The following is a 57,671-nucleotide window of genomic DNA, read 5'->3' on the forward strand; positions in this document are numbered from 1 at the left end:
TAAATATTGCGCAAAAGCGATAGAAGCCATAAACCATATAAACATTGTCACCACTATTCCTGGTAAAATATCTATAAATTTCCGCCGCCCTGCTGGAAGCCATTTATGAACAATCAAAAGACTGATAAACAAAATAACGATTGCAACTGTATAACGCCATACACGAATAGCAGCAATATATTCAGTCATAAAAAAAGAATGATTTTGCATAATTTTGATCAACAAAGGCGCCAGAATCAATAAAAAGCTAATCACAACAAGACCAACAGCTCCAAGAATTACAAAAAATAGACTTTGAAAACGACAAAACAACAAACTCCGTCGATCAGTAACACGGTAAGCTTTATTTAAAGCCGTACGCAACGCCTCTATTCCATTAGAAGCAAAATAAGCCGCTCCAATGACAGAAAGCGTCAACACACCGCCTCGATGAATGGTTAAAACATTGACAATTTCTTGGGATAAAGGCTCTGCAATGACATCAGGCAATAACTGCACCAGTGCTTTAATTTTTTGCGGTGTATAGGTAAAAGCCCCTAGAAAACGAGCAAAAGATGTTCCGAAAATAAAAAAAGGGAAAAATGCTAAAAGCCCCGATAGCGCAACATGGCTCGCAAAAGCACTTCCATTATCACGCCAATAATGACTTATTGCATCACCAAAAATACGATAACTATACCAAAAGATATTTCTTAACAAACCTCAATACTTTCTGGTAACACCCTTTTTTTAGTTATCCTAAGCTTTATAAAAACCATCAAAACTTTAAACAAACGCCTGTTAGTATAAAGGGCAATAATCCATGCGGTCAAGTCTCACTCTGTCCCAAAGCTTAAAAGAACAAGTCAAAAAATTTTACTAATCAATTATATTCTGTTTGAAGCCTTTTGTTTTACGTGAGCAACCTAACCAAAGAACGCAAAAAACAAAATGTGAGGTAAAAATATTTCCATGAATTTTTTTGCACTTTACACATTGTAAAGCTTAATTAAAAGGAGATAGATGGAATGGAAATGATTTTCTACCTTTATATCTTTTATATTGTTCTCAAATGAAGTTATTTTCCCGCTTCAAAAGACAAACCAAACAGATACAAGCAAGATTCTCCTCAACCTGACATATAAAAGCTAAAAAAACGAACACACTGAATTATCTTAATATTTATCTCAACCATGTTGCTGCATAAGGTTTGAATGTTAATAGACAGGAAACAACATCATAAAACGAAAAATATACCAGCTATAGATTGGAGCATTACCTCTGCTTTTTAAAAACATTTGCACAATAACAACCGTAATATACCGAGCTTTTTATTTACTTACAGACGTCCGCATAAATCTCCCACAAATCTCTTGTGTCATATTCATGAAAATCAAATTGATGGAAATATAATTCTCAGTATGATAATAGGAAAAGTGGTACTTTTTATATGTCTTTACTTTCAAATATAAAAAATTATTCAGTTTCCCCATTATTTTCCCAAAATAAATTCTTCCTTTCTTTTTCCAATCGTAATCCTTTGAATGAGAATTACATATCCATTGATATGAAATAAATCAAACTTAAAGCATATCTCTATGAGTTTTGTTTTAATTTATGTGATTAGCTAACCAAAACCACAACTGCCCTTCATGAGGATGCAAAAATCATTTTAGAGCACAAATGAGAAAACAAAGGTAAGCGCACTTACTTATCGTACAAACTATTGAGAATAACGCCGTATCTTCATACACAACACACAATTTAAAAGAACAAATATCCTAATCAAGAGATATGATAAGAATAAGCAAAACAACGAAAATTCAAAAATTTCTTATTTTACATTCCCTCTTTAGAAATGTTATGACGCCCAAAGTCAGGGGCATCAATTTCCTGCCCTGCTGCGATGATATTACGGCGCACAGCACGTGTACGCATAAAAAAATTAAACAGTGTTTCACCATCCCCTAAACGAATTGCCTGTTCTAAAAAAGCAAGCCCCTCATTAAAACGACTCAACATCTCTAAAATAGCATCTTTATTATGCAAACAAATATCTCGCCACATAACGGGATCAGAAGATGCCAAACGTGTAAAATCACGAAAACCAGAAGCGGAATAAGCAATTACTTCCGAATTTGTTACTTTTTCTAAATCACTCGCTGTCCCAACAGTATTATAGGCAATCAAATGCGGCAAATGCGAAACAATTGCCAAAACAAGATCATGATGCTTAGGCTCCATCTTTTCGACACGCGCACCACAAGCTTCCCAAAATGCTGTCAATCGTGCTACAGCTGCCGCATCACTATCCGCAAAAGGCGTTAAAATACACCAGCGATTGATAAACAAATCAGCAAAACCAGCATCCGGACCCGAATATTCCGTTCCAGCAATAGGATGCCCCGGAATAAAATGAACCGTTTTGGGCAATAAAGGCGCCATTTCTGTAATAACCAACTCTTTTGTAGAACCAACATCACTCACTATTGCCCCCTGCCTTAAATGATCATGAATGTTTTTTGCCACCTCTGCACTTGCCCCAACAGGAACAGAAATAATAACGAGATCTGCACCTTCAACAGCCTCTGCATTATCCGTTGTATAAAAATCTCCAAGTTCTAATTCGCGCGCTCTTTCCAATGTTTCTTGACGACGGGTTGCAATAGAAATTTGAATTGAAAGATTTTTCTTTTTAATCGCCCTTGCCAAAGAAGATCCAATCAGACCGATCCCAATGAGCGCTATTTTTTCAAATTGAATATGGAGCATCTTTCACCTTTAAGGATTCTTTACAAATGGCAACAAAGACAGTCGTAAAAATCATAATTTTCCTGTCTGTTTATTCAAGAGTTATGCGCAAAACATTAAAAAACTACAACTAGGGAATAAAGAATAACGCAGTTTACCAATCACCACCTGCGCCAAACTGACAACAGATCATTTTACTTACAAAAACACAAAAAAATGAGTGACGAAAAATGTAACATTAAGCTCTAAACACTCACTTCATTGCTGACCAGAGCGCACCACTGAAACAAAATAAAATGCATTCTCATAAATTCTTTATCAAGACAATAACAACCTTACACAAATCTCATCAGGTTACTTTAATCTCACTAATTTACTCTCAAAAAAACGTATCAAAAGCGTAAGCAGATACCCTTCTAAATTACCACAATACATTATATTGATTGGTACAATTGGTAAATTCTATAACATCAACACAAGTTTTGCGAGTATTGAACACACCGTAAAATAACGCATTCTCAAAAATACAGCTTCTTCAACCTCTACTTGATAATACAACAGTTTTAATTGCTGAAAATGCCTCTGTATTGTATTCAAAATAAAAAATCATAATATTTTTAAAATACTAAGCTGCCATCTGGCGTCGTGCAATAATTGTAAGTCCTAACAAAACTTGACGAATGATAGCTTCACCCAAAAGCGGATTTTTACGGCTGTCCAAAACAGCACTCTGAATTCTTTCCATTGCGTAAGAAATCTGTTCTAACTTCCAATATTTTAAAGCTTGTTCAACGGTTTTTTTCCGTTGAAAAAAAATAGGGGGACGTGCTTGAGAAACTACCGTAAAAGGCAATTTTCCTTCAACCTCTACCTGATAACGCAATAGCTGTAATTGCTGAAAATGTCTTTGAGCTGTACTCAAAATTAAAAAAAGTGCCCCATGCACTGCTGCATGTCGGTTAAAATGCGCTTCAAAGCCTGATATATCGCCCAATAAAAGAGCATCAACGACTTCATCTTGAGAAAGAGCACTGACATCGCTTACAACAGCTTTCACATCTTCAAGAGTAATATGAACATTTGCAGCGTAAAGACAAAGCTTTTCTAATTCACCGCGTGATACAAGACGATCCGCCCCTAAATTTTCATGCAACCATCTACGTGCATCCAAAGAAAGAGTCTTCTTAAACTGCCCTAAAACCTCATCAATCAAACCGTCAAGAGAACGCATATCATCGGCAAAACAAGGTAAAGCCATTGCTTTTGATGCTGTTTCAACAGCATTGCGCAACCCTGTTCCTTTTTTTAAATCCCCTGCTTCAATGAGAATAAAACAGGCTTCTGGCGGCTTTTCAATTAAAAGCTTTAAGGCAGCAAGAAAACCTTTTTGGTTAGCAGCATTAGAAATCCATATCAAACGATCTCCCCCAAAAAGCGATAACGTACGCGCTTCATTTTCCAAACGTGCAGGATCTTTATCAATTTCAGCAGCATCCAAACGAATTGTTGAAAATGGATCTTCTATAGCTACCCGTGTAAGCTTAGCAAAACATTGTGCACGCTCACAAATAAGACCACGATCTGTCCCATAAATGAGAACAATAGGAAAAGCACGTGAAAAACGCGTTAGAAACTGATCAACTTCATGTGCTTTTTTCTGAGCCACATTATTAATCCATTAACAGTTCATCTTCATCAAGAACTTCCCCGCGAACTTTCTGAAACATACCAATTAAATCATTGACATCCAAGCCCTTACGCTCTTCATGACAGACATCCAAAATCACTTTTCCACCATGCAACATCAAAGTGCGATCTCCATAATCAAGAGCCTGACGCATAGAATGGGTCACCATGATAGTCGTTAATTTTTTCTCTTCAACGATTTTTTCAGTCAACCGCATCACAAAATCAGCCATTCCAGGATCAAGTGCTGAGGTATGTTCATCAAGCAATAAAACATCCGCATGCGCCAATGTTGCCATCACAAGACAAACTGCTTGGCGTTGCCCACCTGATAAACTATCCATAGGATTATGAATATATGCTTCAAGACCAATGCCTAATTGAGCAATTTTCTCTCGAAAAAATTGCCGTTTCTCATGATTTAAAGCCGCACGCAAACCACGACGACTTCCTCGAAGAGCAGCAAGAGCCAAATTTTCTTCAATTGTTAAAGAACCACAACTTCCCTCTAACGAATCTTGAAAAACACAAGCAATCTTTCCAGCGCGTTCACTGACTGATTGCCTAGAAACATTTTGTCCATTAATAACCACTTTCCCTGTTGAGGGAAGCGTTGCACCCGCTAAAACACTGAGCAAGGTTGATTTACCAGCACCATTTGAACCAATAACCGTAACAAAACTACCCTGCTCAATTTTGAGGTTAATATCAATTAAAGCCTGTTTTTCCAAAGGCGTTTGCGGTTTAAATGTAACCCCAACATGAAACAACTCAATCACGTTTATGCCTCCTCCAATAGCGTGGCACAATAAGGGTTAAAACAACCAACAGCGAAGTAATCAACTGAAGATCTGTCGACGTATCAATACCAATGCCATTTGCTTCAAATGCAAATTGCACCGCCACACGATAAAGCACAGACCCCATAATACAGCTGATTATAATCCAAAAAATATTGCGCGTACGAAAAAGAGTTTCACCGATAATCACAGCTGCCAACCCAAAAACAATTGTTCCAATTCCACCGGTAATATCTGTTGCAATCGCAGTTTGAATATAAAGAGAACCACCAAGTGCCACACACGCATTGGACAGCCCCATTCCAAAGTATATCAATGCTGATGTATGAACACCTTGCGCCGTCGCCATGCGTGGATTAGCGCCCATTGCACGCATAGCAAGACCAATTTCACTTTCCAAAAAGCGCCAAATCAAAAACGCCATAACCAGCAATACAATACTAACGAAAAGAGGACGCACAAAAATATCAGATAAACCAAACATATTATAAAAGGGCGTTAACGCGGTATCAGCAAGAGCTAAATTAACATTAGACCCTCCCATAATTCCCATAATACGAAGATTAACCGTATAAAGTGCTGACATTGTTAAAATAGAAGCTAAAAGATTCAAAATACCAAAACGCAAATTCAATAGAGCTGTTAATAAACCAGCCACCATACCTGCACAAAAAGCGCATGCCATAGCTGTCCATGCATTGAAACCCAAGAGAATCAAAACACCACAGACACAGGAACCAAGAAGAAACGATCCATCAACTGTTAAATCAGGAAAATCTAAAACCCGAAATGAAAGATAAACCCCTATAGCAACAAACGCATAAATAAGGCCTAATTCCACAGCACCAGAAAACGCAAATATATTCATGTAAAGACAATCCCCATGAAAACTTAACGTATTTTTATTGTATCAACACTCTATCAATAAAAGTTATTGAATCACTTTTGTTGCACGGTCAATAACTGCCTGCGGGATAACAATTCCTGCTTTTTGAGCTGCTTTCAAATCAATTCGAATGTCATTATTAGCTGCCTGCACAACATCAATATCACCAGGTTTTTCACCCTTTAGAATACGCACGACCAATTTCCCAGCATCAACCCCTACATCATAGAAATTCACACCTTGCGTCATAAAAGGCCCACGCCCGATAGTATTAGCATCAACAGTAAATACAGGCATATTGGCTTCCTCTGAGACCTTTATTGCACCTTCTAAAACAGATAAAATCGTATTATCAGCAGGAACAAAAATAATATCGACCTTACTGATTAAAGCGCGTGTTGCTGCCTGAACATCTGAAGGCTTTGGTGCCGATGAGGGAATAATTTCAATTCCAGCTTTTTTTGCTACATCTTTTAACACTTTAAGTGTTGAAACAGAATTTGCTTCAGAAGCATTATAAAGATAACCAATTTTTTTCAAGTCTGGTTTTACTTCTTGCAAAAGTTTAACACTTTCTGCAACATCTATACGATCCGAACTCCCTGTTACATTACCGCCAGGTTTGGTAAGCGAAGAAACTATTTTAGCTCCGATAGGATCAGAAATCGCCGCAAAGACGATAGGAATTTGTTTTGTTGCTGCAAGCATTGTTTGTGCTGAAGGCGTAGTAATAGCTACAATAACATCGGGTTTATCACCAACAAATTTACGTGCAATTTGCGTTGCTGTTGAAATATTGCCCTGTGCTGATAAAAAAGTAAGTTGAAAATTTTCACCTTGCTTATAACCATTTTCTGCAAGAACATCTTCCACACCTTTACGAACAGCATCCGCAGCAGGATGGATCATAATTTGTGTGAGTGCAACTTTAATGTGTTTAACTTGGTCATCCGCTTTTACAACACTGTTCATCATAAAAACAGTTGCAATAATAACCCCTAATATATTTATTCTCTTCAACATTATATTCCACCCCTCTCCATGTAAAAATTAAAAAAGGAATAATTTATGACTGAAGAATTTTCTAAAATCAATCTTTATTTCATTTTATCGAAACATGGACAAAATAAATCAAACTAAAATGATATTTTTTTGTTGCAATTCGTAGAAGCCTACGCCATACAGACAAGACATATATCGAATCGGTAAGCGGGTGTAGCTCAGGGGTAGAGCACAACCTTGCCAAGGTTGGGGTCGTGGGTTCGAATCCCATCGCCCGCTCCATTGGATTTTGTATTTATTCGTTCTTGTGTGGAGTTATAGCTTGTCATCGGTTGTTGTAGCTGTATGTAGCTTGCCAGCAGATTTTGTATATATTTCCACTCGGTTTGTATCAATTTATTTTTTCAAAGTTTGTTTTGAGATTCGTAATTTCTTATGAAGCATCTATTGGATTGAAGTCTTAGATCATAAGATATCAATTCTTAGCCTAAACAGATTTTCTACAGCCTCCGTATTAAAAGATCAATTAGAAATGATGAGAATGATACAAAAAACAAATGTTAAACAAATCAAAAATTGACTTATCATTAGAGAATAATTTTTATTCAAAAGCACGTTTTTACCGAAATTATGCCCTAAAATGAAGGTTGTTGATTTTCCAAATGGCGTATCTTCTATTAATTCAACATTTGCTTCAGATACATTCAATATTGTCTCTGCTAAAAATTTACAAGAAACGATATCTGCAAATCAAGCAAAATCCATAATCGATTCCTTTAATGCAAAAAAACTGCCTTTAGCTTGGTGGGTTGAACCTCATTCGTCTCATTATAAAGTTGATGAAGCTCTCTTATCTATTGGCTTAGAGCATGTTGAAACAGAGGTAGGAACGGCAGCTTTTGTACAAAATATAGACTCACATGTTACTTCTATGCCGGATAACTTCAAAATCAAGGAAGTTGAATCACTTCAAGATTTTAGAGATTACGGAAATGTTATGGCATCAGTATTCGAGCCTTTTGATGAAGAAGCGGTTATATTTTATGAAACAATAGGAAGCTGTTATAAAAAAATCCTGATGTAGAGATGTTCGTTGGTTATATAAATAACAATCCTGTAGCAATATGTTTTTGTATTAAAGCAGATGGAGTTGGTGGAGTGTATGATATTGTCACCAATCCAGATTTTCAAAAAAGAGGCGTGGGGATATTCATGACAAAAATTGCTATTGAGCATTTAAAAAGAAAGAGATGTCATGTTATTGGTATGCAAGCCTCTCACGAGGGAATTGACATTTATAAAAAATTGGGTTTTACAAACTTTGGTGAATTTAAAGTTTATTCCAATAAACATATGATCATTAAGCAATGAATTCTTTTCATCGATAAGCGAATTTATTATTTTTAGCAGAGCTCAAATATGATCAAGCAATCGATAAAACCAAGGACGCTTGGCCAATCCCCTTTAATACTGATAGTGAAAAGCGAAAATCATTACAAATATAATTGTTTTAAATGACTCACTCAAATTTTCTTACTTTGTCTTAAATAAAGATATCTATCACAAATCTAAGTTGAATAAGTATAAATTTTTTATATGATCGATAATCTACTGTCTATTACTGATAATTATGAAGAACTCGAAAGCAAAGATTTAAAACGACAGTTGCATCATAGTTTGTTAGATGATTAGTCTGTTAGTTAATTAATAGAAAAAATTTTTGCTTTATACAATACCCAAAGGAGCTTCAAGACCTTTCAAAGATCATTTAAAGGTCCTTTAAAATTGAACGTACGGCTTTAATCCAAAGAAAAAATTTGCGATTCCCTCCTTTTCATGTACAGCATTTCTATTTGTTGCCACAAATAAGCAAACGCGAAATCTTAAGAGAAAAATCGTAAAAGCAAAACAAGCGTTCTTGTTCTAAATTTCTGGCAAGTAGCGTGTTTAATTATAAGCTGCTGGCAGACTGCAATACAGGAACCGCCATCGCCATTATATCAGCTCTGATACAATCTCTAAAACTTGATAAAATCTTTCCGATAAATACGTGAAACTGTTCCATCATCTTGTTTCACGCGATCATAACGTCCGACAATAAATTAAAGTGTATCATTTACAAAATGCATATCAGCTATAAGCAACTTCAAGACCAACCATGCTAGCCAATAACATGTAAAACAATTTATTACGGGCACTATCTATAAAGTAATCAATAACCAGCTTTGATATTGCTCTCTTCATAACAAGTATTGACATCTCCAAAAGAATATACAAAAAACGAACTCCATTCATCATCTCAAATAATTACAATTCTAGTTCATTCATAACCTTTCATTGCATCCAATACCTATAGGCTTATCTCATGATGAGTAAGCCATCGCCAACCATTTGGCGTTGTTTTTCATCCTAATAAATGGGTATGAAATCAACCTTGTTTTTACGTGCGCAATCAACAATCATTTGATTATTCGCATTTGAACCAAACACATGAAGAATACATGGTGGATTAGGTATAAAGAGCCAACTGCTCAATCAACGCGCAAGAAAATGCATGGGCAGGTGAATAAATCCATAATATGCAAATTTTAGCCCACGCCATTGCGTCACAGTTTTTAAAAATTATGTCTGCGAAGCCGTACAATAATAATCCAACGGCACACACATATAGTTTTTTTGCAATACCTCAAGCTGATCCCGATGAGAAAGAAAGCGCGCGCCGCAATAATCACTTCTTGTGGCTTTAGCGACTGACACAAAGGAGCAAGCATCCCCGTGCCACCTACCACTAAATAACGATATTTCTCATCATTTTTTATCATCTCTCCCAGCTTTTTGGTTTAAAAATGCACACATTTCATCAGCAAGCCGCTCACAACGTGTCCGTACCTCTTTGCTTATGACTTTCCATGCACGACCTTCATCATCTGATGTAAAATCCTCTTTAGCCGAAGCGACTTGACATTGTAGCGCATACCCATAAAGCGTGCGCACCACCGGCAATAAATGCTCACACGGTTGTGCGCATCTTTTTGCCGTGCTCCCATGAGAAATAAGCCCAACGGGTTTACTTAAAAAGGCATCATAAGCCAAATGATCAAGAGCATTTTTTAAAACACCTGAATAAGACCCTTGATAAAGGGGACTAGCAAGTATAACACCATCAGCTGTTGCAATTGTTTTAACAAATTGTCGGACGGCAGCACTTGGATTAGCCTCTATATGATCATGATAATCTGGATCAGCAATCGGCAAGGGCTGTTCACGTAAATCAACCCAATGAAGAGATACCCCACGCATCAATAGGCAATCAGCCAAGCAGTTAGCTAAAGCTCTTGTTAACGAGGGTTGACGTATAGAGCCCAAAATAATCGCAATATTCAATAGGATTCTCCTTTATCCCATAGTTCACAAAAATGGTGAAGTGGACCTCGTCCTTTTCCTACTTGCAAAACAATTGAAGCTGCTAAAGTATTATTAAGATAAGCCTTTGCTCTTTTTACTGCGCAAATCAAGGGTGTTGTCGGTAAAAGTGCTGCAATTGCAGCTGCAATAGTACAACCTGTACCATGATCATTGGTCGTTATGATACGTGAAGCTTCAAGAGTCACGATATTCTCACAATCACAGTAAAGATCTGGACTAGAATAATCGTAATTTTCTGTACTGTTTCTGGTAAGCGTGTTCAAATGTCCCCCTTTTAACAGAACGGCATAACACCCTAGCGCCAAAAGTTGCGGACCATATTGATACATAGCCTCTAAAGACCATTGCACTTCACATCCCAATAACAGTGCAGCTTCAGGCAAATTGGGCGTGATCAAAGTTGACATCGGCACAAGAACATCACGCATAATTTCAATTGCATCAGATTTTAAAAGAACATCACCACTTTTTGCAACCATAACCGGATCAAAAACAATGAAACGCGCTTTATGATAAGCAAGACGTTCTGCAATAACCTGCGCAATCTGAGCATTTGCAACCATACCAATTTTAACGGCATCAACATGGATATCCTCAAAAACAGAATCAATTTGATCTGCAACAAAAGAAGCATCTAATGCCTGAAAAGAACGCACACCCTGAGTATTTTGTGCAACAACAGCTGTAACCACACTCATACCATAAGTTTTCATAGCTGAAAAAACCTTCAAATCCGCTTGCATTCCAGCGCCACCAGAAGGATCTGTTCCCGCAATAGATAAAATCCGTGGAATAAAAAGTTTATCTTTTTGTAATTCCATTAACCTCTTTCCTTCTGTTTTTAAATATCGGAAAATGAGTTACCGAAAAAATAGATGCTTGAAAAAACATAAAGAAGATGTTTTCTCATGTGAATTATATTATATATGAATTTTTCTTATAGATATAAAATGGAAAATGTAGTGCTTATCCTTCGTTCTATTCTTTTTACGTTCGCTTTTTATACAACAACTTTCATACAAATGATTCTTTACGCTCCCGTTTATTTTTTAATGCCCCGCAAAAAGGCATGGATTGTCCCTAAAACATGGGCACGCGTTACACTCTTTTTGCAAAAATACATCGCAGGCACAAGTTATGAGATTGAAGGTTTAGAAAATCTTCCCAAAGGACCCTATATCATTGCTCCAAAGCATCAATCGGCTTGGGAAACTTTCAGTCTTGTTCCCTATTTTGATGATCCCACTCTCATTTTAAAACGTGAATTGATGTGGATTCCATTGTTTGGCTGGTATATGGCAAAAACACAAATTATCCCCATTAACCGTACAACACCCATCAAAGCCCTGAAAATGGTTATACAAAAAGCAAAAGAGAAAGTAAAACAAGGGCGCCAAATCTTGATTTTTCCCGAAGGAACACGCCGACAACCCGGTCAGGAACCAGATTATAAATCAGGAATTGTCGCGCTCTACAATGAACTGGAACTTCAAGTTGTTCCTATTGCGCACAATGCCGGTTTATATTGGCCACGCGGTAATTTTCGCCGTTATCCTGGAACAATCCGCGTTCGCATTCTTCCTCCCATAGAAGCTGGTTTAAGCAAACGCGATTTTCTAGATCAACTTATCCAAAAAACTGAAAAAGCTTGTGATGAACTGCTTCTCTTAGCAGAGAGAGATCCTACCCCTCCTCCTATGCCTCCATCCGCTGTTCAGAAACTTCAAAAACTGAAGCATAATGAAACACAATCTTGATTGGTAAAAGACATCACTTTGTACATTAAATGAAGCGTATGAAACAAAATATAAGGGAAATATTTCGAATTTTCTCATTCAAAATTATAAAACACATGTACATTATAAAAAATGATCAATATATGAATTTTTTGAGAAAAAATTCTTCCTCTCTTTAAAATCGTTTAAATAATAAACACAACATTGATAGAAAATAATGAATGCCAACATATTTCTCCATAAACATAAAGATGAGCTTTTCTGTAAGCTTCATGTTATATTTCTTACGAGCGACGTCTTAAAAGAAACATAAGGACTGATAAATATTTCTTTAAAACAGACGCATGAATCAGAAACACAACAGTGTTTTATTTTAAGCATTTTACCTTGCACAAGGAACGTATTCTCCTATTAAAGTAAATACATAAATGAACCGCATAATAAGGACTTTATACTTATGCACAAACAATTGCTAAAAATGCTTGCTACAGAGCGGAATTAAAAGAAAAATAAACAATTTTTTAAAGAAAATAGACAATATAAGCGTATTGTTTTTATGTATAACATATTGATTTATAGTGATAAATAATTTTTCACATTAAATAATAACTCCCAATATAGTAAAATCATCTCATTCTCCTCCTTCTCATACTGAATCTAATTAAAATCAATTCCTTGTCTGTCACAAGTGAAGTTCGTATGTAGGCAAGAATTATTGAAGAAAGGAAAATACCTCTTATAGACCATCGCAAAAGCCAAAAACTGTCCTAACAAAAGCTAGCAAAATGTATGATTAACAGGCTTGTTTCTTCTTGAAAACATCAATCCTCCCAAGAACCTGGAAATCTTGCACAATCTTCATTATTTAAAAAGTATTTCTTGAGATACTCAAACCATTAAACCAAATTCAAGGGGAAAATAAAATGAGTGTTGGTTTTTATCCCTGACACAACTGATACAGCCATTAACCATCTGTTCTCTCTATTCTGGACTCAAAAGCTTTGTGTACTATATTAAAACAATTCTAAATAACAAATAAGAAAGAATTTGATTTAAATTAATGAAACGTCTCTTCTATAATTTATTTTTTTCTTTTGTTTTGAGTTTGTCCAGCGCTGTTGCTTTAGCGCAACCTTTTATTTCTATTGATGTTACAACGGGACATATCTTAAAACATAATCAAGCTTTTGAGCGTTGGTATCCAGCTTCTTTAACAAAATTAATGACCGCTTATATTATTTTTCGCGCCATGAGCCGTGGGGAAATTTCACCAAACAAACATATCACCATCAGTGAATATGCCGCAAAAGCTCCAGCGCATCGTTCAGGCTATAAAGCCGGTTCTATTCTCACACTTGATACAGCCTTAAGTATCACCATGGTTAAATCTACCAATGACTTAGCCATTGCTATGAGTGAAACCGTTGCAGGTTCACAGAAAGCTTTTGTACACAGAATGAATAGCGAAGCTAAACGTTTAGGTATGTTTGGCACCCATTTTGCGAACGCAAGTGGTTTACCAGACCCTCAAAACTACTCTACGGCACGCGATATTGCTCTTTTAGCCGTTCAAATACGTCGAGAATTTCCACAATATGCGCATTATTTTTCTATTCCAGCCATTGATTTTGGTAATAATCGAAAAATCCAACATAACTCAAACAACCTCATTGGTCGTTTTTATGGGATAGACGGTATGAAAACAGGCTTTATTTGTGCCTCTGGTTTTAATCTTGTTGCTTCAGCCACCCGCAATAAACGTACAATTATTGCTGTCATTCTAGGTGCTAACAATATAAGTGAAAGAGAAGAAAAAGCTGCACAACTTCTTGAAACAGGATTTTTGCACCAAGGAAGCCCCCAATTAACACTAGCAACATTAAAACCTTATGGGAGCAACATAACACAAGCCAGCAATATGAGACAACAAACATGCACACCTGAAGCTATAAAAATGCATGCAAATTCATATGATGATCAAGGAAATATTATTCTCACCTCACCTTTTATCACTGCTGCACCTTCTTTTTCTCATCCTTTACCAGTACGCCTCATTCGTACGCCACAGACGCCTCAAATGACAGTAAAACCACTAAAAAACCCCTATATTCCGTATAAGAAGCGCGCAAACTACTCTATAAAAAAGCCGTAAGCCATAATCTATGATTATGATAACTAATTATTTTATATCTTGAGTAACACCTCAAATATCGTTAAGATTCTCTCATCTGCAATCTGTCTTTGTTGAATAAATAAAAACCAGTCTCTTGCACGTCACAAGGTGGATGAACATGTAGATAAAAATTAAAACAAAGAATAAAAATTCCTCTTATAAGTCCTTTCAAGAACCAAGAATTATCATAACATTAACACTAAAAAGTGTATGATATACTCACGTGCACCTACCTTTATAAGCATAAAGGTAGTAGTATAATGGATTTCATGGAAGATTGATCATTATATCCCTCACGGACACCATTATAAATTGGTTAAACGTACTGAGATATATTTTTTTAAAACAAAACCACGGTTGATGATTAACATGAAAATAAAGCGCATTCCTCTCACGCTTATTACTGGTTTTTTAGGCTCTGGCAAAACAACTTTGCTCAACCGTATGCTAAAAGACCCTCTCTTAACAGAGTGTGCTGTTATCATCAATGAATTCGGTGCAATCAGTATTGATCACCTTCTGGTTGAAAAAGCGACAGAAGGAATTATCGAGCTTACCAATGGTTGCTTATGCTGTCATTTACGCAGTGATCTCATCGATACATTAACTGATTTAATAAATCGCGTTCAGACAAGACAAATCAAACAACTCCACCATATTATCATTGAAACAACAGGAATGGCTGACCCCGCTCCTATTTTACAAATACTTTTAAGCCACCCACTGTTTATTCAAACACTATCTATAAATGCTGTTTTTGCAACATTCGATACATTAAGCACACTTTCCATATGTGAGCGCTATCCTGAAATATATAAACAATTAATATTTGCTGATAAAATTATTCTCACCAAAACAGATCTTAGAGACCCACAAACGCTTTCAGATGCACTCCTTAACACACTTAAAACAATGAATCCTACAGCACAAATCATCGACGCCCATTCTGAAGATTTCTATTCACAGCTATTAATAAATAACACATTATGGAATGAAAAAGTAGAAAATACAAAACTTAAACAAAATCTTACGACTACCCCACACGATCATACTCCCCATAAAACCATTCGTACCTTTTCACTAGACTGTGAAGATCTTGTTGATTACGCCACAATTGAAGTTTTTTTAGATCTCTTACAAGAGCGTTATGGTACAAAATTATTACGTATTAAAGCAATTATCGCATTGCGTGATGACCCTTATCGCCCACTTGTACTCCATGGCGTACAAACATTTTTCCATCCACCGATAAGGTTGCCAGCATGGCCAAAAGGAATAAAACAAACACGTTTTGTCATCATTGCCAATGGTGTTGAAAAAGAAGCGATAGAAAAACTTCTCAATGCTTTTTTTAATAAACCAGCAATAGATACTGCAGATAAAACGGCACTCTTGGAAAACCCTCTGGTCATTCCAGGCGTAAAGTTTTAATTACTCTCCCTTCAATGATATAATGATAAATCCTTTAGGACCACCATCTTTACACTTCTTGAAGGAGAAATCCTGCACCATCACACTATTTACCCACCTCCAATGTTGCACCAACCTTGACACTTGAGACAATTCATAAGAGGCATTTTCTTTCTTTAATGTTTTTTAGTCACGCAGGCTTTTCCCGTTTGTAATGTGCAAGCAAATAATTTTGATTGATTCATCATAAACAGATTTTCATATAAAAGAATCAGGTTGTGATTCAAACTGGAAAAATGATAAATTATCCTTATAAATTAAATTGTTATCATAAATTTTTTTAATATTTACCAATCTGTAATCAAATTATTTTTTCTCGTAATGGGCTTTATCTACAAATCAGTTCAAGCGATTCATTGCACAACCCCATTGAACAAATTCTTGGTTCTAAATATTTTGCTCAACTCTATATTATTTTTCCAGTTGATTGAAACAAAATCCACTTAAGTTGAAGCAAAAAAACTAAAATCAGACAGAAGCAATATCGTATTTTAAGATGTGTGAATGTATTTTATATAACAGTCCTACAAAACAATATTTTATAGCATGAAATAAAAAAATCCTTTGAAAAAAGAAGTGCATTTTCTGTTAACTTACTCTCCACTAAAAAATAAATATTGCCACCTGTACCGGTCTGCAAACAATATAACTTTTCTAAACAAGTTCCTCTTGGCATCTCACCTCATATAATTTACTTACATAAGGCTCTATGAACAAGTCTAACGCTTTAAAATATTGACCCCTCACTAAAAAAAAGCACCTCATGCATAAAGTTCTTATATATCCTATATCATCACTATAAGCGATGGTGTTTTATGGTACGCAGCAGGATAAGATAACACTCACTGCATCAGAGAAACTGAAGTTTTACCAATATCGCGATTAAAAACGTAACGTTTTTCATAAACTTCAACGACTGGAGGTTTACGATTTTCTTCAAAAAAGTCATAACCTTTCTTAAGCATAACCCAGAATTGATAATGAGGATCATTGCTATGACGTAACATATTATCCTCGGTCATGCGGAAAGGAAAAGCTTGCAACTGAAACTCTCTCTGTCCACCTTTAAAAGCATCCCGTGCAAACGCATAAATCTGAGCCATATTTCTATCACTCATAGAATAACAACCAGCGGAAAAGCAAGAACCATGCACCATAAGATTGCTTCCTGTACGACCATTTTCCTGATCATAAAGGTTAGGAAATCCTATATTAAAAGAAAGATAATATTTTGAATAAGGATTCATTTGGTTTGCGCTAATCGTATAAAACCCCTCTGGTGTCTGAAGATCCCCTTCTTTATATTTAGGTCCAAGCTTACCAGACCATTTGCAAATGCCATAGCGCGCCACCAACACAAAAGTCCCTGAACGAGATTGCTTCCAAATTTCAGCAATATTTTCTTCCTTAAAAAACCGCATCATAATCGGTGCATATGGGTCTATATTGTACAGAGCCATTCTATTTTGGATTTCCTGCGGAAGAGGCTGCTCAACTTTAGCACGAATAGAAGCTGGTAATCTTCCTTCACATGCCGTCAATATTCCCATTACAAATAAAACACACACAGTGAGGAATCTGTTAAATGCCATCGAATAAAACTCCAATTCAACACCCCTCACAAAAAATGACTTATGCTAGTGAGCGACCAATTTGAAGGTATTTTTCCCTTCGCTCTTGTTTAAGAGCTTCCCCATCTTTTCCAGCCATAGCTTTTAAAGCCTCTGAAATAATATCACCTGTTGCATCAATGGCAATTTCTTTGCCACGATGCGCTCCTCCTAAAGGCTCGGAAATAATGCCATCTATAATCTTTAAGCGATACAAATCTTGAGCGGTAATACGCATATTCATTGCAGCATCTTTTGCACGGGTTGGATCACGCCATAAAATAGAAGCTGCTCCTTCTGGAGAAATAACAGAATAAATCGCATGTTCCAACATATAAACTTTATTAGCAGCCGCAATTGCTATAGCCCCCCCAGAACCGCCTTCTCCAATAATAACGGATACAACAGGAACTTTTAAGCGCAAAGTTGCTGCTGTTGATTGAGCAATTGCTTCTGCTTGCCCTCGTTCTTCAGCGCTTACACCAGGATAAGCACCTGCTGTATCAACAAAAGTGAGAAGTGGCAAACCAAAGCGGTCAGCCATTTCCATAATACGTACAGCTTTACGATATCCTTCTGGACGTGCAGAACCAAAATTATAGCGCAAACGTGTTTGCGTATCGTGACCTTTCTCTTGACCAATATAAGCAATTGCTTCTCCTTTAAAGCGTGCAAACCCGGCTTGAATAGCTTCATCTTCAGCAAACTTGCGATCTCCTGCCAAAGGTGTAACATCACTCAATAAGCGTTTAGAATAGTCCATAAAATGGGGACGATCAGGATGACGAGCGACTTGTGTTTTCTGCCACGGCGATAATTTTTTATAAATATCGTGCAAAGCCGTTTGGGAACGTGTTTCAAGACGAGCAATCTCATCACTCATATCAAGACTGCCTTTTTCCTGAGAAATTTTTTTTAATTCAAGAATTTTCCCATCAAGATCAGCAACTGGTTTTTCAAAATCAAGATAATTATACATTGTACCAACTCATTCAGCGTCACTTATACACTTAGTAATTTGCTTTATAAAGTCTTTTTCAAAAACATCACCTTTTCTTTAACGAGCCTTTTGCTCATCGCCAAGTGGATGATGCTCATTGACTAAACGATAAAGTCTTTCTTCCAACACATGGGTATAAATTTGAGTAGTAGAAATATCAGAATGACCTAACAAATGTTGAACGGCACGCAAATCAGCACCATTTTGCAAAAGATGGCTAGCAAAAGCATGGCGCAACACATGGGGAGAAAAGTGATTCCTTTTTATTCCAGCTCTTGTAGCAAGATTTTTCAATTCCCGTGCAACAACTTGACGTGCAATATACCCTGTTTTTGAACGCGCCGGAAAAAGATAAAAACTTGTCGCATCCTTCCCTTGATCACGTAAATTCAACCACTGCAAAAGAACTTGATATGCTTTTTTTGATAACAGCACCATTCGTTCTTTTTTTCCCTTACCACAAACCAAAATACTGTATGCTTTCCCTCGAACCGCCTGCACCGGCAGACTCACCAATTCACTAATGCGTAATCCTGTTGCATAAAGCATTTCACTCAACAGTTGAAGACGCAATGCGCGCAGATAATCTTTAGATCCATAAACTGCTTGATTAACTTCTAACTGCGCCAAATCAAGAAATTTTGTCACTACATCTTCACTAACAATTTTTGGCAAAGAGCGCCCTTGGCGAGGCGCATCAATATCATGGGAAGGGTCATCTGCTCTTAATCCTTCTGCATAAAGAAACTGATAAAATTGACGCAACGTCGATAAACGACGCGCTTGTGAAGATGCAGCAAAACCAAACGTATGCATAAGCGATAAAAGGCCAATTAAATCTTCCTTTTGTGCTGAAAAAAGCGAAATAGAATGCGAAGACAATTCGTCTTGCGCCCACTGTAAATCATGTTGATAAGCCGAAAGTGTATGGGCAGAAGCACCTCGTTCAGCACTCATCATTTCAAGAAAACGCTCTATCATAATGTTATTTTTCATTGATTCATTCTCAAGGAAAGACTCAGTGAATCCAAAGGAACATCAACAGACATATCCACAGTTACGGGCTCAACAAAAACCACAAGAATGATCATTATACTAAAAAGAATAGCAAGCAAAATAAAAAGAATCATCAAAAATCTGGTCAATGTTGGCATAAAACAATAAACTTTTCTAAAACATTCTATCTCTTATCTACCTTATAAAGATTAACAGGAATTGACTTTAAAGCAGATAAATGCCGAAATAAGCTATGAAAAATAATTGTCCTCAACATCCCCCCCTGTCACAAGTAAAGAGACAACTTTTATCATCTCTCGATAACCAAGCTCTTGTGTTTGTTGGTCTTATGGGAGCAGGAAAATCAGTCATCGGAAAACGTGTTGCTATCATGCTTGGTTTACCTTTTTATGATTCTGATCAAGAAATCGAAGAAGCAACACAAATGCCTATCACAGAAATCTTTAAAATCTACGGTGAAGCAAAATTTCGTACTCTTGAACAGCATATTATTCTCAACCTCATAAAAAAAAGTCCTCTTGTTTTAGCAACAGGTGGTGGCGCCTACATGAATCAAGATATACGAAAAGCCATCCATCAAAATGGAATCTCCATCTGGCTGAAAGTAGATCTTGATATCCTTATGCAACGTGTTTCCACACGTCCAACACGACCACTTCTTCAAACAGCAAATCCTAAAGAAACTATGCAAAAACTCATGGAGCAGCGTTATCCTCTCTATGCAAAAGCAAACTTAACAATTAACAGTCATAAAGAAAGCCCCTCCAAAGTAGCAAAAAATGTCATACGATCTGTACAGCGCTATCTCCATACAAAAAAATAACGATAGAAAGAACAAGCATGCAAACCAAAACCGTCACCGTTAAATTAGACAAGCACTGTTATGATATCATCATTGGTCCGAATCTCATTACACAAGCTTCTTCACAGATTAAACATGCTCTTAACAAAAAAGATTTTCATCAAACGCGTTTGGCAGTTGTTACAGATACAAATGTTGCATCTCTCCATTTGGATACATTACAAGCAGAGTTAACAAAAAATAAAATCCATACTGTCCCTATTATTGTAGAAGCGGGAGAACAATCAAAATCATTTTCCACCTTGCAAGTTGTCATCGATCAAATTCTTGCTGCGCATTTAGAAAGAGGTGACTGTGTTATTGCTTTTGGCGGTGGTGTCATTGGCGATCTAGCAGGATTTGCGGCAAGTGTGATTCGCCGTGGTATGAGCTTCATCCAGATGCCTACAACGCTTCTTGCACAAATTGATTCCTCTGTTGGTGGAAAAACGGGCATCAACAGCCGATATGGCAAAAATCTTATTGGTGCTTTTTATCAACCACAATGCGTTATTGCTGACACGTGTATCCTTGATACCCTACCACTGCGTGAATTTCGTGCTGGTTACGCGGAAATAGTTAAATATGGACTCATTAACCAGCCAGATTTCTTTGAATGGCTTGAAAAAAATGGACAAGCAATTTTTTCTAATGGACCTATGCGAACAGAAGCCATTGTTCGCTCATGCCAATTTAAAGCTACCATTGTAGCACGTGACGAATATGAGAAAGGAGAGCGCGCGCTCTTAAACCTCGGCCATACATTTGGACACATGCTTGAAACAGCAACCGCTTATGACTCAAAGCGTTTAATTCACGGTGAAGCTGTATCAATTGGCATGGTTCTCGCGCATCAATTCTCTGCTCAACTAAATCTAATAGACTCCACACTCATATACCGCATCGAAGCACACCTTAAAGCCATAGGATTGCCTACACAATTAAAAGATATCCCAGGATGTTTACCAAATGCTGAAGCTTTAATGACTCTTATTGCTCAAGACAAAAAAGTTTCACAAAATAATTTGACTTTCATTTTAACACGCGGACTTGGTCAATCATTTATTGCAAAAAATGTTCCACCAGATGCAGTTTTATCCTTTTTGGAACAAAAATTAACAGAAATTCGTTGATTCATATTGAATATAATTGATTCGTTTTTATACTTCTATTAAAGGAATAGAAATGATGATGTCTGCGTAGCTCAGTAGGATAGAGCACAGGATTCCTAAAGAAATTGGGCGCTTTGAGGAGAAATCTTCAAAGTGGATTTGCTCAAATTCGGGGAAAGCTTCATAGGCGACTATATGCCAATCCCGAGCCAAGCCTCTCTTCATATAAGAGGAAGGTGTAGAGACTGAACGGGCAACACCTAAAAAGCGCAAGCTTCAAGGTGAAGAGACAGTCCAGACCACAAACAGCCGATAAGGCTGGCGGTGAAAATCGAAGTGGTATGAATCCTGGGGTCGCAGGTTCGAATCCTGCCGTAGACACCATCATATAGGACAAATTACTTTTCATATAGGGAAGCATTATGAAAAAAACTCTACGTATTTTAGGATTTTTTTCCTCTTTATTATTTTTCAATGTCAGCTGTACCTTAGCTGCTTCTTTAATCATTGAGGTATCAGACAATCCAAAAACACAAACCATAACTTATCAATGTAATATAGGAGAGAAAAAAGAACGCGTTGAAGCAACCTATCATAACGCTGACAATATTTCATTGGTTGATTTCAAATGGAAAAGCGATCATATTATCGCTGCGAATGTTATTTCTGCTTCTGGAGCAAAATATGTGGGAGAGCAATATATCTGGTGGGAAAGAAACAAAGAAGTAACACTTTACGATCTTATTCAAGATCCAGAAGAAAAAAATCCCATCCTCTGTCAGGATGAATCAACGTTATTATTTTAAATAACTGAGGAAATATCATGAAAAAAGCTTTTATTGTAGGATTTTTCGCTGCTTTAAGCCTACCGCTATTCGGTTCACTTAACGCCTTTGCTGGCTCTTTAGTTATTGAGGTACCAGATGATCCAGAGCCAACAACAGAAGTTGTTGCCTATCAATGCGATACAAGCACAAATAAAAAGCGTATTGAAGCAACCTATCTCAATGCTGGTAACATTTCACTTGTTGATTTTAAATGGAACGGAAAACGTATCATTGCTTCCCGTAGCATAAGTGCTTCTGGAGTAAAATATATGGGAGGACCATACATATGGTGGACAAAAGGAAATGAGGCCACACTTTCTGATCTCATTAATGATCCAGAAGAAAAAAATCTTATCCGATGTGTAGAAGAACAAAAAACAGAATAAAAAAGCTTATTATATCTTAAAAATCGCTCTGGCTTGTATCACATGATATTTCTTCTGAAGCAGATGTGTTTTCTTCCATCTGACGTGATAAAAGAGCCAGAGGTTTTTTTAATTTATTTTTTGAAGAATTTCGATAAGCCGCCGCTTGTGATACGAGCATAGAAGCAACGGGTATTGTTACAAATAAAAAAATCATCAACAAAAATTCGTGAAAAACAAAATGATGATCTACAAAAATTGAGTAAAGAAACGACGCAATAAGAATACTGCTAGCGCCCCAACTTGTACTTAACGAAAGCATATGTAAACGCTTATAAAAAGTGGGAAGACGCATCAATCCTATCATTCCAATCAATGTGAGACCAGATCCTACTATCAAAAAAAACGTAATAACAATAGCAACAATAAGCGATACATCATTCTTCATTCAATAATCTCTCCCCGCATTAAAAATTTTGCCAACGCAATACTTGATACAGGACCCAATAATCCAATAATGAGAGCTGCAACAAAATAAATGGTTGTTCCTGAACGGATATCGAATGTAAGAAACAAAAGAATAGTGATTATATAAAGAGAATCCAACCCCACAATCCGATCTTGCGCCCGTGGACCACGAATCAACCGAAAAAGTGCAAGAATCATTGCCAAACTTAAAAAAAACTGCGAAAGATAAAGTCCCCAATAAAGGATTACCATACTCATTAAAAAATCTCCAAAAGTAATTGCTCATAGCGTTTTTTGATCAATTTTTGGTAATCATATCCATTTTTGAAATTTAAAACATGAAGCAAAAGTTCACTATTCTTTCTATTATAGGCAATCCAAACAGTACCCGGAGTTGCAGAAAGAATACATGCCAAAACAGCTAAAGCTGTAGGACTTTCGAGCGAAATAGGCACCACAATAAAACCGGACTGATGTTTTCGGGATCTTTTGGTTAAAACGAAACAAGCCACTGCAATATTTGAAACAATAGAATCGATAAACACGCGAAAAAACAACTGAAAAACTGCGCACCAACTTTTAATGATTATCTTTTCCGACTCAAGAAGCCGCATCATCCAACTCCCAAACAACGCAATGATAACGCCTAAAAGCAATTGGCCGAAACTAAAACCATTTAAAATCAGCCACATAAAAATAATTGCCACGCTGGAAAAAGAGAAAAAATAACAATGTTTCACTAATTCATCCCCCTATTTTTGAGAGAAAAATCATCTAAAACACTTCCAATATAGTTTTGAGGTTCATACAAAGCTTTGGCTGTTTCAAACATATAACGACTAACAGGACCAGCAACAATTGTAATAAGAAAACACAAAGCAAGGAGAACGACAACGGAAGCAAATTCAATCACCTGCACCCGTGGAATCTTCTCTTCAAGAGAAACCCAAAAAGTTCGAATACCCGTTCGTGTCATCGCAATCAAAGCAGCAAAACTAGATATGGTAACGAAAATAATAAAAAGCCAATCATGATAAACGGGTAGAGAGGTAGAAATATTTTCTTTACTATAGTTTAAGATCGCCACGAACATCATAAATTTAGCAACAAAACCAGAAAAAGGTGGTAGGCCAATAATTAAAAGTGCACAAAGCCCAAAACAAACCCCAAGAATTGCCAAAGTTACCGGCAAATAGGTCCCCACTTCATCTTCTTCCTCCTCTTCATCGTCACCATAGACTTCCATTGTAACCGTCAGAACATTGGCTGCTACATCTTGACAACGTTCAACCAACTCCACCAAAAGAAAAAAAGCACCAAGTGCCAAAGTTGAAGAAACAATATAAAAGAGTGCACCTGCGATCAGTGCTGTATTCCCAATCCCAATCGCTGTCAACAATGTCCCAGAAGAGACCAAAACACTATAAGCTGCCAAACGTACTAAGACTTGGCTTGCCAACACCCCAATAAAACCAAAAGCCATAGTGGCAAGACCACCGTAAAACAAAACCGTTTGACCAAAATGGCTAAAATGTCCACTTTCAGATCCAAACCATAACAATGTTAAACGTAAAATAATATAAATACCAACTTTGCTTAAAAGAGCAAAAGAAGCTCCAACGGGCGCTACTGCTGCACTGTAGGTTGGCATCAACCAAAAATTCAATGGCCACACCCCTGCTTTAAGCAAGAAAGTAATCCCCAAAAATGCAGCTCCTATTTCGAATAAAGTCATATCGCTAAAGGCTATATATTTTATTTTTACAGCCAAATCAGCCATATTGAGCGTACCCACGATTCCATAAATGAGCGCCGCACCAACGAGAAAAAACAACGAAGCAACCAGATTAACCACAACATAATGCAACCCAGCACGCACACGTAACGGACCAGAGCCATGCAACGCAAGTCCATAAGAAGCTGTTAACATCACTTCGAAAAATACAAATAAATTAAATAAATCACCTGTCAAAAAAGCGCCGTTTATTCCAACCATGAAAAATTGCATCAATGACTGAAAATGTGGACCCGCTTTATACCAATGTGCCCGTGCAAAAACCAATGCCGCAGTGGTCAACAGACTAGAAAGTAAAAGCATCATAGCACTTAAGCGATCAAGCACCAAAACAATACCGAAAGGGGAAGGCCAATTACCAAGCCGATAAACATCCAAAGTTGGTGCAACTTCAAGAGCACGCCTTACCAATAAAATAGCAACAACGACTAACAATGCAGCAGAAAAAATACTTATGAATGATTTCAATTTTGAACGACGTTCATCATAGAAAAGAAGAAATGCTCCAGTACTTAATGGCAAAAGAATAGGCAAGATAAGAAGATGATGCACGCAAGCTCCCATCACTGTACCTCACGTCCGTCAACGTGATCTGAATCTGTTAAACCACGTGAAACCAACAAGATAACCAAAAATAAAGCTGTCGTTGCAAAACCGATCACAATCGCAGTTAAAACCAAAGCCTGTGGAAGAGGATCCACATAATTAGCTGTACTAATCACCGTAGTAGGATCAACAATTGGCGCTGCATTACTCCGTGGTCGACTCATTGCGAACATGAAAAGATTGACACCATGGGATATCAAAGACAAACCAAGAATGACTTGAAAAGTTCGGGGGCGCAAAATGAGCCAAATTCCAGATCCAACAAGAATACCAAGCGCCAAAGAAAGAATAATTTCCATTAATTTTCCTTATCTTTCAAAGTAGGTTTTTTACTGATTCGGTAACTCCGTATTGACTGATGTGCAAGTGCAATTAAAATGAGAACCGTTGCTCCCAACACAAGAGAAAACACACCAAAATCAAACAAAAAAGCAGATGCTATAGGAACTTTTCCGATCACCGGCACATGAATATATTGGAAAAATGATGTTAAAAAAGGGTACCCAACAAACAAAGCTCCTATTCCCGTTAGAACCGATAGCAATAAACCAAAGCCTATCCAGCGTAAAGGCAAAACTCTCAAATGGCTTTCCACCCAACGAATATCTCGTGCAAGATATTGCAAAATAAATCCTATTGCTAAAGTTACTCCACCGACAAATCCACCTCCTGGAAGATCATGACCTCGCACGAATAAATAAAAAGAAAAAGCAATAATAACAGAAAAGAGCCACCCCATAATAACAGAAGGAATAGCAAGATAATTCAATACTGTATCCCCCACATTCCGATTCGGCTGTGCCTTATCAAAAGCTTCCTGAGCCCGTTGTTGAAACGGTGCATCAATACTTTCAGGAGCTGGGCGGAATCGACGCAAAAGGGCAAAGACAGTCAGTGAAACAGCCCCCAAAACCACAATTTCTCCCATAGTATCAAAACCACGGAAATCAACCAATAACACATTCACAACATTGCGACCACCAGCACTAGAATAAGCATTCTCCAGAAAAAAATGAGAAACTGTTGTTCCTTGAGGACGTGTCATCACAGCAAAAGAGAGCCATGCAACACCAGCGCCTCCCATAATTGCTATGATGAAATCACGGGCACGACGTACACGCACCCAAAAGTGAACAGACGTTGGAGCAGGATTATGCACACGCTTAGGCAACCAACGCAAACCAAGCAATAATAAGACAGCTGTCACGACTTCAACAACCAATTGCGTTATTGCCAAATCGGGCGCAGAAAGCCATAAAAAGGTTGCACAAGTCATCAGTCCCGCTCCTCCCAACAGCATGAGTGATGCAAGACGATGAAACTTTGCTTGCCAAGCCACTAAAAGAGCACACAATCCACCGACTAACCAAAGAGCAAGAAAAGGAATATCAAGTGGAAAAAGTGGTAATCCTCCTACTGCGATTAAACCATCACACCAAAGCAAAAGACCAACAAATGCAAAACAGACCCAAAAAATCCAATGCAATTGGATCTGCAAACGGCGTGTTGACAAAGCAGATTCCACCGCACGGGCCCATTTCCAAGAAATAATTACGAGAATGCGTTCAAAAATACGCGGTCCTTTCAAATGACGAAAAAAGGGAGCCCCATCATCACAGGATAAAAAATAACGATGCCCAACAGCATAGAGCAATCCGCCCCCTAATAATGCAACAAAGCTCATCACTAATGGAGTGTTAAACCCATGCCAAACAGCCAAACTATAAGGAATTGTCATTGGTCCTAAAACAGACACGACCGCATTATCTAAAATAGGTCCTATTGTTAAATTAGGAAAAATACCAACCGCTAAACAAATAAACACCAAAAGCTCCATTGGTAAACGCATGAAATGCGGTGGTTCATGGGGAGTCTTGGGTAAATTGTCAGGCTTTGGTCCTAAAAAAACGCCATGAATAAAGCGTATAGAATAGGTCACACTAAACAGACTAGCTAGCGTTGCCACATAAGGTGCAATCCAATCGAGCCATGATTCCATATGCGTTTCAACAGCTTCAGCAAAAAACATCTCTTTCGATAAAAAACCATTCAACAAAGGAACCCCAGCCATCGCTGCACTCGCAACTAAAGCAAGAGTCGCTGTAATAGGCATAGAACGATAAAGCCCTGACAGTTTACGCATATCACGTGTTCCCGTCTCGTGATCAATAATGCCAGCAGCCATAAATAAAGAAGCTTTAAAAGTAGCATGATTGGCCATATGAAAGATCGCCGCAACACATGCAAGTGGACTACCAAGACTTAAAAGTGTTGTAATTAATCCAAGATGACTAATAGTCGAGTAAGCAAGCAGTCCTTTCAAGTCTTGCTGAAACATGGAAAAATAGGCACCTAGAAGAAGAGTTGAGAGTCCTGAAAAGCCAACCAGCCAAAACCAAGATTCTGTTCCAGAGAGCACAGGCCATAAACGAACAAGCAAAAACAATCCCGCTTTTACCATTGTTGCCGAATGCAAATAAGCCGATACGGGAGTTGGAGCAGCCATCGCGTTAGGTAGCCAAAAATGAAAGGGAAATTGCGCGCTTTTTGTTAACCCTCCCAATAAAATACAAATAAGGATAGGACTATAAAGAGAACTTGACCGGATCATATCTCCAGACTGCAGCACCTTATCCAAATCAAAACTGCCAACAGTATACCCAATCAATAAAACTCCAATAAAAAGGGCAAAGCCGCCAAAACCTGTGATCGTTAAAGCCATACGCGCACCCTCACGCGCACTTGCATTATGGTACCAATAGCCGATCAACAAAAAAGAAAAAATACTGGTGAGTTCCCAGAAAACAACCAAAAAGACGAGATTACCTGATAAAACTATTCCTATCATTGATCCCATAAAGGCCAAAAAAAAGGAAAAAAAACGCGGTACAGAATCCGCTGGATCTATGTAATAACGTGAATAAATGACAACAAGCAGCCCAATCCCTGTAATAAGCAAGCAAAAAAGCCACGACAAACCATCTATGCGGAGAATCAAATCGCTTCCCCATTCTGGAAGCCAAGAAATATCTAAACGCACTATGTGGTTTCCGCGAACTTCCGGATAAAGCATTATTGTAAAAATAAGACAGAAAAGTGCAACAATCCCAGCAAACCAGGCTTCGTTATTTTTTGCTGTTGAACGAAAAAAGCCAATGACAGCACTTCCACCAAAGGGAAGCAAAACGAGCAATACCAACATTGCTTCCCGTGTTGTCATTCTTTAAACTCCATTTTGCCTTAATATTTTGTCATCGACAAAACAAAAATTTATATTCTCACCCCCCATTCCACACTTAATGATAATAAGATTTAATAAAACTTAAAAGCATTTAAAATTAAAAAAAAACAATGCTGGCATGAAAATACTGCGCACCACACAAGTCTTCTCTTTATTGTAAGAACAATAACGCTCACGACAAGAAGCAATTAAAATTTTATTTAATTTCTATCCTTTAAAAAAGCGTGATAAACACTGTTTACGAGGTCCATGAAAAGGCTGGAAACTATTATCTTTTTTATTATAAGAGCGATAACGCACACGGCAAGATTCAATATGTTGCTTAAGCATCCATGGCTCTTTTTTTTCTAATTTTTCTGAAGAAGACGTTAAAAACATGCTTTTAGCATCTGATACAACTTTTAATGATGTGCCTTTTGTGTTTAAGTGCGGTGATGTAACAAATGCCGCTTCAGGATACCACCAATTATCTTTATACTTAACATAACCACGCCGATAATGATGATAACCCTTAAAACCATTAAGTTCTCTACGCCCCGTAAAAATCAAAGGCACCGAACTATCGTGGACAGAAATCTGAGTAACCAGTTTTGCTTTAGCATCACTTCTATTTTGCCCCCAATTAACAAGAGTGGTTGTTATAATGAAAAAACTGCTAACAAATACAAAAGCTAAAGCATAAGATAATTTTTTTTTCATACTCATAACAAAAAACTCAACATAATAAACAATAGTAATTACAGAAAGCCTTTCTCTTGCTAGACAGAAACAGATTCTTTTCTTAAGACTCTTTTTTCTTGAGACATTCTGTTACTCTTTGTACTAAACGTTGATCTTGGCAATAAGATCCTTCAAAAAAGAATGAATAAATGATGATAAAAACCCCCTATTATCTTATAGACAAATCGAAACTCATCAAAAACATGCAAACGATTTCTCGTTTACGGGAAATGTCCGGAGCTAAAATTTTACTTGCTTTAAAATGTTTTGCCACATGGAGTGTTTTTGATTTAATGTCTGAGTTCATGGATGGAACCACATCATCATCCCTTTATGAACTTCGTTTAGGAAGAGAAAAATTTGGCAGAGAAACCCATGCTTATTCAGTGGCTTGGGCAGATGATGAAATTGATGAGGCCTGTGGTTATGCAGATAAAATCATCTTTAATTCCATCCAACAGCTTCAACGCTTTTCTGATGCAACAAAAACCATTCAAAGAGGTTTAAGGTTAAATCCAGGAATCAGCGCATCAAATTTTGATCTTGCCAATCCCTCTCGCCCTTTTAGCCGCTTAGGAGAAACAAACCAAAGCGCTATCAAAGAAGTTCTGCCTCTTATCAACGGATTGATGATCCATAACAATTGTGAAAATGCTGATTTTAATCTTTTTAACCAAATGCTTGGGTATATGGAAAAAAAATTTGCAGAACTTTTTTCTGCTGTTGACTGGATAAGCCTTGGCGGCGGAATCCATTTTATGGCTGAGAATTATCCTCTAGAAGCTTTCGCAAAACGCTTAAAACAATTTTCTAAAACCCATGGTGTCACTCTTTTTCTAGAACCAGGAGAAGCTGCTATTACTAAAAGCACCACATTAGAAGTCAGTGTTCTTGACACATTGTATAATGAAAAGAATCTAGCCATCGTTGATAGCTCAATTGAAGCACATATGCTTGATCTTCTCATTTATCGTGAAAGTGCTAAATTAGAACCCAATCAAGGACCACACGAAATTATGATTTGTGGAAAATCTTGTCTTGCCGGCGATATTTTTGGAACATTTCAATTTCAAACCCCCCTTAAAATAGGCGATAGACTGTCTTTTCAGGATGCAGCAGGTTATACAATGGTCAAGAAAAACTGGTTTAATGGCGTTACAATGCCTGCTATTGTTCTCAAAGAGTGCGATGGTACATTAATACTTCAACGCCAATTCAGCTATAACGACTATCAGGAAAGCCTTTCATAAAGATCAACCATAAAAACGTCATACAACAGTATTAAAAAGGAGATGAACCTACAATGAAAAAAAATGTTCTCATTATTGGTGCTGGAGGTGTTGCTCAAGTTGTTGCACACAAATGTGCTCAAAACAATGATATTCTTGGTGAAATTCACATTGCTTCACGAACACTCAAAAAATGTGAAGCCATCATTGCTTCTATTAAAGAAAAAAACACAATGAAAGAGCAAGGTGTTCTCAAAAGCCATTCGCTCAATGCCATGAATGTAGAAGAAACTATAAAGCTCATCCAAAAGACCAAATGTGAAATTGTCATTAATGTTGGTTCTGCCTTTCTTAATATGTCTGTTCTTTCAGCTTGTATTGAAACCAAATGCGCCTATATCGATACAGCGATTCATGAAGACCCATTGAAAATTTGTGAAACACCTCCTTGGTATAGCAATTATGAATGGCCTCGACGTCAAGAATGTGAAAAAGCTGGTATAACCGCTATTTTAGGAGCAGGTTTTGACCCAGGTGTAGTGAATGCTTATGCGGCATTAGCGCGCGATGATTATTTTGATAAAATCACAGATATTGATATTATTGATATTAATGCCGGAAATCATGGACGTTGGTTTGCTACAAATTTTGATCCAGAAATTAACTTCCGTGAATTTACAGGACAAGTATGGTCATGGCAAAATAAAAAATGGACTTCCAACAAAATGTTTGAAATCAGCCATGAATGGGATCTTCCCGTTGTGGGAAAACAAAAAGCCTATATGACAGGACATGATGAAATTCATTCATTATCCAAAAATCTTGATGTAGAGAATGTCCGTTTCTGGATGGGATTTGGTGATCGTTATATCACTGTTTTTACGGTTCTAAAAAATCTTGGTCTCTTATCTGAACAGCCCATTAAAACAGCAGAAGGACAAGAAGTCGTGCCCTTGAAAGTCGTGAAGGCTGTCTTACCCGACCCTTCCTCTCTCGCCCCAGACTACACAGGAAAAACCTGTATTGGAGATCTTATTAAAGGTGAAAAAAATGAAAAGCCCAGAGAAGTTTTTATCTATAATATAACTGATCACCAACAAGCTTTTAACGAAACTGGTGCACAAGGTATTTCTTATACAGCCGGCGTACCAGCAGCCGCAACAGCCCTTCTTATTGCCACAGGCGAATGGGATGTTAAAACTATGGTCAATGTAGAGGAATTACCACCCCACCCTTTCCTTAAATATCTTGATCATATGGGGCTTCCCACTTTTATAAGAGAACAACAAGAGGATAAAAAATTACAATTTTAATACCTATAGAAAGCATATGCTTAATTTTTTAAGTTATCACAAAACTGCTCTATGAAAACAAACTTAATATTCTCGTGTAATTATGGTTTTCAAAAAAATTTTAGCTATTCGTTATATTTTGGCAACATTGCGATTTCTTAACAACCTTAAAGAAGAGACATATCATCTTTTTAAGACATAGCAAGCAATGATCAAGATAAACAGAGAAGCAAAAACTAATTTAATAACACTGTATGACTTGTCTTATCATCAAAAAGATAGTGTCATAAACAAAAGATATAAAAATACTGCTCTTTTAAATAAGAGCGGTATTTTTTAGAATATTCAATCCCTCCCCTCTTCATCTTAAATGACAAAGATCCTTAACCTACACCAATCATTAAACAATTCAATTTCTTTGGGTGAATTCCTTTTGACTTCCCTCTTCATATATAACGTTTTGATTTATAATAATAAATCATCATTTTCAATTTGATTCATAACGCTGAATACTATAAGATTCTCTTAATCACAAGCTCTCTCACATTGAAGCAATTAAAATCTTTTGTCTGCACATCACAAACAAAGCAAGCGTATGAGTAAAAAATGACAAATTTCTCTTATGAAAACTCTCAAATAATAAAGAGCTTTAGCAATATTGAGAACTGAAAAAGTGTATTATAATGTCAGTGTGTACTTTTACTAAACATAAAGATGATGGTGCACAATAGGTCTTGTAACAGTTTGAATGAATTTCATATATTTCAAGAGGAACTTTACAGCTATACCATTCACGAACACCCTCGCGAAGTAGATTTGAGCATTTTGAGAGATGTTTGCTTAACACAAAACACGCAGATAAGCTCGGAATCCTATTTTAAATATTTTATAACAGTATAAAAACTACCCCATATATAAAACTTTACATAGACTAAACACCACTGCTCTAAACGATAGTGCACAACAGATATCTAAAAAAGTAATTATCGAAAAGCATACAACAAATGGAACATTCCAATACTATTGGTTATATTCCTTTTTTTGTTGCATGCTTCACTAATATTTTCTGCCCCCGTGCCTTTTAAAATGTACTTTTTAAAAGCTTTTTAAATATGAAGTGGTTTAGCAAATGTTGCCAAAGCTGCCTCACGCACGGCTTCTGATAAGGTAGGATGTGCATGGCAACAACGTCCCAGATCTTCTGATGAACCACCAAATTCCATTAAAACTGCAATTTCATGGATCATTTCACCAGCACCAAATCCAAGAATATGTCCTCCTAATACCCTATCTGTTTTTTTATCAGAAAGGATTTTAACGAACCCATCACTCTTTTGCATTGCACGTGCACGACCATTGGCCATAAAAGGAAATTTGCCAACATTATATTCAATACCAGCAGTTTTTAGCTCTTCTTCTGTTCTTCCTACACTCGCAATTTCTGGCTGTGTATAAACAACACTAGGAATAACATCAAAATTAACATGTCCTTTTTGACCTGCCAAAATTTCTGCCACAGCAATACCTTCTTCCTCTGCTTTATGTGCTAACATTGGCCCTTTTACGACATCACCAATTGCATAAATTCCTGGAACATTCGTCTGCCAATGGGCATCAATTTCAATAAAACCACGCTCATCTAACTGAACACCTGCCTCTTGTAAGCCAAGCCCCTCCGTATACGGAGAACGTCCAGTAGCAATAAGCACAACATCAGCCTCTAAAGTTTCAGCCTCACCACCTTTGACAGATTCAAAGCTCACCTGAGCAGTTGAGCCAGATTGTGTAACAGCTGTCACCTTTGCACCCGTTTTATATTCAATCCCCTGTTTTTCCATTAATTTCTGAAATTGCCGTGAAACTTCACCATCCATTGAGCCCAAAACTTTATTAAGATACTCAATAATGGTCACTTTAGCACCCAAACGGCTCCAAACTGATCCAAGTTCTGAACCAATGACACCAGCACCCACTACAATCATATGCGCTGGTACTTTTTCAAGTGAAAGAGCTCCCGTAGAAGAAACAATAGTCTTTTCATCAATTTCAACATTCACCCCTGGAATGCCTGAACTCTCTGAACCGGTAGCAATAATAATATTTTTTGTTTCAATTGTTTGTTTATTACCATCTCTGGCAACAACTTCCACATGACCCGCACTCAAAATTTTAGCTATCCCAAAAAAAGTATCAATTTTATTTTTTTTCATCAAAAAAGAAACACCACTCGTATTGGCTGTCACCACAGCTTTCTTATGAACCATCATTTGTTCAAGATTAAGCTTAGATTTCCCAATAGAAATACCAAGCGTTTCAAAACCATGCTGAGTTTCAGCAAACACTTCTGAAGCATGCAACAACGCTTTAGAAGGAATACAACCAACATTGAGGCATGTTCCTCCTAATGTTGTACGCTTTTCAATAATTGCTACTTTAAGTCCCAGTTGCGCCGCCTTTATTGCTGCTACATAACCACCTGGACCCGCTCCGATCACAGCCACATCATAAGACATCCGTTTCTCCTTTCATCCTGAAAACTGTATTTTACAAATCAAGAACAAGGCGTTCCGGATCTTCTAAGCTTTCCTTAACACGCACAAGGAAAGTTACAGCTTCTTGCCCATCCACAATACGGTGATCATAAGAAAGCGCTAAATACATCATGGGGCGGATCACAACTTGGCCATCAACCACCATTGCTCGCTCTTTAATCGCATGCATTCCCAAAATACCAGATTGTGGTGCATTCAAAATCGGTGTTGACATCAACGATCCATACACCCCTCCATTGGTAATGGTAAAAGTTCCACCTTGCATATCAGAAACCGCTAATTTTCCATCGCGTGCAAGACGTCCTAAACGACCAATCTCTTTTTCAATCTCTGCCAATGACATTTGATCTGCATCACGCACCACTGGAACGACAAGCCCTTTATCCGTTCCAACAGCAATCCCAACATTGACATAGTTTTTATAAACAATATCTGTTCCATCAATTTCGGCATTAACAGCAGGAAGTTCTTTTAATGCATGACAAACAGCTTTAGTAAAAAAACCCATAAAACCAAGTTTAACACCATGTTTTTTTTCAAAAAGATCCTTATAACGCTTGCGCAAATCCATCACCGCCGACATATCAACCTCATTAAATGTGGTTAACATTGCTGCTACATTTTGCGCATCTTTAAGACGGCGCGCAATTGTTTGACGCAATTTCGTCATACGAACCCGCTCTTCACGTGTTTCTTGGACAGGAGTTGCCAAAGAACTCGTCGCAGAGGAAGAAAGTGTTAGAACGTTTGCCCTTTTTTCTAATCCACCAAGAACATCTTCTTTAAGAATTTGTCCACGTTTTCCAGAACCTGAAATATCACTTTTTGCAACATCATTTTCAGCCATCAATTTTGCTGCTGAAGGTGAAGGAGGCATTGTACTGCTCGAAGTAGGCTTCTGCGCTTCAGATGAAGCTGCTGGAACAGATGTAGTAGGAGGCGAAAACGATTGAGAGACACCAGCCTCCACTGCTCCTAAAATAGCATTCACTTCAACCGTATCGCCTTCTTTTGCGATGATTTCAGATAATTTCCCCGCAACAGGAGAAGGAACTTCAACGGTTACCTTATCAGTTTCTAATTCAACCAAAGGCTCATCCATAGCAACAGCTTCGCCAAGCTTTTTAAACCATTTGCCAACCGTTGCTTCGGTAACCGATTCGCCCAAAGTAGGAACACGGATTTCAGTAGTCATAATATTTTTCCATACATTCAGAGTAGTAATAAATTAAGAACCTAACGCGTCTTTAAGAAACGCAGTCAGTTGTTCAAGGTGTTTCACCATTAACCCAGAGGCCGGTGACGCACTCGCAGGACGTCCTGCATAACGAGCACGTGAATATTGCGCATTAATATGTGTCAAAACCCATTCCAAATAAGGCTCAATAAATGACCAAGCCCCCATGTTTTTTGGTTCTTCTTGGCACCAAAAAACTTCTGCCTGCAAAAAGCGCGATAACACATTCACCAAAACTTTTGCAGGGAAAGGATAAAGCTGTTCAACACGAAGGAGATAAACATCATCGATACCCTTTTTTTCACGTTCTTCATAAAGGTCGTAATAAACCTTACCAGTACAAAGAACGACACGGCGAATTTTATTATCTTTTTGTAACTTAATGACAGAATCTTTGAGACATTCTGCATCATCAAGCAACACACGACAGAAACTTGTTTCTGGCCCCATTTCATTGAGAAGAGAAACCGCTCGCTTATGACGTAAGAGTGATTTCGGTGTCATTAAAATCAATGGCTTACGGAAATCACGCTTAATTTGTCGACGCAAAATATGAAAATAATTTGCAGGGGTTGTACAATTAGCAACCTGCATATTATCTTCCGCACAAAGTTGAAGAAACCGTTCTAAACGTGCAGAAGAATGCTCCGGCCCTTGCCCTTCAAAACCATGAGGCAATAAACACACAAGACCAGACATACGAAGCCACTTACGCTCTGCGGATGAAATAAATTGATCAAAAATGACCTGTGCACCATTAGAGAAATCACCAAATTGTGCTTCCCAAAGTGTTAACCCTCGTGGTTCAGCAAGAGAATATCCATATTCAAAACCAAGAACAGCTTCTTCAGAAAGCATAGAATTAACAACGTCATAAAGCGCTTGCCCTTTTTGTAAATGATTCAAAGGAATATAACGCGCTTCATTCTCTTGATCATAAAGAACTGAATGACGTTGTGAAAAAGTTCCACGTTCAACATCTTCACCTGAAAGACGAACCGGCGCTCCTTCCAAACAAAGTGAACCAAAAGCTAAAGCTTCAGCGGTTGCCCAATCAACCCCCTCACCGGTTTCAAAAATTTTAGCACGATTATTTAAAAAACGTTGAATGGTTTTGTGAACATGAAAATCTGCTGGAATTTCGACAAGTTTCTGACCAATTTCCTTTAAAGTTTTTAATTCAACACCGGTTGTTCTAGAATGCTGCTCATCAGAACTACTAAAAGCTTTGAGTCCCGTCCAGCTCCCATCAAGCCAATCAGCCTTATTAGGTTTATAAGAAGCACTTGCTTCAAGTTCACCTTCAAGTTTATCGCGCCATAATTTTTTTTGTTGCTCAATCTCTTCCGAAGTAATCATTCCTTCTGCTACCAATTGATCACTATAGAGTTGAAGAGTTGTTTTATGATTACGAATTGCTTTATACATAAGCGGCTGTGTAAAGGAAGGTTCATCACCTTCATTATGCCCATAACGGCGATAACAAAACATATCAATAACCACCGGTTTATGGAAAATTTGACGAAACTCTGTTGCTATTTTGGCAACAAAAACAACAGCCTCAGGATCATCACCATTCACATGGAAAATTGGTGCATCAATCATTTTTGCAACATCTGATGGATAAGGCGAAGAACGTGAAAAATGTGGAGATGTTGTAAACCCAATCTGATTATTGATAATAACATGAAGTGAACCTGCAACACGATAACCTTTAAGACCTGAAAGACCAAAAGTTTCTTGGATAACACCTTGTCCTGCAAAAGCAGCATCACCATGAATAAGCAATGGCAACACTTTTGAACGCTCACTTAAAGGGAGTGAATCAGTATGCGTAGGTCTTACAAGTTGATCTTGTTTAGCACGTGCTTTCCCCATAACAACCGGATCAACAATCTCAAGATGAGATGGATTAGCCAACAGCGATAAGTGAACTTTTTTACCATCAAAGTCCAGATCAGCGGTAGTTCCCAAATGATATTTAACATCACCGGATCCCTCCACATCATCAGGCTTATAAGATCCCCCTTTGAATTCATGAAAAATAGCTCTATGCGGTTTGGCAAGAACTTGTGAAAGAACATTTAAACGACCACGATGTGCCATTCCTAAAATAACTTCTTGCACCCCTAAAGTACTACCACATTTAATAATTTGTTCAAGAGCAGGAATCAGCGCTTCACCACCATCGAGTCCAAAACGCTTTGTACCTTTATATTTAGTGTCTAAAAACTGTTCGAATCCTTCTGCCTGAATAAGCTTATTCAGGATAGCTTTCTTGTCTTGTTGTGTGAAAGCCATTTTCTTATCTCGCCCCTCAATGCGTTCTTGAAGCCATGCTTTCTGAACCGGATCAGAAACATGCATATATTCCACACCGATTGTTGAACAATAGGTACGATTGAGAATCTCAAGCATTTGCGGAATAGTTGCATATTCCAACCCTAAAATATTATCAATAAAAATGGGACGCTCATAATCAGCTGGAGTAAAACCATAAGCTTCTGGAGAAAGTTCCTTATAATCTTCTAATTTTTCTGCCAATTTAAGAGGATCAAGCTGCGCATGAAGATGCCCCCGTGCTCGAAACGCACGAATCATCATAATTGCATGAACAGAATCACGTGTTGCACGAATAATATCTTGTTCACCGGAAATTCTTCCCTTTTGAGCAGCACTGGTTATTGCTTTTTCCTTTAATTTATCACCAAGATATTTTTCGAGAGAAGACCAATCACCATCAAGAGCAGAAACCAACTCGCCATCCGCCTTTAATGGCCAATGATCATGTTGCCATGTTGCTCCTTCAGCATTTTTGAGAACATCTTCTTTGTTATCATGAAGGCCTGCAAAAAAAGCACGCCACTGTGAATCAACACTGGTAGGATCTTTTTCATACTGGGCATAAAGTTGATCTATATAATCCGCATTCCCACCATAAAGAAATGACGTCTGTGCAAAAAGACTATTTATCTCGTCCTGCCTTGCCATATACCTCTCCGGAACATTTATTCCGTCTCCTCATATCTCTTTTCGACCTTTAAATGCTTACAAAGCAAGTGAGGGTTCGAACATTTAAAAAAGCTTTACCTTTTTATATTAAAATTTTTTTTCACCTGAATTAAGAACATATTCTTATTCAGGTGAAATTTTCTTTTAGCCTTTTAAAACTGACATCAAAGTCTTACCTATCTGTGATGGTGAAGGAGAAACCCGAATTCCGGCGGATTCCATTGCCGCAATTTTATCTTCTGCCCCACCTTTACCACCAGAAATAACAGCGCCAGCATGTCCCATTGTACGTCCTGGAGGAGCCGTACGGCCAGCAATAAAGCCAACAACTGGCTTTTTACGACCTTTTCTTGCTTCATCTTGCAAAAACTGTGCTGCTTCTTCTTCAGCAGAACCACCAATCTCACCAATCATAACAATAGACTGGGTTTCATCATCTGCTAAAAACATTTCCAACACATCAATAAATTCAGTACCCTTAACAGGATCACCACCAATCCCTATCGCAGTTGTTTGTCCGAGACCTTCCTGACTCGTTTGAAAAACGGCTTCATAAGTTAAAGTTCCCGACCTCGAGACAACTCCAACAGAACCTTTTCTAAAAATAGAACCAGGCATAATACCAATTTTACATTCATTGGGTGTGAGAATACCGGGGCAATTAGGACCAATAAGACGAGACTTTGAGTTTTCTAATCGCGCCTTCACTTTAACCATATCCATAACGGGAATACCTTCCGTAATACAGATAATTAAACGAACTTCAGCTTCAATAGCCTCTATAATAGCTTCCGCAGCCCCTGCAGGAGGAACATAAATAACGGAAGCATCCGCGCCTGTTTTTTCTTTTGCTTCTGCAACATTAGCAAAGATAGGAAGAGTTTCGCCTTTTGAACCTTCCCATATTTCTCCACCCTTTTTAGGATTAACGCCACCAACCATTTGCGTACCATGATAAGCAAGCGCCTGTTCTGTATGAAATGTTCCTGTTTTTCCTGTAAGCCCTTGAACGAGAACTTTTGTCTTTTTATTCACAAGAATTGACATAGCTTAAGCTCCCTTCACAGCTGCAACAATTTTTTGGGCAGCATCATCTAAATCATCAGCAGGAATAACATTCAAACCACTCTCATTGATAATTGCTTTACCCTGCTCAACATTAGTGCCTTCAAGACGAACAACCAAGGGAACTTTTAAACCAACCTCACGAACAGCAGCAACCACACCTTCAGCAATAACATCACAACGCATAATACCACCAAAAATATTAACCAAAATGCCCTTAACATTTGGATCGGCCGTAATAATCTTAAAAGCAGCTGTCACCTTTTCTTTTGATGCCCCACCACCAACATCCAAAAAATTTGCCGGCTCAGCTCCATAAAGCTTAATGATATCCATTGTTGCCATAGCAAGACCAGCACCATTGACCATACAACCAATTGTGCCCTCAAGAGCAACATAAGCAAGATCATGCTTTGATGCTTCGATTTCTTTTGGATCTTCTTCTGAAAGATCGCGTAATTCTAAAATATCTGGATGACGAAACAGAGCATTATTATCAAAAGAAACTTTCGCATCAAGAACGCGCAAGTGCCCATCTTTCATCACAATAAGCGGATTGATTTCTAAAAGGCTCATATCTTTTTCACAAAATGCCTTATAGAGAATCGGAAAAAGCCTTTCGCCATCTTCCCGTGCACTATCGCGCAATTCCAATGCATCACAAATCCTTGCACAATCAGCAGAAGTAACCCCCTCTACAGAATCAACAGACAGCGTGAATATTTTTTCTGGTGTCTCTTCAGCGACTGTTTCAATATCCATTCCACCTTCTGTTGAAACAACGAAAGCAATCCGACCAACACTACGATCAACCAAAAGAGAAAGATAAAGTTCCCGTTCGATATCAGCACCATCTTCAATATAAAGGCGATTGACCTGCTTACCCTCTGGACCAGTTTGTTTGGTTACCAACGTTTTCCCAAGCATTTCTTGAACATTTGCAACAACCTCTTCAACAGATTGTGCAAGCCGAACACCACCCTTTGCATCAGAACCAAGTTCTTTAAACTTACCCTTACCACGACCACCAGCGTGTATCTGACTTTTAACCACATAGAGAGGTCCAGGCAATTTTTTTGCCCATTTTTCAGCTTGCTCTACAGAATAAACAGCAACACCATTTGCAATTGGTGCTCCATATTCATGAAGCAGACGTTTGGCCTGATACTCATGGATATTCATGCATTTGTCCTTTTCTTTTACGGATTATTATTAATCCTAAAGTTGTAATATTCTAAATACTTTATTTTAATGAACGAAATCTTGTTCAATTTACTTGAGACTAGGCATAAGAGCAATACAAGCTTCACAAAGCTTTTTAACCGCATTTACTGAATAATCAAAAGCGCCTCTTTCCTCTTTATCAAGATCAATTTCAATGACCCTTTCAACACCACCTGCACCAAGTACAACAGGAACACCAACGTAGGTATCATTAACCCCATATTCCCCTGAAAGATAGGCTGCAACAGGCACAACACGCTTAGTGTCCTTTAAATAGGCTTCAGCCATAGAAACAGCAGAAGCTGCTGGTGCATAATAAGCAGAACCTGTTTTTAACAAACTAACAATTTCCGCACCACCATCACGAGTACGTTGGATAATTTGATCAATTCTTTCCTGTGTTGTCCAACCCATTTTAACAAGATCAGGCAAAGAAATACCACCAACTGTTGAATAACGCACCAAAGGCACCATTGAATCACCGTGCCCACCTAAAACAAACGCTGTCACATCCTTAACAGAGACTTTAAATTCCTCAGCCAAGAAACGACGAAAACGTGCTGAATCAAGAATACCAGCCATACCAACCACTTTATGGGTAGGAAGACCTGAAAATTTCTGCAATGCCCATACCATTACATCAAGGGGATTTGTAACGCAAATAACAAAAGCTGAAGGCGCATATTTTTTTATCCCAGCACCAACTTGTTCCATGACTTTTAGATTAACACCCAAAAGATCATCACGGCTCATACCAGGTTTCCGTGCAACTCCTGCTGTTACAATAACAACATCAACCCCTTCAATTGCTTCATAAGCATTTGCACCTTTTAAATTGACATCAAAACCATCAATAGGTGAAGATTCAGCAATATCAAGAGCTTTACCCTGTGGTATACCTTCTGCAATATCAAACAAAATAACATCACCAAGCTCTTTAAGCCCAATAATATGTGCTAAAGTACCACCAATCATACCCGAACCAATGAGAGCTATTTTTTTTCGTGCCATTTTATTTTTTCCTAACTGTTAGATAATTCAGCGCACACTGCACCTGCGTCCGTATACTGAATATTTTTAACTTCAATCATATTTAAACAATATCATAAAAACGAGTAAAGAAATGAAATTTACAAATTTCTCTCCTTACAAAAAAACAACAACCATCTGCAGAAACAACTATTAGAAAATTATCACGATGTATCGATAAAGTGAATTAAAAAAAAATACAACAGAATTATTACATATCTTTAATTTCAAAGAGTTATTGTTTTTACAGTTTACGTAAAGGTAAAAGTATAATCAACGCTTCTTCTTCAAAAGAAAATGTTCTTCCCAAAGTTTCAAATAATCATAGCTTTGCATTTCAAAAAGACGTGACTGTGTTCTTTGAAACTCAAATGTTTCCGTAATCTGCGCATGCCCCTTATACAAATCCTCCACACCTGCCGCTGCCGACATAAATAATCGTATGTGGCGCTCATAAAGAATATCAATAAGCAAAATAAACCGTTTTGTTTCATTGCGACATGTATCATCCATGACCGGTACATTATCGATAAAAATCGTATGATAACGCTCGCCTAATACCAAATACTCAGCCGCAGCCAAAGGCTTTGCACACAAGTCTCGATAATCAAAGCGTGCACACCCCGCACCAAAACGCGGAATAGGGATAAGGCGCCCTTTTATAGAAAGTTCATCAGATATCTCCTTATGTCCTTGTAACACAAGTGCCCATGCTTGATCCATGCATTCATCTGCTTTTTTCCCTAAAGGTATTACATACACGGGCTGTAGATTTGATTTTTCAAGACGATAATCTGTTTTTGCATCAAGATTAACAACACAAACATATGCTTTTAAAACTTGAATAAAAGGCAAAAAGAGTTCACGATTTAAACCATTATAATAGAGGTTATCCGGCGCCACATTTGAAGTCGCAATAAAGAAAATACCTTTATCAAACAAAGCAGAAATAAGCCGCCCCAATACCATAGCATCAGCAATATCTGTTACACTAAACTCATCAAAACAAAGTACCTTTGCTTCTCGTGCTAGATCCTCAGCAACAGCTAAAATAGGATTATCTTGTTTAAATTTTGCACACCCAGATGATTGACGATAAAAATTAATACGCTCATGCACATCAGCCATAAAATCATTAAAATGGGCACGCTTTTTATGACCTTTCGGCAAACAAGAAAAGAACAAATCCATCAGCATGGTTTTGCCCCGTCCTACTTCACCATAAATATACAATCCCTGAAAAAAACCTGTTTCATCTCCTTGTTTTACAACACAAGAAATATTTCGTTTTTTCCTTTTAAATATTCTATTAAAGAAAGAACAAAATATAGAAGGCCAAGGACGAGAGATATTTTGTTCCGCAATTTTTTTTAATAAATGATCAAAATTTTCTGTTATAGCTAATTGAGCGGTATCGAAACAAACCTCTCCTTTATCGACAAGCTCCTTATAACGTGTTGAAACGAGAATCATCCAAAAAACCTTTTTCAAACCGCTTTCAATGAAAAACACAAATTCTTTTCACGAATCTGTCTCTATAGCTTATTTTTTCATAAACGGTCAAAAAAGACCTAACGGCTTAAAACAACTGGACGATCATCAAGTGTACGTCCCTCAAAGCGATCAACATTTAAAGAATAAAGAGAAACGATAACACGTCCAGAATTATTATAAAAATATAATCTTTTTCCTTTAACAGCCCACGATCTCACTTGAGAAGCAATTCCTGGACAGTGTAAAGGACCGGCACGGTACCCTTGTCCAAACTTTGTTTGTGGCGTTGCAATCCGGCAAACTTTACCTCCCATAGAAAGATTCCATACTCCAGCAATACTTGCAGGAAATAAATCAGAGGCATTGCTTGGCAATTCGAGATTAGCCATTCGTCCATCGCTCTGAGAATCTCCTCTTTCATACATCGAAGCGTTTGCATCTTCAGATATCGACGAAGAAGTAGATGAAAGATCAGACGCTTCCAATATTGTCATTTGTTGAGATGGATAAAAAACTTCTGATGCGTTACTACTGTCATTACTGTCAAACCGCGTTGCTGAACATCCCTCTAAAAGCATTACAGTTGATATTGCAACGAAAAATGAAATTTTTGAAAACGACATATCTACACTCTCTCCCACAACAATAAATAAAAAATAAGCTCACAAAAAAATTAAATGAATATTCATTATAGTTACAAAGATAAATTAACAAATTAAAAAAAACAGGTTTAAAACCTCTTATTTTTAACGAAATAATTTATGTACCCAGTTTTATATTAATTAAACACTGGAAATTTATAAGATTTTCAGTCATATATCCCTTGATAAGTAATCATTAGAAATAGAGAAATTTCATGAAAACGCCATTTAGCAAAATGGACGGTCTTGGAAATCAAATTATTGTTGCGGATATGCGTGAAAGCACACATGCTCTTACACCACAAGCAATCCTTGCTTTATCAGCAGATCCCGAAATGCATTTTGATCAAATCATGGCTATCCACACACCAACCCAGAAAAAAGCCGACTTCCGCATAGAAATATGGAATGCCGACGGATCAAAGGCTAAAGCTTGTGGCAATGGTACGCGTTGTGTTATTGCATGGCTTATAGACCACAATTTTGGTGAAAATTTTCGTTTAGAAACCCCTGCTGGAATTATTGAAGGAAAACGCCAAACCGACAATCTCATCTCTGTTGATATGGGGTGCCCAAATTTCAATGCAAAAGAGATGCCTGTTTCACGTGAAATAGTTGATACCAATCACGTAGAAATTACGGCTGGTCCCCTAAAAGATGCTTGTCTCATATCCATTGGCAATCTCCATGCTATCTTTTTTGTTGAAAATGATATTGAACATATTCCATTAGAAAAATATGGGCCAAAACTTGAACATGATCCCCTGTTTCCTGAACGGTGCAATATTTCCATTGCTTGCATAACGTCAAATAAAAGTCTAAATTTACGCACATGGGAGAGAGGAGCTGGATTAACACAAGCATGTGGGAGTGCTGCTTGTGCAAGTGCAGTAGCTGCTTATCGACGTGGTCTTACAGAGCGCCATATCGATGTAAACTTACCAAGGGGAACACTTAATATTTTTTACCGAGAAGACAATCACATTATTATGACAGGACCAATAAAATATCAATTTAGTGGTTTTTTAAGCGCTTTAACAGGGGACTACAAAAAGGATCACTCCTGATGGCAATAGAAATTGTAACTTTTGGTTGTCGACTCAATAGCTACGAATCGGAAATCATTCGCAAAGAAAGTACTTCTTCAGGGTTAGAACAGCTCAAAGATGGTGCAATTATTTTTAATACCTGCGCTGTCACTGCCGAAGCTGTACGACAAGCAAAACAAGCTATCCGCAAAGCACGACGTGAAAATCCCCATGCACGTATCATTGTAACAGGGTGTGCAGCCCAAACAGAAGCACAAAATTTTGCCTCAATGACAGAAGTGGATCTCGTTTTAGGAAACGAAGATAAACTTCACGCCCATTCTTATCGTCAACTTCCTGATTTTGGTATTAATCATTCTGAAAAGGTGCGTATCAATGACATTATGGAAGTACAAAAAATTGCTCCACATATGGTCAATGCAATGCAAGAGCGCACCCGCGCTTTTGTACAAGTACAAAACGGATGTGATCATCGCTGCACATTTTGCATTATTCCTTATGGACGAGGACCATCTCGTTCAGTTCCCATGGGTGCTGTCATAGAACAAATTAAAAAGCTTATAGGTGGGGGTATCCAAGAGGTGGTCCTTACAGGTGTTGACCTTACAAGTTATGGCCACGATCTTCCTGGAAAAGCTACTCTAGGAAAATTAACTTCAGCAATTTTGCATCATGTCCCTGACTTAACGCGTTTACGCCTCTCATCTATTGACTCTATTGAAGCAGACGAAGAACTCATCAATCTTTTAGCTTATGAAACAAGAATCATGCCCCATTTGCATTTATCTTTGCAAGCAGGTGATAATATGATTTTAAAACGGATGAAACGGCGTCATCTGCGCGAACATGCCATTCAATTTTGCCAAGAATTGCGTGCCAAACGTCCTACAATGGTTTATGGTGCTGACTTAATTGCTGGTTTTCCTACAGAAACAGAAGAGATGTTTCAAAACAGTCTTGTTTTAATCAAAGATTGTAATTTAACCCATCTCCATGTCTTCCCCTTTAGTCCAAGAGAAGGAACACCTGCCGCACGTATGCCACAAATCAACCGTAAAATAGTTAAGATGCGTGCTGAAAAATTGCGTAAAGCAGGTGAAATGGCTTACCAAAAGCATCTTGCTCATTTACAAAACAGTCTACAAACAATTCTCGTTGAAAAAGATGAAATCGGACGAACAGAAGATTATACCCTTGTACAAGTTAAAGGTGCAAAAGCAGGAACAATTGTTCAAGCCCTTATCGTTGATCATGATGGCGATAAATTGATTGCTGTCCCTCCAAAGTTAAACGCTGCTTGAGCAGGAAAATTCTTATGACGAAATCTTTTATAAAAAAAATATTCTCTTTTAACAAATCTCAAGAGCAAGAAATTGAACAACAGATTTCTATTCCTGATAAAAGCAATATAAGAGAAAAAAACAATGAAATCTCTATAGATACAGAAAAAGAAGAACAAACAAAAAATAAAAAGACAACACCTACAAAATGTGATGAAAAATCCTCATCTTTAGAAGCCCATTCTGATAAAATTCCCCTTTCTGGTAAAATTATTGTCACAAACACCATCTATGAAAAAAAGAATGAAGAAATTTTATCTGAACCTTTTGTTGAACAAAAAAAGATAGCGTGGTTTGGGCGCCTAAAAAAAGGTCTATCCCTTTCTTCACAACGCCTAAGCGGATCAATTGGCGATCTCTTTGTTAAAAGAAAACTTGATGAAGATACATTGCAAGAGCTCGAAGATATTCTTATCCAAGCTGACATAGGTGTAGAGACGGCAACACGCATCGCAAATACTTTATCTTCCAGCCGTTATGGAAAAGACCTCTCTCCAAATGACATTCATACTATTGTAGCTGATGAGATAAAAAAAGTTCTAGAACCTGTTGCAATACCATTAGAACTTGATCTTAGCCATAAGCCTCATGTTATTTTGCTGGTAGGTGTAAATGGCACTGGAAAAACGACAACTATTGGAAAACTTGCAGCCAAATTAACAGCAGGGGGATTAAAAGTTATGCTTGCAGCTGGTGATACTTTCCGAGCCGCTGCTATTGAGCAACTGCATATTTGGGGTGAGCGCACCGGTTCTCCTGTCATTTCGACAAAATTGGGTGCAGATGCCGCAAGTTTAGCTTTTGATGCTTTTGAGAAAGCAAAAAAAGCAAACAGTGATATATTAATTATTGATACAGCAGGACGTTTACAAAATAAATCTGAATTAATGGATGAGTTGGCAAAAATTATTCGTGTTTTAAAAAAACACACCCCCCAAGCACCCCATACAATCCTTCAAACGCTTGATGCAACAACCGGACAAAATGCACTCAACCAAGTGGATATTTTCCGCGATATTGCTGGTGTTAATGGTTTAGTCATGACAAAGCTAGATGGAACTGCACGAGGAGGAATTCTTGTCGCTATCGCAGCAAAATACAAATTACCCGTTTATTTTATCGGTATAGGAGAAGATATTGAAGACCTTCAACCCTTTTCTGCTTCTGACTTTGCCGAAACTATCGCAGGAAAACATGCATGAAACAGCCCTTATCTAACCCTAATTCACACAATAATTCTGAAAAAAATATGAATAACAATAAGAAAATTTCTCTCTCACCGACATTTAAGTTTTTCTTGGAAATGGGCCCATTAGTTGCCTTCTTTTTTGCCAATTACAAAGGAGAATGGTTAATAAAAAACATTGTATTTTTTCAAAATTTTAACAAACCTATTTTCCCTGCAACAGCTATTTTCATGGGAGCGATTATTATTTCTCTAAGCTTATCATGGATACTTGTAAGACAAATTCCTATTATGCCTCTTATTTCGGGAATATTTGTTTTAGTTTTTGGCTTTTTAACTCTCTGGCTTCATAATGAAACTTTCATAAAAATGAAGCCAACAATCATTAATAGCTTATTTGCTCTTATACTTTTGGGTGGAATGTTTTTTAAAAAACCACTTTTGCGTTATGCTCTTGATTCTACTTTAAAACTTGATGATTTAGGTTGGCAAAAACTGACCTATCGTTGGGCGTTTTTTTTCGTTTTTCTTGCTATTTTGAATGAAATCATTTGGCGCAATTTTAGCGATAATTTCTGGACTAATTTCAAAGTATTTGGCGTCATGCCTATAACAATTCTTTTCATGCTTACCCAAATGCCTATCATTATAAAACATTCAAAAGGACTTTTTACAGAAGAGGACAAACCTGATTCTTAAAAAATTCACCACTACCGATTATTTTATAAATTCATCGCTAAACACTGTTCAGGAGAAAAAATATGTTGATTGAACAGTTTATCTGTCGAAAAGATAATTTCGGTGTACTCATTCATGATGAAAAAAGCGGCATGACAGCTGCAATAGATGCTCCTGAAAGCAAAGCAATTCATAATGCTTTAAAACGCCACAATTGGACACTTAACACTATTTTTGTAACCCATCATCATCACGACCATGTAGAAGCTCTATCAGAATTAAAACAAGTTTACAACGCTACGATTATCGGGCCAGAAGCAGAAAAAGAAAAAATCAATCATCTTGATCAAACACTTCAGCCTGATGAAAGTTTTTTCTTTGGCGCACATCTTCTTTTAGCTCTTTCAACACCTGGTCATACTTTAGGCGCATTATCTTACTATTTTCCTGAAAAGGGTTTACTCTTTGCTGGGGATACACTTTTTTCACTTGGCTGTGGACGTCTTTTCGAAGGAACACCTGCACAAATGCTACATTCTTTAAAAAGACTTCGTAAACTTCCTGATAAAACACTTCTCTATTGTGGACATGAGTATACAAAAAACAATGCTCTTTTCGCACTAACAATTGACCCACATAATAAAAAACTCCACCAAAGAATAGAGGAAGTTTTTTTGCTACGTGCAAAAAACGCTATGACTTTACCTGTCACTTTAGGGCAAGAAAAAGCCACCAATCCCTTTCTCCGCTGGGATGATAGTGTGTTGCGAAGAAATCTTGTAATGGAAGAAGGAACAGATGAAGAAGTTTTTGCTGAAGTTCGAAGAAGAAAGGATAATTTTTAATCATGCTTAAGTTCGTATTACGTTTGTTCCTCCTTTTTCTTTTCGTGATACATATTCAACAAACAATGGCAGAAGAAAAGAAAACAGATCATTCTCTTATACCACCTCTCATTGCAAATTATCCCTTAACAGAAGATTTTCTTTTAAAGCTGGAAAAAATTGAAAAAGAATGCAAAAAGTTACTTCCAGAAACAAAAAATCATCTTATCACTTATGATTCTAGTATCCACTCTAGTATTGAAAACTACACTACCTATATTTCTAATAAACCAAAACTTGTAAATATTTTAAAAGAAAATAATATCACACCGAAAGATTTTGCTGCTGGAACCTTAGCACTTAAAGAAATATCAACGCTTCTTATATTTGTACCTGAAAAGGAATATTCTACTGAGAAAAATACTATATTTCTAAACAATCTTGAATTTGTTAAAAAACATTTTTACAAAGCGACAATTCTTTTAGAGAGCTGTGAAGAACTCATTTTGAGAAACTAATCAGTTATGAGACGTTAGAAAATATCATCCCATTAATCTAATAAAAAAGTCCGTGCATTAAAAAATCACCGTGTTTTTATCATTCCTAATAATTGTTTTTATTTCGATTATATTTACAAATGTTTTTCTAACAATAAGGAATAATAGACGAGAAAATATTTATTGAAATCCAAAAAAGAAAGGATAATTTTTAGTCATGTTTAAACTTCTATTGTGCTTTTTCTGCATTTTTCCTTTTGTATCATACGCTCAAGAAAAAAAACAAGAAATAGATAATACTTCTTTTATACCGCCTTTCATTGTAAATTATCCCTTAACAGAAGATCTTCTTTTAAAGCTGGAAAAAATCAAAGCAGAATGTAAAAATTTATCTTCAGAACCAGAACAAACAAATACAAAAAGTGATCTCAATACTTATAATGATAATATTGAAAAATACACTGCCTATATTTCTAGTAAACCAAAACTTGTAAATATTTTAACAGAAAATAATATAACACCGAAAGATTTTGTTATCGCTCACTTCGCACTTCAAGCGACATTATATATACTTACTGATAAAGAAAATTCTACTTATGAAAAAAACTTTTTACCTTCAAGTAATATAGAATTTGCTAAAGAGCATATGTATAGAATAATAAAAATTTTAAAAGATAACTGTTAAAAAATCTTTTTAGAACAATTGGTTAACTTTGTAAACGTCGACAAATTTCATCTAATTGTTCTAATGAAGAGTAATGTATTTTTAAATCGCCACCTTTTTTACCATGTCGAATAATAACTTTCATTCCAATCACATCTGCAAGTAATTTTTCTAAAGATTTTGTTTCAGCATCTTTCTCCATATTGGTACGTTTTTTAGTTTTAGGATTAGCTTGCTCATATGCAAGTATTTCTGTTTGACGTACAGAAAGCCCTTCACGAATAATTTTCTCAGCTAAATCTTGTGGATTATCAACGGTTATAAGACAACGTGCATGACCTGCGGAAAGTTGCCCATCAGTTAAGAATTGTTGTACCTTTTCTGGAAGTTTTAACAAACGAAGTGTATTTGCAACATGACTACGACTTTTTCCTATAACTTGTGCTAAATCTACTTGCGTATAACCGTGTTCATTTATAAGCATCTCATATCCCTTTGCTTCTTCGATAGGATTAAGATCTGCACGCTGAACATTTTCAATAATAGCCAATTCCAAAGCAGTTTTATCATCTACATCACGAACAATAACGGGTAATTGACTTAAATTTGCACGTTGTGCAGCACGCCAACGCCGTTCACCAGCGATCAATTCAAACCGATGAGGATAATCTCTTAAAGGTCTGACAATAACAGGTTGAACCACACCGTGCTGACGAATTGATTGTGCCAAATTATCAAGTTCTGTTTCAGTAAAATGACGCCGTGGATTATGAGGATTACATGAAATAGATTCAAGAGGGATAAACTGTTCAGAAATGCCACCGGATTCGGTTAATTTATCAAAACTTGGTGAACGTGCAAAATTGTTGTTTAAATTGATATCTCCAATCAATGCTGCTAATCCACGGCCTAGTCTTTTTTTTGATAGATCATCATTCATAATTTTGCTCTTTGAATTTTTAGATTATTTTTTATATTTCTAAGCAGCAGCGCGTGCTTGTTTTTCACGTTGAATCATTTCAGATGCTAGACGTAAATAAGCTTGGCTACCAGCACATTTGAGATCGTAAAGCAATACAGGTTTACCAAAAGAAGGCGCTTCTGATACTCTTACATTTCGTGGAATAACAGTACGATAAACTTTATCTCCCATAAAAGAGCGTACATCTTCAACAACTTGATTTGAAAGATTATTACGTCCATCATACATTGTTAGAACGATACCTTGAATTTCTAAAGAGGGATTAAGTACGGATCGCACTTGTTTTACTGTTTCAAGTAATTGACTTAAACCTTCAAGCGCTAAAAATTCACATTGCATAGGCACTAAAACAGAATCTGCAGCTCCCATAGCATTAAGAGTAAGAAGATTAAGCGATGGTGGACAATCAATTAAAATATAATTGAATTTTTTTTCCATTTCCGGATCATCATAGAGAGCTTTACGTAAGCGTTGTATGCGATCTTTTGATGAAGAAATTTCCATTTCCACACCTAAGAGATCAAGTGTAGAGGGAACTATATAAAGATTGGGTACGGCTGTTTTTAAAGCGGCCTGTGTAATTGAAACACCTGAAACCAAAACATCATAAGAAGATAAAGGACGGCTATTACGATCAATCCCTAAACCTGTACTAGCATTACCTTGTGGATCAACATCCATAATAAGGACATTTTCACCAATAGCCGCTAAAGCTGTAGCAAGATTAATCGCTGTGGTTGTTTTTCCGACTCCACCCTTTTGGTTTGCAATAGCGATAATTCGTGTTTCGCTCATTTTGCTCTACCCTCTATATGATCGAATATGAGAAATTTCCAAAATAACAGAATTTTCATCAACTTTACTTTTATGTTTTAACAGATCAAAGTGCCAATTGGCAGAGGCATTTTTTATTTCTGTAGCGTAATCCCGACCTTTTTGCAAAAGAGCTACTGTTTTTTCTGTTGATAAAGGAAAAATAAGCTGTAAAAGAACATTGAGCGGCGCTAATCCTCGTGCCGTTATAATATCAGATATAGGAATTTTTTGATATATATCTTCAATCCTAGCGTGATAAACCGTTGCTGGAAGATTAAGTTGAGCAATAACTGTTCGCAAAAAAGCGACTTTTTTTCCATTACTCTCAACAAGATGAATATGCCCTGTTTTTTTTTCTTTCAGAAAAATAGCAATCACAATTGCAGGAAAACCTCCTCCTGATCCTAAATCACACCAATGTAAAGAATGAGCATACAAAGGAAAAATTTGTGCTGAATCTAAAATATGTCGTGTCCATAGATCTGGTATTGTCGCAGCAGATATTAAATTAATATGCGCATTCCATTGAATGATTAAAGACTCAAACTGAATTAAATTTTCCATCGTTTCACGTGAAACAGAAGGAATAATATTTAATAGTTGTTGATATTTTTGTTCTGTATAAAAATCCATTAAGCTGTTTTAGCCTTTTCACGTCGTTGACGTTGAATATATGTAATAATAAGCGATAAAGCAGCGGGTGTCATACCATCAATTTTTTGTGCATCAGCAATTGAACGTGGCGATATTTCTTGAATTTTTGATTTAAGTTCATTTGAAAGACCTGAAATTGCTTGAATATCAAGAGAAGAAGGAATTTCTAAACGTTCATCTCTCTGAAGAGAGGCAATATCTTGTGCTTGTTTATCTAAATAAACCGCATATTGTGCTTCAATTTCTAAAGATTCTGCTGTTTTAGAATCAATTGTTTGTAATTGTGGCCAAAAATCTGTAAGACACTCTAAAGTCACATGAGGATAAGCAAGAAAATCATAAACTGAACGACGAATTCCATCATGATTAACATGTAATCCACGAGCAGAAGCTTCATTAGGTGTTAAAAAAAGATTTTGACACATTGATCGTGCTTGATCAAGTCGCTGTTGTTTTTCCTGATAACAATCCCAACGTACTTTACTCACAATACCCCATTCTTGTGCCAAAGGTGTTAAACGCGTATCAGCATTATCAGATCGTAAAGATAAACGAAATTCAGCACGTGATGTAAACATTCTATAAGGTTCACAAACACCACGTGAAACCAAATCATCAACCATAACACCAATATAAGCCGTAGAACGACTTATAAGTATTTCATCTAATTTACCTACTTTACGCGCAGCATTCAATCCAGCCAAAAGACCTTGTGCAGCTGCTTCTTCATATCCTGTTGTGCCATTTATTTGTCCCGCTAAAAACAAACCCGATAAAGAACGTAATTCTAAGCTTCTTGTTAATTGTTGAGGATTAACAAAATCATATTCAATAGCATAACCAGGTTGCAAAACTTTAGCATTTTCTAATCCTTCAATGGTTTTCAATAGAGAAATTTGCACATCTTCAGGAAGAGAAGTAGAAAGACCATTCGGATAAACGGTATCATCATTTAATCCTTCTGGTTCTAAAAAAATCTGATGTCCATCACGTTCCCCAAATTTAACAATTTTATCTTCAATTGAAGGACAATAACGTGGTCCTAATCCTTCAATATTTCCAGAATATAAAGCAGAACGATAGATATTTTCGCGAATAATTTGATGTGTTTTCTCATTTGTACGTGTTATTGCACATTCAATTTGTGGTTGTTCAATTTTCTCTGTTAAAAGAGAAAAGGGTATGGGATTTTCATCTGCTTGTTGTTTTTGGAGAGCTTCCCAAGCAATTGTTTTTTTACTCAAACGAGCAGGGGTTCCTGTTTTTAATCGTCCAAGTTTTATATGATATTTTTTCAAATGTTCAGCAAGTTTTACACTTGACTGATCTCCCATACGACCAGCGGCCCATGTTTTATTACCAATATGAATAAAGCCATTTAAAAACGTACCTGTTGTTAAAACAACAGCACCAGAAAAAATTGTTCCTTGTTTTTTTAAAATAACACCTGATACACAATTATCTTTAACAATCAAATCAAGTACTTCATCTTCAATAAGAGTAAGACTTTCTTGTTCTTTTAAGAGTTTTTGAATTGCTTCCTTATAGAGTTGTCTATCTGCTTGTGTCCGTGGACCTCTTACTGCCGGTCCTTTACGTCTATTAAGGAGTCTAAACTGAATTCCAGCAGCATCTGCTGCCCTTCCCATGAGACCATCCAACGCATCTATTTCACGAACCAGATGCCCTTTTCCAAGACCACCAATAGCAGGATTACATGACATTTTTCCCAATGCGGATATTTTATGTGTAATAAGCGCTGTTTGTGCTCCTACACGCGCTGAAGCTGAAGCTGCTTCACAGCCAGCATGACCACCACCAACAATAACAACATCATATGATTGCATTCAATTTATTCCATAGAGAATATTCTAAGGTTTCACGTGAAACAGAACATAAATTACATAATATTTATAATCTGTCTATGAAATAATCAATGTTTCACGTGAATCATTATTTACCAACACAAAATTCTGAAAAAATGATATCAAGCAAATCTTCAACATCAATATCTCCCGTAATTTTTCCAAGAAAATCACTTGCACGTCGGAGATGTTCTGCACGTAAACTGAGATCAAGAGAATGATAATTGAGAGAATGTTCAATCTCTTTAACAGCTTCCTTTAGTAGTTGAAGTTGCCTTTTACGTGCTGGAACAAGATTTCCAACTTCAGAAGCACGATGATGGCAAAATGATTCAAGTTCTTTGATAAAACAATCAAAATTTAAACCAGTTAATGCAGAAAATTGTATAGACCAACGTTGATCATTTTTTTCATAAAGATCAAGTTTATTGCCAACACACCATATTTCAGCCGATGTTTCTGGTAAATCAACTTTCTCAGGATTTCCTATATCATAAACCAAAATAACCAAATCAGCTTCCCTAACATGCTGCTTAGCAACTTCTATTCCCATCTGTTCTATTTTATTTTCTGTTTTTCTAAAACCAGCAGTATCGGTTAAAAAAACAGGTAAACCACCAAGAATAAGTCTTATTTCTAAAGCATCACGGGTTGTTCCTGCTTCTTCTGTTACAATAGCAACAGATCTTCCTGAAAGACGATTCATAATGCTTGATTTTCCAGAATTAGGAGCACCAGCAATAACAATTTTTAATCCATCACGTAAAATACTCGCACGCTCTCCTTCAATAATATGTTCTCGAAGAGAAGTACAAAGATCTTTAACATCTTTCCAAACTTTATCAGATATTGCGTTTGGAACATCTGCTTCATCCACAAAATCAAGTTCTGCTTCAATAAAAGCACGAACCTTCATAAGTTTATGGCGCCAATCACGATAAAGCGTCGTTAAATGTCCACTTGTACCCATAACAGCTAAACGACGCTGGCTTTCCGTTTCCGCTTCTATTAAATCAGCAAGACCTTCTGCCTGAACAAGATCTAATTTTCCCTCCATAAAAGCACGGCGTGAAAATTCTCCTGCCTCTGCAATACGGCATCCAGAAAATGTCGACAATTCATCGAGAAAACGATTAACAACAGCTTTTCCTCCATGCAAATGGAATTCTGCACAATCTTCTCCCGTAAAACTATGAGGAGCAGGAAAGAAAACAGTTAAAGCAGAATCTAAAAAACTACCATCACGAGCAGTAAGGTTTCCATAATGCATAAAGCGTGCTTTAGGTAAACAACCACAAAGCGTTTTAACTATATCCACAACATGAGGACCAGAAAGCCGAATGACAGCAACCCCTGAAGGTAACAATCCACTCGAAACAGCAAAGATTGTATCCACAGGTTTTATCCTAATAAAAACTTTAATGACTCTACGTATTCATTGAATCAAAAAACTCACTATTATTTTTTGTTTGCTTCAATTTATCAATCAAAAATTCAATTGCATCTGTTACATTCATAGGTGCTAAAATACGACGAAGAACAAAAATTTTATGCAAATCTTGTCGTGCTACCAAAAGCTCTTCTTTACGTGTTCCTGACTTTAAAATGTCCATAGCAGGGAAAATACGCTTATCAGCAACCTTACGATCAAGAACAATTTCTGAGTTACCTGTTCCTTTAAATTCTTCAAAAATAACCTCATCCATACGGCTTCCTGTATCAATCAAAGCCGTTGCTATAATGGTTAAAGACCCGCCTTCCTCAATATTACGTGCTGCACCAAAAAAACGTTTTGGGCGCTGGAGAGCATTAGCATCCACACCACCTGTCAAGACTTTACCTGAAGAAGGAACAACCGTATTATATGCACGCCCAAGACGTGTAATAGAATCGAGAAGAATAACAACATCACGTCCATATTCAACAAGACGTTTGGCTTTTTCAATGACCATTTCTGCCACTTGTACGTGACGTATTGCAGGCTCATCAAAAGTAGAAGAAACCACTTCTCCTTTTACTGAACGCTGCATATCAGTAACTTCTTCTGGTCGTTCATCGATTAAAAGAACAATGAGATAACATTCAGGATGATTAGTGGTAATAGAATGAGCAATATTTTGAAGTAAAACTGTTTTTCCTGTCCGAGGTGGCGCAACGATTAATCCTCTTTGTCCTTTTCCCAATGGAGATATCAAATCAATCACGCGTGATGACATATCTTTCTCTGTAGGATCTTGTATTTCCATTTGGAAACGTTCATTTGAATAAAGAGGAGTAAGATTATCAAAGTGGATTTTATAACGAATCTTTTCAGGTTTTTCGAAATTAATTGTATTAATTTTAAGGAGAGCAAAATAACGTTCTCCCTCTTTTGGACTGCGTATAGGACCTTCAATTGTATCGCCTGTCTTTAAAGAAAACGACTGTATTTGTGCAGGTGAAAGATAAATATCATCAGGACCAGGAAGATAATTAGCATCAGCAGATCTCAAAAATCCAAATCCATCTTGTAAAACTTCAACAACACCTTCTCCTATAATTTCAACGTCTTGTAGAGCAAGTTTTTTCAAAATAGCAAACATTAATTCTTGTTTGCGCATAAGGGAAGCATTTTCAACTTCTAATGTTTCAGCAAAAGAAACAAGCTCAACGGGATTTTTGCTTTTAAGTTCTTGTAGTTTCATTTTTTGCATGAAATATGCTCTTTGTAATTAAGGAGAAGATTATTCTAAAGAATTTATGGAAATTTATGAGTGAAATATTATTAAGAAAAGATATCCTACACTCAATTTTTTAAATCTGCAAGTACCATTTATATGAAATTTGTTCC

Annotated in this window: 49 protein-coding genes, 1 tRNA gene and 1 pseudogene (1 of these 51 only partly in view); 19 read left to right on the plus strand and 32 right to left on the minus strand. The window is 37.1% G+C overall.

The window, feature by feature from the left end:
- From ACFIKI_RS00245 to ACFIKI_RS00270, 6 genes are all read right to left on the minus strand, one after another.
- Nucleotides 1-699 carry the 5' portion of a YihY/virulence factor BrkB family protein gene (locus ACFIKI_RS00245; protein WP_375665010.1) on the minus strand. The gene continues 156 nt to the left of window position 1, outside the view, so only the first 699 of its 855 coding nucleotides appear in the window; its start codon is at nt 697-699; its stop codon lies beyond the left edge, outside the window.
- Between the two features lie 1,119 nt (nt 700-1,818).
- Complete coding sequence (locus ACFIKI_RS00250) at nt 1,819-2,751, minus strand: prephenate/arogenate dehydrogenase family protein (protein ID WP_375665012.1); 933 nt, start codon at nt 2,749-2,751, stop codon at nt 1,819-1,821.
- A 604-nt stretch (nt 2,752-3,355) separates the two neighbouring features.
- Nucleotides 3,356-4,396, minus strand: a complete 1,041-nt coding sequence (gene holA / locus ACFIKI_RS00255) for a DNA polymerase III subunit delta (protein ID WP_375645607.1) — start codon at nt 4,394-4,396, stop codon at nt 3,356-3,358.
- Between the two features lie 4 nt (nt 4,397-4,400).
- On the minus strand, nt 4,401-5,195 hold the full coding sequence (locus ACFIKI_RS00260) for an ABC transporter ATP-binding protein (protein ID WP_375622093.1): 795 nt from the start codon (nt 5,193-5,195) through the stop codon (nt 4,401-4,403).
- Nucleotides 5,188-6,084 (minus strand): ABC transporter permease, encoded by an 897-nt coding sequence (locus tag ACFIKI_RS00265; RefSeq protein WP_375665014.1) that lies wholly within the window; start codon nt 6,082-6,084, stop codon nt 5,188-5,190. The genes ACFIKI_RS00260 and ACFIKI_RS00265 overlap by 8 nt, the downstream gene beginning before the upstream one ends.
- A gap of 63 nt (nt 6,085-6,147) precedes the next feature.
- On the minus strand, nt 6,148-7,125 hold the full coding sequence (locus tag ACFIKI_RS00270; protein WP_375665016.1) for an ABC transporter substrate-binding protein: 978 nt from the start codon (nt 7,123-7,125) through the stop codon (nt 6,148-6,150).
- Between the two features lie 186 nt (nt 7,126-7,311).
- Here ACFIKI_RS00270 and ACFIKI_RS00275 point away from each other — a divergent pair.
- From ACFIKI_RS00275 to ACFIKI_RS00285, 3 genes are all read left to right on the plus strand, one after another.
- Nucleotides 7,312-7,386 (plus strand) — tRNA-Gly (locus ACFIKI_RS00275).
- 358 nt (nt 7,387-7,744) lie between these two features.
- Nucleotides 7,745-8,188 (plus strand): hypothetical protein, encoded by a 444-nt coding sequence (locus ACFIKI_RS00280; protein WP_375665018.1) that lies wholly within the window; start codon nt 7,745-7,747, stop codon nt 8,186-8,188.
- 2 nt (nt 8,189-8,190) lie between these two features.
- Nucleotides 8,191-8,475 (plus strand): GNAT family N-acetyltransferase, encoded by a 285-nt coding sequence (locus ACFIKI_RS00285; RefSeq protein WP_375665020.1) that lies wholly within the window; start codon nt 8,191-8,193, stop codon nt 8,473-8,475.
- Nucleotides 8,476-9,912: 1,437 nt separating this feature from the next.
- Here ACFIKI_RS00285 and ACFIKI_RS00290 read toward each other — a convergent pair.
- Together ACFIKI_RS00290 and thiD are read right to left on the minus strand one after the other, a co-directional pair.
- Nucleotides 9,913-10,488: an NADPH-dependent FMN reductase gene (locus tag ACFIKI_RS00290; RefSeq protein ID WP_375665022.1), complete on the minus strand. Its 576-nt coding sequence runs from the start codon at nt 10,486-10,488 to the stop codon at nt 9,913-9,915.
- The gene (gene thiD / locus ACFIKI_RS00295) at nt 10,485-11,351 is read right to left on the minus strand and encodes a bifunctional hydroxymethylpyrimidine kinase/phosphomethylpyrimidine kinase (protein WP_375665024.1); all 867 of its coding nucleotides are present in this window, start codon (nt 11,349-11,351) and stop codon (nt 10,485-10,487) included. The genes ACFIKI_RS00290 and thiD overlap by 4 nt, the downstream gene beginning before the upstream one ends.
- 129 nt (nt 11,352-11,480) lie before the next feature.
- On the opposite strand from thiD, the gene ACFIKI_RS00300 reads away from it, so the two are divergent.
- From ACFIKI_RS00300 to ACFIKI_RS00310, 3 genes are all read left to right on the plus strand, one after another.
- Nucleotides 11,481-12,287 (plus strand): lysophospholipid acyltransferase family protein, encoded by an 807-nt coding sequence (locus ACFIKI_RS00300; RefSeq protein WP_375665026.1) that lies wholly within the window; start codon nt 11,481-11,483, stop codon nt 12,285-12,287.
- 1,039 nt (nt 12,288-13,326) lie between these two features.
- Nucleotides 13,327-14,418 (plus strand): D-alanyl-D-alanine carboxypeptidase family protein, encoded by a 1,092-nt coding sequence (locus ACFIKI_RS00305; RefSeq protein ID WP_375665028.1) that lies wholly within the window; start codon nt 13,327-13,329, stop codon nt 14,416-14,418.
- Between the two features lie 390 nt (nt 14,419-14,808).
- Entirely contained in the window at nt 14,809-15,870 is a 1,062-nt protein-coding gene (locus ACFIKI_RS00310; RefSeq protein WP_375665030.1) for a CobW family GTP-binding protein, read from the plus strand.
- Nucleotides 15,871-16,751: 881 nt separating this feature from the next.
- Here ACFIKI_RS00310 and ACFIKI_RS00315 read toward each other — a convergent pair.
- From ACFIKI_RS00315 to ACFIKI_RS00325, 3 genes are all read right to left on the minus strand, one after another.
- The gene (locus ACFIKI_RS00315) at nt 16,752-17,501 is read right to left on the minus strand and encodes a L,D-transpeptidase family protein (RefSeq protein WP_375665032.1); all 750 of its coding nucleotides are present in this window, start codon (nt 17,499-17,501) and stop codon (nt 16,752-16,754) included.
- Nucleotides 17,502-17,541: 40 nt separating this feature from the next.
- Nucleotides 17,542-18,498 (minus strand): acetyl-CoA carboxylase carboxyltransferase subunit alpha, encoded by a 957-nt coding sequence (locus ACFIKI_RS00320; RefSeq protein ID WP_375665034.1) that lies wholly within the window; start codon nt 18,496-18,498, stop codon nt 17,542-17,544.
- A 78-nt stretch (nt 18,499-18,576) separates the two neighbouring features.
- Nucleotides 18,577-19,515, minus strand: a complete 939-nt coding sequence (locus tag ACFIKI_RS00325) for a site-specific tyrosine recombinase XerD (protein WP_375665036.1) — start codon at nt 19,513-19,515, stop codon at nt 18,577-18,579.
- A gap of 253 nt (nt 19,516-19,768) precedes the next feature.
- On the opposite strand from ACFIKI_RS00325, the pseudogene ACFIKI_RS00330 reads away from it, so the two are divergent.
- The 4 genes and pseudogenes from ACFIKI_RS00330 (at nt 19,769) to ACFIKI_RS00345 (ending at nt 22,702) form a co-directional block, all read left to right on the plus strand.
- Nucleotides 19,769-20,402 (plus strand): annotated as a pseudogene (locus ACFIKI_RS00330) (shikimate kinase).
- Nucleotides 20,377-21,510, plus strand: coding sequence for a 3-dehydroquinate synthase (gene aroB / locus ACFIKI_RS00335; protein ID WP_375665038.1), 1,134 nt, complete (start codon nt 20,377-20,379; stop codon nt 21,508-21,510). Before ACFIKI_RS00330 ends, aroB begins: the two are co-directional and overlap by 26 nt.
- A 401-nt stretch (nt 21,511-21,911) precedes the next feature.
- The gene (locus ACFIKI_RS00340) at nt 21,912-22,295 is read left to right on the plus strand and encodes an MliC family protein (protein ID WP_375665040.1); all 384 of its coding nucleotides are present in this window, start codon (nt 21,912-21,914) and stop codon (nt 22,293-22,295) included.
- A gap of 17 nt (nt 22,296-22,312) precedes the next feature.
- Nucleotides 22,313-22,702 (plus strand): MliC family protein, encoded by a 390-nt coding sequence (locus ACFIKI_RS00345; protein WP_375665043.1) that lies wholly within the window; start codon nt 22,313-22,315, stop codon nt 22,700-22,702.
- A 16-nt stretch (nt 22,703-22,718) separates the two neighbouring features.
- Here the strand turns inward: ACFIKI_RS00345 and mnhG are convergent, their stop codons facing one another.
- The 7 genes from mnhG to ACFIKI_RS00380 form a co-directional block, all read right to left on the minus strand.
- Nucleotides 22,719-23,129, minus strand: a complete 411-nt coding sequence (mnhG, locus tag ACFIKI_RS00350; protein ID WP_375665045.1) for a monovalent cation/H(+) antiporter subunit G — start codon at nt 23,127-23,129, stop codon at nt 22,719-22,721.
- Entirely contained in the window at nt 23,126-23,407 is a 282-nt protein-coding gene (locus ACFIKI_RS00355; RefSeq protein ID WP_375665047.1) for a K+/H+ antiporter subunit F, read from the minus strand. Before ACFIKI_RS00355 ends, mnhG begins: the two co-directional genes overlap by 4 nt.
- Nucleotides 23,407-23,889, minus strand: a complete 483-nt coding sequence (locus ACFIKI_RS00360) for a Na+/H+ antiporter subunit E (RefSeq protein ID WP_375665049.1) — start codon at nt 23,887-23,889, stop codon at nt 23,407-23,409. Before ACFIKI_RS00360 ends, ACFIKI_RS00355 begins: the two co-directional genes overlap by 1 nt.
- Nucleotides 23,889-25,508 (minus strand): monovalent cation/H+ antiporter subunit D, encoded by a 1,620-nt coding sequence (locus tag ACFIKI_RS00365; protein WP_375665051.1) that lies wholly within the window; start codon nt 25,506-25,508, stop codon nt 23,889-23,891. Before ACFIKI_RS00365 ends, ACFIKI_RS00360 begins: the two co-directional genes overlap by 1 nt.
- Complete coding sequence (locus tag ACFIKI_RS00370; protein WP_375665053.1) at nt 25,508-25,849, minus strand: Na+/H+ antiporter subunit C; 342 nt, start codon at nt 25,847-25,849, stop codon at nt 25,508-25,510. Before ACFIKI_RS00370 ends, ACFIKI_RS00365 begins: the two co-directional genes overlap by 1 nt.
- Entirely contained in the window at nt 25,849-28,770 is a 2,922-nt protein-coding gene (locus ACFIKI_RS00375) for a monovalent cation/H+ antiporter subunit A (protein WP_375665055.1), read from the minus strand. Before ACFIKI_RS00375 ends, ACFIKI_RS00370 begins: the two co-directional genes overlap by 1 nt.
- A 228-nt stretch (nt 28,771-28,998) precedes the next feature.
- A complete protein-coding gene (locus tag ACFIKI_RS00380) occupies nt 28,999-29,496 on the minus strand; it encodes a BA14K family protein (RefSeq protein WP_375665057.1) in 498 nt (165 codons plus the stop codon).
- A 167-nt stretch (nt 29,497-29,663) separates the two neighbouring features.
- On the opposite strand from ACFIKI_RS00380, the gene ACFIKI_RS00385 reads away from it, so the two are divergent.
- Both ACFIKI_RS00385 and ACFIKI_RS00390 read left to right on the plus strand, forming a co-directional pair.
- On the plus strand, nt 29,664-30,761 hold the full coding sequence (locus ACFIKI_RS00385; RefSeq protein ID WP_375665333.1) for a carboxynorspermidine decarboxylase: 1,098 nt from the start codon (nt 29,664-29,666) through the stop codon (nt 30,759-30,761).
- 53 nt (nt 30,762-30,814) lie between these two features.
- The gene (locus ACFIKI_RS00390) at nt 30,815-32,053 is read left to right on the plus strand and encodes a saccharopine dehydrogenase NADP-binding domain-containing protein (protein ID WP_375665059.1); all 1,239 of its coding nucleotides are present in this window, start codon (nt 30,815-30,817) and stop codon (nt 32,051-32,053) included.
- A 1,085-nt stretch (nt 32,054-33,138) separates the two neighbouring features.
- On the opposite strand, the gene lpdA is transcribed toward ACFIKI_RS00390, so the two are convergent.
- The 8 genes from lpdA to ACFIKI_RS00430 all read right to left on the minus strand — a co-directional run bounded on the left by lpdA (nt 33,139) and on the right by ACFIKI_RS00430 (nt 44,268).
- Nucleotides 33,139-34,545, minus strand: a complete 1,407-nt coding sequence (gene lpdA, locus ACFIKI_RS00395; RefSeq protein WP_375665061.1) for a dihydrolipoyl dehydrogenase — start codon at nt 34,543-34,545, stop codon at nt 33,139-33,141.
- Between the two features lie 31 nt (nt 34,546-34,576).
- Entirely contained in the window at nt 34,577-35,779 is a 1,203-nt protein-coding gene (gene odhB / locus ACFIKI_RS00400) for a 2-oxoglutarate dehydrogenase complex dihydrolipoyllysine-residue succinyltransferase (protein WP_375665063.1), read from the minus strand.
- A 33-nt stretch (nt 35,780-35,812) separates the two neighbouring features.
- Entirely contained in the window at nt 35,813-38,812 is a 3,000-nt protein-coding gene (locus ACFIKI_RS00405; RefSeq protein WP_375665065.1) for a 2-oxoglutarate dehydrogenase E1 component, read from the minus strand.
- A gap of 165 nt (nt 38,813-38,977) precedes the next feature.
- Complete coding sequence (gene sucD / locus ACFIKI_RS00410) at nt 38,978-39,880, minus strand: succinate--CoA ligase subunit alpha (RefSeq protein WP_375665067.1); 903 nt, start codon at nt 39,878-39,880, stop codon at nt 38,978-38,980.
- A 3-nt stretch (nt 39,881-39,883) separates the two neighbouring features.
- On the minus strand, nt 39,884-41,080 hold the full coding sequence (gene sucC, locus ACFIKI_RS00415; protein WP_375665069.1) for an ADP-forming succinate--CoA ligase subunit beta: 1,197 nt from the start codon (nt 41,078-41,080) through the stop codon (nt 39,884-39,886).
- Nucleotides 41,081-41,170: 90 nt separating this feature from the next.
- Nucleotides 41,171-42,133 (minus strand): malate dehydrogenase, encoded by a 963-nt coding sequence (gene mdh, locus ACFIKI_RS00420; protein ID WP_375665071.1) that lies wholly within the window; start codon nt 42,131-42,133, stop codon nt 41,171-41,173.
- Between the two features lie 291 nt (nt 42,134-42,424).
- Complete coding sequence (gene zapE, locus ACFIKI_RS00425) at nt 42,425-43,624, minus strand: cell division protein ZapE (protein WP_375665074.1); 1,200 nt, start codon at nt 43,622-43,624, stop codon at nt 42,425-42,427.
- Nucleotides 43,625-43,722: 98 nt separating this feature from the next.
- Nucleotides 43,723-44,268 (minus strand): AprI/Inh family metalloprotease inhibitor, encoded by a 546-nt coding sequence (locus ACFIKI_RS00430; RefSeq protein ID WP_375665076.1) that lies wholly within the window; start codon nt 44,266-44,268, stop codon nt 43,723-43,725.
- Nucleotides 44,269-44,501: 233 nt separating this feature from the next.
- Here ACFIKI_RS00430 and dapF point away from each other — a divergent pair, with 233 nt between their 5' ends.
- The 7 genes from dapF to ACFIKI_RS00465 all read left to right on the plus strand — a co-directional run bounded on the left by dapF (nt 44,502) and on the right by ACFIKI_RS00465 (nt 50,545).
- Nucleotides 44,502-45,353, plus strand: a complete 852-nt coding sequence (dapF, locus tag ACFIKI_RS00435) for a diaminopimelate epimerase (RefSeq protein WP_375665078.1) — start codon at nt 44,502-44,504, stop codon at nt 45,351-45,353.
- Nucleotides 45,353-46,636, plus strand: a complete 1,284-nt coding sequence (gene mtaB, locus ACFIKI_RS00440) for a tRNA (N(6)-L-threonylcarbamoyladenosine(37)-C(2))-methylthiotransferase MtaB (RefSeq protein WP_375665080.1) — start codon at nt 45,353-45,355, stop codon at nt 46,634-46,636. Before dapF ends, mtaB begins: the two co-directional genes overlap by 1 nt.
- 14 nt (nt 46,637-46,650) lie before the next feature.
- Entirely contained in the window at nt 46,651-47,877 is a 1,227-nt protein-coding gene (gene ftsY / locus ACFIKI_RS00445; protein ID WP_375665082.1) for a signal recognition particle-docking protein FtsY, read from the plus strand.
- Nucleotides 47,874-48,560 (plus strand): septation protein A, encoded by a 687-nt coding sequence (locus tag ACFIKI_RS00450; protein WP_375665084.1) that lies wholly within the window; start codon nt 47,874-47,876, stop codon nt 48,558-48,560. Before ftsY ends, ACFIKI_RS00450 begins: the two co-directional genes overlap by 4 nt.
- 62 nt (nt 48,561-48,622) lie before the next feature.
- Entirely contained in the window at nt 48,623-49,384 is a 762-nt protein-coding gene (gloB, locus tag ACFIKI_RS00455; RefSeq protein WP_375665086.1) for a hydroxyacylglutathione hydrolase, read from the plus strand.
- A 65-nt stretch (nt 49,385-49,449) separates the two neighbouring features.
- A complete protein-coding gene (locus ACFIKI_RS00460) occupies nt 49,450-49,881 on the plus strand; it encodes a hypothetical protein (RefSeq protein ID WP_375665088.1) in 432 nt (143 codons plus the stop codon).
- 196 nt (nt 49,882-50,077) lie between these two features.
- Nucleotides 50,078-50,545, plus strand: a complete 468-nt coding sequence (locus tag ACFIKI_RS00465; protein WP_375665090.1) for a hypothetical protein — start codon at nt 50,078-50,080, stop codon at nt 50,543-50,545.
- A gap of 22 nt (nt 50,546-50,567) precedes the next feature.
- On the opposite strand, the gene ACFIKI_RS00470 is transcribed toward ACFIKI_RS00465, so the two are convergent.
- From ACFIKI_RS00470 to rho, 6 genes are all read right to left on the minus strand, one after another.
- The gene (locus ACFIKI_RS00470; RefSeq protein WP_375665093.1) at nt 50,568-51,464 is read right to left on the minus strand and encodes a ParB/RepB/Spo0J family partition protein; all 897 of its coding nucleotides are present in this window, start codon (nt 51,462-51,464) and stop codon (nt 50,568-50,570) included.
- A gap of 39 nt (nt 51,465-51,503) precedes the next feature.
- Complete coding sequence (locus ACFIKI_RS00475) at nt 51,504-52,301, minus strand: ParA family protein (protein WP_273790170.1); 798 nt, start codon at nt 52,299-52,301, stop codon at nt 51,504-51,506.
- 6 nt (nt 52,302-52,307) lie between these two features.
- Nucleotides 52,308-52,955, minus strand: a complete 648-nt coding sequence (rsmG, locus tag ACFIKI_RS00480) for a 16S rRNA (guanine(527)-N(7))-methyltransferase RsmG (protein WP_375665096.1) — start codon at nt 52,953-52,955, stop codon at nt 52,308-52,310.
- A complete protein-coding gene (gene mnmG / locus ACFIKI_RS00485) occupies nt 52,955-54,823 on the minus strand; it encodes a tRNA uridine-5-carboxymethylaminomethyl(34) synthesis enzyme MnmG (RefSeq protein ID WP_375665098.1) in 1,869 nt (622 codons plus the stop codon). The genes rsmG and mnmG overlap by 1 nt, the downstream gene beginning before the upstream one ends.
- 106 nt (nt 54,824-54,929) lie before the next feature.
- Nucleotides 54,930-56,237 (minus strand): tRNA uridine-5-carboxymethylaminomethyl(34) synthesis GTPase MnmE, encoded by a 1,308-nt coding sequence (mnmE, locus tag ACFIKI_RS00490; protein WP_375665100.1) that lies wholly within the window; start codon nt 56,235-56,237, stop codon nt 54,930-54,932.
- Between the two features lie 31 nt (nt 56,238-56,268).
- Nucleotides 56,269-57,534 carry a transcription termination factor Rho gene (gene rho, locus ACFIKI_RS00495; RefSeq protein ID WP_012232634.1) on the minus strand — a complete coding sequence of 422 codons (1,266 nt, stop codon included), beginning with the start codon at nt 57,532-57,534 and terminating at the stop codon, nt 56,269-56,271.
- Nucleotides 57,535-57,671 lie beyond the last annotated feature (137 nt).

It is taken from the genome of Bartonella sp. TT121SHDZB (genome assembly GCF_042193415.1).
Lineage (GTDB): Bacteria > Pseudomonadota > Alphaproteobacteria > Rhizobiales > Rhizobiaceae > Bartonella.

Bases quoted from the DNA above. Each gene is read 5' to 3' on its own strand.
- ACFIKI_RS00390 (WP_375665059.1), top strand. From the start codon at position 30,815: ATGAAAAAAAATGTTCTCATTATTGGTGCTGGAGGTGTTGCTCAAGTT.
- sucC (WP_375665069.1), bottom strand. From the start codon at position 41,080: ATGAATATCCATGAGTATCAGGCCAAACGTCTGCTTCATGAATATGGA.
- ACFIKI_RS00340 (WP_375665040.1), top strand. From the start codon at position 21,912: ATGAAAAAAACTCTACGTATTTTAGGATTTTTTTCCTCTTTATTATTT.
- ACFIKI_RS00310 (WP_375665030.1), top strand. From the start codon at position 14,809: ATGAAAATAAAGCGCATTCCTCTCACGCTTATTACTGGTTTTTTAGGC.
- rsmG (WP_375665096.1), bottom strand. From the start codon at position 52,955: ATGGATTTTTATACAGAACAAAAATATCAACAACTATTAAATATTATT.
- ACFIKI_RS00285 (WP_375665020.1), top strand. From the start codon at position 8,191: ATGTTCGTTGGTTATATAAATAACAATCCTGTAGCAATATGTTTTTGT.
- ACFIKI_RS00325 (WP_375665036.1), bottom strand. From the start codon at position 19,515: ATGAAAAATAACATTATGATAGAGCGTTTTCTTGAAATGATGAGTGCT.
- mdh (WP_375665071.1), bottom strand. From the start codon at position 42,133: ATGGCACGAAAAAAAATAGCTCTCATTGGTTCGGGTATGATTGGTGGT.
- sucD (WP_375665067.1), bottom strand. From the start codon at position 39,880: ATGTCAATTCTTGTGAATAAAAAGACAAAAGTTCTCGTTCAAGGGCTT.
- ACFIKI_RS00315 (WP_375665032.1), bottom strand. From the start codon at position 17,501: ATGGCATTTAACAGATTCCTCACTGTGTGTGTTTTATTTGTAATGGGA.
- rho (WP_012232634.1), bottom strand. From the start codon at position 57,534: ATGCAAAAAATGAAACTACAAGAACTTAAAAGCAAAAATCCCGTTGAG.
- ACFIKI_RS00270 (WP_375665016.1), bottom strand. From the start codon at position 7,125: ATGTTGAAGAGAATAAATATATTAGGGGTTATTATTGCAACTGTTTTT.
- mnmG (WP_375665098.1), bottom strand. From the start codon at position 54,823: ATGCAATCATATGATGTTGTTATTGTTGGTGGTGGTCATGCTGGCTGT.
- ftsY (WP_375665082.1), top strand. From the start codon at position 46,651: ATGACGAAATCTTTTATAAAAAAAATATTCTCTTTTAACAAATCTCAA.
- ACFIKI_RS00280 (WP_375665018.1), top strand. From the start codon at position 7,745: ATGAAGGTTGTTGATTTTCCAAATGGCGTATCTTCTATTAATTCAACA.
- odhB (WP_375665063.1), bottom strand. From the start codon at position 35,779: ATGACTACTGAAATCCGTGTTCCTACTTTGGGCGAATCGGTTACCGAA.
- aroB (WP_375665038.1), top strand. From the start codon at position 20,377: ATGCAAACCAAAACCGTCACCGTTAAATTAGACAAGCACTGTTATGAT.
- ACFIKI_RS00380 (WP_375665057.1), bottom strand. From the start codon at position 29,496: ATGAGTATGAAAAAAAAATTATCTTATGCTTTAGCTTTTGTATTTGTT.
- ACFIKI_RS00300 (WP_375665026.1), top strand. From the start codon at position 11,481: ATGGAAAATGTAGTGCTTATCCTTCGTTCTATTCTTTTTACGTTCGCT.
- ACFIKI_RS00460 (WP_375665088.1), top strand. From the start codon at position 49,450: ATGGCAGAAGAAAAGAAAACAGATCATTCTCTTATACCACCTCTCATT.
- ACFIKI_RS00470 (WP_375665093.1), bottom strand. From the start codon at position 51,464: ATGAATGATGATCTATCAAAAAAAAGACTAGGCCGTGGATTAGCAGCA.
- ACFIKI_RS00405 (WP_375665065.1), bottom strand. From the start codon at position 38,812: ATGGCAAGGCAGGACGAGATAAATAGTCTTTTTGCACAGACGTCATTT.
- ACFIKI_RS00475 (WP_273790170.1), bottom strand. From the start codon at position 52,301: ATGAGCGAAACACGAATTATCGCTATTGCAAACCAAAAGGGTGGAGTC.
- ACFIKI_RS00370 (WP_375665053.1), bottom strand. From the start codon at position 25,849: ATGGAAATTATTCTTTCTTTGGCGCTTGGTATTCTTGTTGGATCTGGA.
- zapE (WP_375665074.1), bottom strand. From the start codon at position 43,624: ATGATTCTCGTTTCAACACGTTATAAGGAGCTTGTCGATAAAGGAGAG.
- thiD (WP_375665024.1), bottom strand. From the start codon at position 11,351: ATGGAATTACAAAAAGATAAACTTTTTATTCCACGGATTTTATCTATT.
- ACFIKI_RS00250 (WP_375665012.1), bottom strand. From the start codon at position 2,751: ATGCTCCATATTCAATTTGAAAAAATAGCGCTCATTGGGATCGGTCTG.
- ACFIKI_RS00365 (WP_375665051.1), bottom strand. From the start codon at position 25,508: ATGGGAGCTTGCGTGCATCATCTTCTTATCTTGCCTATTCTTTTGCCA.
- mnhG (WP_375665045.1), bottom strand. From the start codon at position 23,129: ATGAAGAATGATGTATCGCTTATTGTTGCTATTGTTATTACGTTTTTT.
- ACFIKI_RS00345 (WP_375665043.1), top strand. From the start codon at position 22,313: ATGAAAAAAGCTTTTATTGTAGGATTTTTCGCTGCTTTAAGCCTACCG.
- ACFIKI_RS00320 (WP_375665034.1), bottom strand. From the start codon at position 18,498: ATGTATAATTATCTTGATTTTGAAAAACCAGTTGCTGATCTTGATGGG.
- ACFIKI_RS00430 (WP_375665076.1), bottom strand. From the start codon at position 44,268: ATGTCGTTTTCAAAAATTTCATTTTTCGTTGCAATATCAACTGTAATG.
- lpdA (WP_375665061.1), bottom strand. From the start codon at position 34,545: ATGTCTTATGATGTGGCTGTGATCGGAGCGGGTCCAGGTGGTTATGTA.
- ACFIKI_RS00305 (WP_375665028.1), top strand. From the start codon at position 13,327: ATGAAACGTCTCTTCTATAATTTATTTTTTTCTTTTGTTTTGAGTTTG.
- ACFIKI_RS00465 (WP_375665090.1), top strand. From the start codon at position 50,078: ATGTTTAAACTTCTATTGTGCTTTTTCTGCATTTTTCCTTTTGTATCA.
- mtaB (WP_375665080.1), top strand. From the start codon at position 45,353: ATGGCAATAGAAATTGTAACTTTTGGTTGTCGACTCAATAGCTACGAA.
- ACFIKI_RS00450 (WP_375665084.1), top strand. From the start codon at position 47,874: ATGAAACAGCCCTTATCTAACCCTAATTCACACAATAATTCTGAAAAA.
- ACFIKI_RS00385 (WP_375665333.1), top strand. From the start codon at position 29,664: ATGATAAAAACCCCCTATTATCTTATAGACAAATCGAAACTCATCAAA.
- dapF (WP_375665078.1), top strand. From the start codon at position 44,502: ATGAAAACGCCATTTAGCAAAATGGACGGTCTTGGAAATCAAATTATT.
- gloB (WP_375665086.1), top strand. From the start codon at position 48,623: ATGTTGATTGAACAGTTTATCTGTCGAAAAGATAATTTCGGTGTACTC.
- ACFIKI_RS00265 (WP_375665014.1), bottom strand. From the start codon at position 6,084: ATGAATATATTTGCGTTTTCTGGTGCTGTGGAATTAGGCCTTATTTAT.
- ACFIKI_RS00355 (WP_375665047.1), bottom strand. From the start codon at position 23,407: ATGAGTATGGTAATCCTTTATTGGGGACTTTATCTTTCGCAGTTTTTT.
- ACFIKI_RS00375 (WP_375665055.1), bottom strand. From the start codon at position 28,770: ATGACAACACGGGAAGCAATGTTGGTATTGCTCGTTTTGCTTCCCTTT.